This is a genomic window from Streptomyces sp. NPDC001401 (genome assembly GCF_042895385.1).
Lineage (GTDB): Bacteria > Actinomycetota > Actinomycetes > Streptomycetales > Streptomycetaceae > Streptomyces.
On record NZ_JBIAWI010000018.1, the window covers coordinates 171,062 to 227,952 of the forward strand.

A 56,891-nucleotide genomic window follows, 5' to 3' on the forward strand; every position below is an offset into this window, starting at 1 on the left:
AGCACGGCGGCGTCCTCGGCCACCCGGAGCGGATGGTGGTAGGGCAGCACGGTCACATGCGTGCCGATACGGATCCTGCTGGTCCGTTGCGCCACCGCAGCCAGTACCGGGAACAGTCCGGGCGTCGCCTGGTCCCAGGCGAAGTGGTGTTCGCCGGCCCAGGCGTGGGTGAATCCGAGCTGCTCGGCGTGGACGACGTCGTCGATGTGGTCCTGGTAGACCCGCGGCAGGCTGCGCTGCTCCTCGGGGTGACGACGGATGTTGAACAGGAAACCGACGTCCATGGCGGTTCTCCTTCTGGTACGCGTCGCTCCGTCACGTGGTCCGGTGCTGGTGTGCGTAGTGCTGACGCAGCAGGTCCTTGCCGTAGTCGCCGCCGTTGGGGGTGCGCACGATGGTGTGCACGTGGTACGGCTCCGGTTCGTCGTTGTCGAGGAAGATGCCGGCGTGATTGTCGTACTCGATCAGCACGACCGGACTGTGCACCCGGTAGTAGAAGGGCGCACCGGCATCCCACGTCCCGATCCACCCCAGGTGGGTGTCGTCGAGGAAGCGCTCGATCTGGTTGCGGCGGTGCGCGCGAGGCTCTCGGGGCAGGTTCTCCAGGTAGGGGTCGGTGAGGGACAGCAGCAGCTCTCGCTGGCCCGGCGTCAGCCGGTCGCCCTCCAGCCCTACGTAGGGGAGCACCCGGTTGTCCCGGCCCGCTGCCGCGCGGTGGCGGCCGTCGACGATGCCGGACAGTTCGGGGGGAAGGTCCGCGGACAGCACCGAGCCGTACAGCAGGGCCCGGTCGCGCTGCGCCGCGCTCAGGGACTCCATGAACTCCCAGGCGCGCTCACGATGGTCGGAGAACACGGCCTCACCGCCGAACTCCACACCGAGGAAGGTCGGTGTGAGCACCAACTGGCCGCCGATGAAGACCGCGTGCAGATCGATGTGGTGTCCTGCCAGCTGCCAGCCCCACGGCTGCTGGAGCGACGGCTCGCCGAACACGGTGAACCGGTAGCAGTACTCGGTGAGTGTGTCCGGGTACTTGCCGACGAACTCGCCCAGTTCGGCGTTCAGACGCATCGCCTCGCGCAGCAGCTCGTAGCCCTCGGGGCTGACCGTTGCTTCGATCACCGACAGCGCCGCGTCACGCGCGGGGCCGGTCAACTCCTGCAACAGCAGGCCGTGTTCGGGGAACGTCAGAAACGCGTTGGACCACAGCCGCCATTCGGTGGCGTCGATCGGCAGCGAGCCGAGCGCCTGTTGCTCCGCCGTGAGCAGGCCCAGATACCCCAGCGCCTTCTGCACCGCCTGCTCGGTCGGTGCACCCTCGTCGGCCAGGGTGAAGAGGTCGGTCAGGGGCTTCCCGTCGGTCGTGATCCCCACGAAGGGATCGCCCGCAGTCTCACCCACCGGCGGCAGCTCCGCGCCCGCGACGAGCTTCATGATCGCAGCCACACCGGCGTCGTCGGAGAAGTCGACCGCGCCCCGCTTGAGCGCCAGGCGCTCCGGGCGCGGCCGGTACCCACCATGCAGAGAAGTCATGACCGCCCCGCTCCGATCTGCTCGAAGACGGACTGCGGGCCGGTGGCATCGTGGCCGTTGGCGCTGAAGTCGACACCGCTGTCCCAGGGCTTCACCGGCTCCGGCGCGGGTGAGAGAACCGAGATGTGCTTCTCTGTCACCGTGCCCGCGTTGTACTGCCGGTGCGGCACGCCGGCGGGCAGCACCACCAGCGTGCGGGGGCCGACGACATGCTTCTCCAGAGCGACCTCGACGGTCAGCTCCCCCTCCAGCACCAGGTAGTACTGGTCGAAGGCGTGGATGTGGGTGCCCGGCCCGGCTCCGCCGGGAGCGACTTCCATGTAGTTGACGACGGAGTGCCGTGTGCCGGTCGCGGGGCCGGCCAGAGTGACCATCTTGAGACCCGGCATGGCCTCGTCCAGGGCGTCGGGATCGACGCGCCGCGTGTAACCGGGGTGGTCGGTGCGGTGGGATGCCGGTACGTCGTCGGGAGAGTCCACCATGTACGCCAGCTGGGCCATCGGCGCGGGAGCGGGGATCAGCATCTCGAAGTGGGTCTCGGCACCCGGCCCGTCGTTCCAGTTGCGGTGTGCCAGGCCCGCCGGGATGAACACGAGGGTGCCGGCACTGATGTGCTGGACCTCGTGCCCCAGTTGGACGTTCATGGTGCCCTCGACCAGGTAGTACAGCTGGTCGACGTGGTGGTAATGCAGACCGGGGCCACAACCGCCTTCCTCGATGTGGCTGTTGATCAGGATCGCGCTCTCCAGATGGGAGAGGAACTGCGCGCGGTAGCCGGGGAACCCCGTGTCGATGGCCTGGTCCGGGTCGAAGGGGCGGACGTACTGCATGCGGGTCCGCGGTGTGATGGGCGACATCGGCCTACTCCTGCGTCTTGGTGTGGGTGTCGTGGTGTGCGCGGCTCAGCGGGAGAAGGCGGCCACGACGTCCTGGGTGGTGACGTTCTCGCCCAGCAGCGTGAAGGTGTCCAGGGCGGCCTGGTGCGTCTCGTCGTTGGCCGCCGAGCACGCGTCGGAGACGATGAGGGTGCGGTAGCCGTGGTTGACCGCCTCGCGGGCGGTGCCCTGGACGGAGTGGTCGGTGGCGACCCCGGAGAAGGCGACGGTGTCGATGCCCTTCCCGCGCAGGATCCCGTTGAGGTCGGTGCCGTGGAAGCCGGTGAGGCGGGTGTGGGTGATGACCAACTCGCCTGGCTCGGGGCTGAGTTCCTCGATGAGATCAGCGCCGCGCGTTCCGTCGACGAGGGCCTTGCGCTCTTCCACCAGGGCCAGCAGAGGGCAGTTGATGATCAGATCGCTGTAGCCGGGCCGGAAGGCTGTCCGAACGTGGATCACGGGGGATCCCGCGGCTCGGGCCGCCCGGGTGAGCAGCTGGTTCTTGGCGATGACGCCGTGCCGCTGCGCGCCCTCGGCGAAGAACGGTCCGAAAGCACCCTCGGGTTTCACGATGTCGTACTGCCAGTGGATGTTGATCACGGCGGTACGGGCTGGATCGAACTCTGTCATGGTGTCCTCCGACCGGCAGGCCCGCGGGCGTCCGGTTGACCGCTGGGCTGCCATATTTCAGATCGCAACACGACAGTCCACAACTGTCAATAGAAATGTTTATTTTCAAGTCAGACATGTCTATGTTACGTTCACATTGGCTCCACAAGGGCGTCGCCGGACGGTTCGCGCGCGCCCCGGTATCTGATCCACCTGGCCGGGATCGGCCAACTGAACCTGATTCTCAGCGCGTTGCGACTCCGCTCGAATCGGTCCGCCGCAGCTTCGAGCTGTCAGCCGCCCGGGGATCTGCCCGCCGTGCGTGCCTGCAGCGGCGACATGGTCCCCGCCTGACCGGAAAAGGACTGCAAAATGGCATGGACATCACTACCGGCCTCACCGAGCGGCTCTGCCGGGAGTGGGGCGACCCTGGAAGCCGCCCGTTTCCGCGACGTCCTCTCCGCGGTGCCCACCAGCGTGGTCGTGGTGACCGCCCTGGACCGCGGCGAGCCGGTCGGGCTGGCCGTCGGCACCTTCCTCTCGGTGTCGATGAATCCACCACTGGTCGGGTTTCTGCCCGCGGCGACGTCGAGCAGCTTCCCCCGCATACGACAGGCCGGCGCCTTCTGCGCGAACGTGCTGACCGTGAACCAGCAGCACGTTTCCCAGGCGTTCGCCACCAGTGGCGCCGACAAGTTCGCCGGCCTGTCCTGGCGTCCGGCACCGGTGACCGGCTCGCCGGTGCTGGAGGGAGTGGCGGCGTGGATCGACTGCCGGATCACGACCCTGCACGAGGCCGGGGACCACTTCATCGTCATCGGTGAGGTCGCCGACCTCGATGCCGCGCCGGAGGAGACACCGCTGGTGTTCCACCGTCGCCGCTACACGGGCGCCGCCGGGCCGACCGCGGCCTGACGGCCGTGCGTCTCGCCGGATGTTCGCGGGGCGCAGGTCGTGACTGACAGCACGACGCGGCTCACACACCGCGAGGAAGACCGCAGACGTTCGTCCGTATCACCGACGACCCCGACTGGCCCGTCTCAACGTAGGACCCCGACAACTTGGGGCAGTTGCACGTCGAAGGCGTCGGCCTCGACACGGCGCGGATGCGCGCCGGAATCCGAATCCATGAGGAGAAGCACCGTTGACTTCCTCCCCCGCCTAACGGCGGGGGATTCCAGCGGTCGCCCGCTGGGGTTCCTGCTTCACCGACGACCGCCCCGTCCGGGAGGACTCCCGTTGAGGTCTTACACCGTCTCCACAAGCAGACGCCGCCAGCCCGGCGGCCAGGATGTTGCGTGCCGCGTTCACGTCGCGGTCATGCACCGCGCCGCAGTCGCACGTCCACTCGCGGACGTTCAGCGGCAGCTTCCCGCGGACCGTTCCGCAGGCCCCGCACAGCTTGGAGCTGGGAAACCACCGGTCGACCACGACGAGTTCACGCCCGTACCAGGCGCACTTGTACTCCAGCATCATGCGCAGGTCCGTCCAGGCCGCATCGGAGATGGCGCGCGCGAGGCGGCCGTTCATCAGCAGGTTGCGGACGGTGAGGTCCTCGATCACGACCGTTTGGTTCTCACGGACGAGCCGAGTCGACAGCTTGTGCAGGAAATCGCGGCGCCGGTCGGCGATCCGCGCGTGGACCTTGGCAACCCTGCGGCGGGCCTTGGCCCGGTTCGCCGAGCCCTTCGCCTTCCGCGACAGCTCACGCTGCGCCCTGGCGAGGCGGGCACGGTCGTGGCGCTCGTGGCGGGGGTTGGCGATCTTCTCTCCGGTGGACAGTGTCACGAGGGAGGTGATCCCGGCGTCCAGACCGACCGCCGCGTGGGTGGCGGGGGCCTCGGTGATGATGTCCTCGCACAGCATCGAGACGAACCAGCGCCCGGCGCTGTCACGGGACACGGTCACCGTCGTCGGCTCCGCACCCTGCGGGAGGGGGCGGGACCAACGGATGTCCAGCGGCTCGGCCATCTTCGCGAGGGTCAGCCGCCCCGCGCGCCATGTGAAGGCGCTGCGGGTGTACTCGGCCGACGCACGGGACTTCTTCCGGCTCTTGTACCGGGGGTACTTCGCCCGCTTGGCGAAGAAGTTGCCGAAGGCCGTCTGAAGATGCCTCAGCGCCTGCTGGAGCGGGACGGAGGACACCTCCGTCAGGAAGGCGAGTTCCCCGGCCTTCTTCCACTCCGTCAACGCGGCGGACGACTGCACGTAGGAGATCCGGCGCTGCTCGCCGTACCACGCCCGCGTGCGCTCCTCCAGGGCCTTGTTGTAGACGAGGCGGACACAGCCGAACGTGCGCGACAGCTCAGCCGCCTGCTCGTCCGTGGGGCAGAAGCGGTACTTGAACGCCCGCTTGACCTGCTGCGTCACACCTCACACTCTATCAGCTTCCGTGTGAGCGGCGGCAATCGGCCGGTGGCCGAAGACGCCGAACCGCCCTGGAGGCGATTCGGCTTTCCCTGCCCTGCTCCGCAGGGGCTTCGTTTCTCCCCCGCAAGCGGGAGGTGCCCCCACCCCGGCCTGAAGGCCGGGGCATCCACGAAGGGAACCCGATGAAGCTGCTCACGTACCGCATCGGCGACAAGGTGTCGTTCGGCGTCCTCACGGCCGACGGCATCATCGACGGCGCCGAGACACTCGGCGGAGAGGCCGCCTCGATCCGAGAGCTCCTGGAACGCGGTCTCACGGGCCGGCTGGAGCGGCTCAGCGCGGGCCGCGAGGCCACCCACTCGCTGGCCGAGATCGAGCACCTCCCGCCGGTCCCGGACCCGGCGAAGATCCTTTGTGTAGGCGTCAACTACATCGACCACCGCGAGGAGACGGGGCACGTCGACAAGCCCGAGCACCCAACCATCTTCAGCCGGTTCGCCGACACACAGGTCGGTCACGAACAGCCCGTCGTCCATCCGCCCAACACAAGGCAGTTGGACTACGAGGGAGAGGTCGCGATCGTCATCGGCAGTCATGTGTCGGTGATCGAGACGGACGCCGACGCACGGGCGGCGATCGCGGGACTGTCGTGCTACAACGACCTGAGCGCACGGGACTGGCAGCTGCACAACAGCCAGTGGCTGCCCGGCAAGAACTTCCGCGGCCTCGGTTCGTTCGGTCCATACCTGGTCACGCTGGACGAGTTCGACGACCTCGGATCGGTACGGCTCACCACCCGGGTAAACGGCGAGCTACGGCAGGACGCCACACTGGACCAGCTCGTCTTCGATTTCACGGCGATTCTGGGGTACGTCACCGGGTTCACCTCTCTGGCTCCCGGCGACGTGATCGCCACCGGAACGCCCGGCGGTGTCGGACTGGCCGCGAAGCCGCCGCGGTTCCTCGCCCCCGGCGACGTGACCGAGATCGAGGTGTCGGGTGTCGGGGTCCTCCGGAACGAAGTCGTGGCAGCGCCAGGAGACTCGCGGTGAACCGGCGTCCCTGGCTGAACACGTACCCCGGTGATCTTCCGAGGCGGATCACCCCCGAGTCCGAGTCGATGCTCGAACTGTTCGCGATCACCGTCTCCAAGTTCCCCGACAGAACCGCGATCGCCTATTTCGACGGTGCCGTGTCCTTCCGAGACCTCGACCAGCGCTCGGACGCCCTGGCGATCGCCCTGGCGGAGGGCGGCTTCGCCGCCGGCGACCGGCTCGCGCTCTACACCCAGAACAACCCGGCGTTCGTGGTCGGCCTCCTCGCAGCCTGGAAGGCCGGTGGTATCGCGGTTCTCGTCAACCCCATGAACAAGGCGCGCGAACTCTCCCGTCTACTCAGGGACTCGGGCGCGACGGCCCTGCTGTGCCTCGACGATCTGTACGTATCGGTTGCGCGTGAGGTGCTCGCCGGCGGGCAGACCGAGGTGCGGCAGGTCTTCGTGGCATCCGCACGCGACGACCAGAAACGCGACGACGAGCGCGTCATCCCCGCCGCGGAACAACCAGCGGTCTCCGGGGCCCTCCGGCTGACGGACGTGTTCGCCCGACACGGTGACCGCAGGCCGGCACCAGTCAGTGTGAACGCCGAGAAGCCAGCGGTCCTGACCTACACCTCCGGCACGACCGGAGTCCCGAAGGGGGCGATCAACACTCACGGCAACCTGGCCTTCAACACCCGCACCTATCGCGAATGGATGAAGCTGAGCCAGGACGACGTCGTCCTCGGTATCGCACCGCTGTTTCACATCACCGGCCTCGTCGGGCACGTCTGCGTCTCGTTGGTGGTCGGCTCGAAACTCGTGCTCGCTCACCGTTTCGACGGCAGGGTCGTCCTGGACGCGATCCGCGAGCACCGGCCGACGTTCGCCGTCGGCGCCATCACCGCCTTCAACCATCTCTCCGGACTGGCCGGGGCGACGAAGGACGACTTCGCGTCGCTGCGGGCGGTCTACTCCGGCGGCGCACCGATCGCACCTCAGCTGCGCGACAAGATCCTGGCCCGCAGCGGGATGGACATCCACAACTGCTACGGGATGACCGAGACCGCCTCACCGACACACGCCGTGCCGCTGGGTGTGGCGGCGCCCGTCGATCCCGGCACGGGCGCACTGTCGGTCGGCGTTCCCGTCTTCAACACGTCCGTGCGCGTCATCGACGACAACGGCACGCCTCTGCTGCCGGGAGAGAGCGGCGAACTCGTCGTCTCCGGTCCGCAGGTCACCCCCGGCTACTGGAACAAGCCGGCGGAGACGGCGGAGAAGCTCGTCGACGGCGAGCTCCACACCGGTGACATAGGCCTGATGGACGAAGACGGCTGGTTCTACCTGGTCGGCCGGAAGAGCGACATGATCATCGCTTCCGGCTACAAGGTGTGGCCCCGAGAGGTGGAGGACGTCCTCCTCGGCCACCCCGCCGTCCGTGAGGCCGCGGTGATCGGCGTCGCCCACGAATACCGCGGCCAGACGGTCAAGGCGTTCGTGTCCCTCCAGCCTGGCCGGACGACCAGTCCGGACGCCCTCATCGCGTTCTGCAAGGAGCGGTTGGCGGCGTACAAGTACCCCCGTGTCGTCGAGATCGTCGACGAACTGCCCAGGAGCCCGGCCGGCAAGATCCTGCGGCGCGAGCTGCGGTGAGGACCGAGAAGGAATGAGCAGATCATGAACGACGCCGTCATCGTCGCTGCCGTGCGCACCCCCGTGGGGAAGCGCGGCGGTGCGCTGTCGTCCATCCACCCGGCCGACCTTTCCGCCCATGTACTCGACGCTCTCGCCGAACGCACGGGAATCCACCCGGCGCTCGTCGACGACGTCGTGTGGGGATGTGTCAGCCAGGTCGGGGAGCAGACCTTCGACATCGCCCGCACCGCGGTTCTGTCAGCGGGTTGGCCCGAGTCCGTTCCAGGGACCACGGTCGACCGACAGTGCGGCTCCTCGCAGCAGGCCGTGCACTTCGGGGCCGCAGGACTCATATCCGGCTACTACAACGTGGTCGTCGTCGGCGGCGTGGAGAGCATGTCGCGGATCCCCATGGGGTCCGCGGCGGCGACCGGCAATCCGTTGGGCGAGCGCTATGTCAAGCGGTACGGCCCGGAGTTCCCCAACCAGGGGATCGGCGCCGAGATGATCGCCGACGCGTGGGGGCTGTCACGCACCCAGCTCGACGAGTTCGCGCTGACCTCGCACGAGCGTGCGGCCACCGCCTCGGACGCCGGACTGTTCACCACGGAGATCGAACCCATCGTGGCGGCCGACAAGATCGTCACGACGGACGAGGGCATACGACGTGGCGGGACTCTCGACAAGCTGAGCACGCTCCGCCCGGCCTTCCGCGAGGATGGCCGCGTCACCGCCGCCAACTCCTCGCAGATCTCGGACGGTGCGGCCGCGTTGCTGATGATGACGAGCGAGGCGGCGGCCGCTCTGGGTCTGAAACCTCTCGCCCGTATCCACACGGCGGTCGTCACCGGTTCCGCGCCGATGCCGATGCTGACCGGCCCGATCCCGGCGACGCACAAGGTGCTGGCCAAGTCCGGAGTCGGCCTCGACGAGATCGGCGTTTTCGAGGTCAACGAAGCCTTCGCGTCGGTGGTGCTCGCATGGGCGGCGGAGTTCGACGTGGACATGGCCCGTGTCAACCCTCGCGGCGGCGCCATCGCACTCGGCCACCCCCTGGGTGGCTCGGGGGCCCGCCTGATGACCACCATGCTCCACCACATGCGCGCCGAGAACATCCGGTACGGCCTGCAGACGATGTGCGAGGGCGGCGGACAGGCCAACGCGACGCTTCTCGAACTTCTCTGACCCCATGAACCGCATGAACTGCATGAAGCCCCCCTTCCCAGGAGAGAACTCGCGATGAACCTGTCCTTCGACTTCACCGGCCAGTCCGTGATCGTGACCGGCGGTGCGCGCGGTATCGGTCTCGAACTCGGCCGGTTCTTCGCGAACTCCGGTGCCGACGTCTTCCTCATCGACTACGACGGCGAGGAGGTCCGCAAGGCCGCGGCCGAGGTCGGAGCACGAGCCATCCCCGGTGACGTCAGCAGCACCGAGGACATCGACCGGGCCGTCGAGCAGGTCACCGCCGAGACCGGCCGAATCGACGTCGTCGTCAACAATGCCGGCATCCTGCGCGACAAGGTCCTGTGGAAGCTCACGGACGACGACTGGGAGAGCGTCCTGGCCATCCACGCCGGCGGCACCTTCCGACTGACCCGCGCCTGTGTTCCGCACTTCCGCGCCCGGGGCTACGGCCGCGTCGTCAACGTCACGTCCTACACAGGCCTGCACGGCAACACCGGTCAGGCAAACTACGCCACCGCCAAGGCGGGGATCATCGGATTCACCAAGACCGCGGCCAAGGAACTGGCCCGGTTCGGGATCACCGTCAACGCGATCTCCCCCAACGCAGAGACCCGGATGGTCGCCTCCATCCCGGAGGACAAGAAGGCCGAACTGGCGGCGGGCATCCCGCTGGGCAGGTTCGGCAACGCTTCCGAGATGTGTGCCGCGGTGGGCTTCCTCGCCTCCCAGGAAGCGGGATACATCACCGGCGTCGTACTGCCTGTCGACGGCGGGATCTCGATCTGATCAGGAGGCGCGTTCGATGTTCAGGGGAACCGACCGGATGGACTGCGCGCCCTGAAGAATCCGGTTGATCTCCGTCGCGCCGACGTGGATCACTTTGAGGACCGCCTCCCGTGCACGTTTCTCATCGCGGGCCGCCATGGCGTCCAAAAGGACGTTGCGCCAGCGGACATAAGCGGGGTCCAGGAAATTGTCATCATGCAGCAGTCCGAAACTGAGAACTCGTTCCATATGCGTCGCCAAGGGCAGCACCATTTCCGTCATTACCGGATTGCCGCAAATCTGAACGAGGTAACGGACCGGGGCTGCCTTCAAATCAGGCTTGACTTCGGTCGCGGGACGTCCCGGCGCCGACTTGATCACCTTTTTACCCAACGTGGCGATCTGCTCGTCGGTGGCGTTGCGGATGATCAACACAACCAGCGACGGGGCGGTCAGCTCGAAAGCCTCGACGATGTCGTGGACTCTCTGCAACGTCATCGGCGTGACCTGCCAACCCTTGCGCTTCACCGGGCGGACGAACCCGTCCGCCTCCAAACGCTGCAGCGCCTGCATCGTCGGAGTCCGGCCCAGGCCGAGCGACTCCGAGAGCTCGGCAGCCTTGATCCATGCCCCCGGCGCCAGTTCGCAGCTCACGATGGCCTCGCGGAGCGTCTCATAGGCCTTGTCGCTCATCGGCCGTGCCTTGCTCTGCTTGCCGTCCCCCATCATCGTCATAGCTGTACTATAAACGAAGACCCGTGTGCACCGGACGGCCCCGCAGCCGACTTTTCGGTACTCTAATTCGTTTGAACTATTCGGCTTGTTTCCCGCCGACCACACTCTGATCTCGCTCCGCGTTTCTACGTGGCACTACCGGTATCTTCCGGCACGTGGCGACGATATGGCACGATCGGCCTGCGACGACCGCATTACCGGACTCGCCGCCGCCCACACCGCGGGCGCGGAGACGGCGACGCACCTGCCAATTCCTCTGCCGCGTGCACGCATTCACCACCCGCGGCCTTGCGGCAGGAACTTGGCCGGATCTCTGTATCGCGGGCCAGGAACACCGGGCAGTCTCCGGACCAGAGTGGCCTCGTCGGCCGCGAAGGAACGCGAGAAGTGGGCCGGCGGCCACTGACCAGGCACCGGCCGCCCACACACTCGGCCTTGATGCCCGGTGTGATGCCGACATCTTCGCGTGCGGGTCTGCGCCCCGCCGTAGCGCTTCGACACGAAGAGCTTGAACAGTTCGGCGCCCTCAATCGCCTTGATGTTCCACGCGGTCAGCCGAGTCCGTCTGCCCCCACCTGGACGGCGGACTCGTCCAGCAGGGAGCTGCTCACCGGCTGCGGCCGCCCGTCGAGGTCGAGGACCGGGGTCGCCTCCTTGTACCAGGACTCGATCACCGCGTTGCCCCAGAAGTCGCGGCGGCGGTCGTCGTGGACGTTCCAGCGGTACGTCTCGTGGTCCGGGTCGCCGGTGTAGTAGTCGGAGGTGTAAATCTCCACCCGGTGGCCGTCGGGATCGCGCAGGTAGACGTAGAAAGCGTTGGAGACACCGTGCCGGCCGGGCCCGCGCTCGATGTGCTTCTCCTCGTGCAGCGCGCCGAAGATGTCGGCGGTGCGCAGCACCTGGTGGGACTCGTGGGTGGCCACCCCGAGATGGTGCAGACGGGGGCCCGCCCCACCGGTAAAAGCCACGTCATGGACGGTCTGCTTGCGGTACATCCAGGCGGCGTACAGCTCGTGCTCGTCACCCTCGATGGTCTCCGAGCAGCCGAAGCCGAGTGACTTGTAGTGGGCGTATGCCGCAGGGATGTCGGGGGTGCAGATGTTGAAGTGGTCGAGGCGTGCGATCTGGGCGCCGCGGTGGAGGTCGTAACGCTGGATGAGGCGCTCACCACGCTCGATCTCGTGGAAGAACTCGACCGGGAAGCCAAGCGGGTCGACGACGCGTACGGCGTCGCCGACGCCGACCGTGCCCTCGCCCTTCTTCAACCGCTTGACGGGGCGGCCGAGTTCGGCGAAGAACCTCTCCGCCTTGTCGACGTCCTCAGGGGTGCGGACGCGGTACGAGATGTGGTCGAGAGCCGCGATCTCACCCTTGCGCAGCACGAGCGAGTGATGGGTGAGCTCATCCGTCCCGCGCAGGTAGAGGGAGTCGGCATCCTCGTACTGGACGTGGAATCCGAGCATGTCCACCCAGAACCAGCGGGCCCTGGCCAGGTCGGTGACGGCCAGTTGGGCGTAGGCGGAGCGGACGACATCGGGTGCCGGGGTGCTCATGAGGCGGCTCCGAATCGAGGGGTGTGGACGTCACCGAGCGCGACGTGGACGATCTTGGACTCGGTGTAGAAGTCGATGCTGTGGGCGCCCCCCTCGCGGCCCACGCCGGAGGCCTTGACTCCCCCGAAGGGGGTGCGCAGGTCGCGGACGTTGTGCGAGTTGATCCAGACCATGCCGGACTCGACGGCGTGCGCGATGCGGTGGCCGCGCTTGAGGTCCGAGGTCCAGATGTACGCGGCCAGGCCGAACCGGGTGGCGTTGGCCAGCTCGATCGCCTCGGCCTCGTCATCGAAGGGGGCGACGGCCACGACGGGGCCGAAGATCTCCTCCTGGAAGATACGGGCGTCACGGGACACGTCGGCGAACACGGTCGGCTGGAGGTAGTTGCCCTCGGTCAGGTGGTCCGGGCGGACGCCGCCCGCCACCAGCCGGGCCTCCTTCCGGCCGATCTCGACGTAGTTCAGGACGCGCTCGTAGTGCTCCGTGTGAACCAGTGCCCCCACCTCGGTGGCGGGATCGGAGGGCAAGCCCACCTTGACCCGCTCGGCCCGCTCGGCGAGGCGGCGGGTGAACTCCTCGTACAGCGGGCGCTCGACGAGCACCCGGGAACCCGCCGTGCAGCGCTCGCCGTTGAGCGAGAACACGCCGAACACCACGGAGTCCAGGGCCGCTTCGATGTCGGCGTCGGCGAAGACGACGACCGGGGACTTGCCGCCCAGCTCCATCGACGTGGTCTTGAGGTGCTCGGCCGAGGAACGGATGATGTGGCGGCCCGTGTCGGTCGAGCCCGTGAAGGAGATCAGGGGCACGTCCGGGTGGTCGACGAGGGCCTGCCCGGCCTCCTCACCGATGCCGTGGACGATGTTCACGACTCCGGCCGGCACCCCCGCCTCGGCGAATATCTCCGGCCAGAGCGAAGCCGACAGGGGCGTCCACTCGGCGGGCTTGAGGACGAGCGTGCAGCCGGAGGCGAGGGCCGGCGCGAGCTTCCAGCTCTCCAGCATGAACGGGGTGTTCCACGGGGTGATCAGGCCGGCGACCCCGACCGGGGTGCGGACGACGTAGCTGAACTGCTCCTCGCCCTGCCGGAATGCCTCCTCGCCGAGTGCGACGATGACGTCGGCGAAGTAGCGGAAGTTCTCCGCGGCGCGCCGGGCCTGGCCCTTGGCCTGGGTGATCGGCAGACCCGAGTCGTACGACTCGAACCGGGCGAGGCGGTCGTGGCGGGCCTCGACGGCGTCGGCGACGCGGTACAGGACGCGGGCGCGCTCGCGGTTGGAGATGGACGACCAGACGGGGAAGGCGGCCCGCGCCGCCTCGACGGCCCGCTGGACGTCGTCCTGCGCACCCCGTGCGGCCTGGGTGTAGACGGTGTTGGACACCGGGTCGGTGACGTCGAAGGTGCGGCCGTCGGCCGCGTCGACGAGTTCGCCACCGATCCAGTGCCGGATGGTCGAGGGCAGGCCCTCGGGGGCGGTGCTCACTTGTCGGCTCCGTTCTGCTGCGTTGCGAGCTGCTGCGTCAGGTCCCCGCCCTCGGCGAGGAGGGCGCGGATACGGGTCAGGCCCGGGGCGGTGGGCGTGATGAGCGGCGGCCGTACGTGAGGCGAGGCGATCCGTCCCTGCTGGGCGAGAACCCACTTCGCGGGAGCCGGGTTGGTCTCCACGAACAGCAGGTCCACCAGCGGGTGCAGGCGGTAGTGCAGGTCCCGTGCGCCGTCGAAGTCCCCCGCCTCCCACAGCTCGTACATCCTGGCCACCGCGCCCGGCGCCAGGTTGGCCACGGCGCTGACGAAGCCGGCGCCGCCGAGGGCGAGCAGCGGCAGGCACAGAAGCTCGATGCCGGACCACACCAGCAGCGAGCGGCCGCAGGCGTGCAGGACGCGGGAGAAGTGCTCGAAGTCCTTGGTGGTCTCCTTGACTCCGACGAAGTTGTCGAAGTCGGTGAACAGCCGCTTCACCGTCTCCGGGGCGATGTCGACCGCGGTGCGCGAGGGCACGTTGTACGCGACGATCGGCAGGTCCGGGAACTCCCGGGCCACCCTCGCGTACCACTCGTAGAGGGCCTCCTGCGTGGGCCGCGCGTAGTACGGCGTGATGACCAGGGCCGCGTCGGCGCCCAACTCCTGGGCTGCGGCGGTGAGTTCCAGGGTCTCGTTCAGCTTGTGGGAGCCGGTTCCGGGCAGGAAGGGCACCCGGTCGCCGATCTCCTCGACGGCCGTACGCATCGCGGCGATCCGCTCGGCGACGGTCTGCGCGCTGGGCTCGCCGGTGGAGCCGCCGAGCGAGATGCCGTGCGAACCGGACTCCAGCTGGAAGCGGATCAGGTTGCGCAGGCTGTCGTGGTCGACGGCGCCCTCGTCGGTGAACGGGGTGACGACCGGGGCGATGGATCCGCGGATGGCGGACGGGTCACTGCGGAACTTCATGCGGGTTCTCCTTGCGAGGCTTGCGAGGGGGCCTGGCTGTGGCGCCACTGCTCGAACGGTTCGCGCCAGTCGGGACCGAGGGGATACAGCCCGTCGACGCTGTGCCCGGCACGCACCTGCTCGGTGATGAAGCGCTCCCGCAGCTCCTGCTCCCTGCAGTCGGCGATCAGCTCCTCGGCCAGCTCGGGTGGTACGACCACGACACCGTCCGTGTCACCGACGATCAGGTCGCCCGGCTGCACCAGGGCGCCGCCGCAGGCGATGGGCACGCCGGTGTCCCACGGGACGTGGCGGCGGCCCAGGACGGAGGGATGCTCCCCGCCGTGGTAGACGGGCAGGCCGAGCTCGGTGACCGCGGCGCTGTCGCGCAGGCCGCCGTCGGTGACGACCCCGGCCGCACCGCGCATCTGGGCACGCAGCGCGAGGATGTCGCCGAGGGTCCCGGCGGAGGTGTCGCGGCGGGCGTCCATGACCAGCACATGGCCCGGCTGCAGCTCCTCGATCGCCCGCTTCTGGGCGTTCATGCCGTTGCCGTACCTCTTGAAGAGGTCCTCGCGCAGCGGCAGGTAGCGCAGGGTGTGCGCGACGCCGACCATGGTCCGGTCCGGCAGCGTGGGGCGGACGCCGTCGATGGACATGTGCGGCAGGCCACGGGCACGGAGCTGTGCGCTGAGGGTGGCGACGGCGACCGAGCGCAGTCCCTCCTCGACCCGCTTGTCCAGCAGGGGCTCGGGAGTGTACGCCGTCCCGTACGCGGCCTCGCGCTCCGCCGGATCGGCCTTGGGCATCGCCCCGTACGGCTCCAGGGCGGGCCCGGCGGCGACGGGATTGCGCAGGCGTCCGGTGGACAGCCCGTTGCCGGACACCTCGACCTCGACCACATCACCGGGGGCGACCACGGAGGCGCCTGCCGGCGTGCCGGTGAGGATGACGTCCCCCGGCTCCAGGGTGACCTGCCGCGACAGGTCCGCGATCAGCTCGCCGAACGGGAACAGCAGGGTGTCCGTGGTGTCGTCCTGGACCAGTCCGCCATTGACCCAGGTCCGCAACCGGAGGGCGGCCGGGTCGAGTTGGCGTGCGTCCAGCAGTCGCGGCCCGATGGGGGTGAAGCCGTCTCCGCCCTTGGAGCGGAGGTTGGAGCCGCGGTCGGCGTAGCGCAGGTCGTACACGCCGGCGTCGTTGGCGGCGGTCACCCATCGCACGTACTGCCAGCCGTCCTCCGGCCTCACCCGCTGCGCGCGCGAGCCGATGACGAGGGCGATCTCACCTTCGAAGCCGAGGAGTTCGCATCCCTCGGGGCGGACGAGCGCCTCCTTGCTGCCCGCCAACGACGAGGGTGGCTTGAGGAAGTAGGACGGATGGGCGGGGATCCGGCCGCGCTCCTTGGCGCGGCTGGGGTAGTTGAGATGCAGAGCGATGATCTTCGACGGGGGGTTTCCGAGCGGGTGCGTCATGTCGTCCGTCCGGAATCAGGCGCGGTCGAGGAAGGCCTGGACCCTGGCCTTGTACGGCTCACGGTCGTAGCTCTTCACGTACGCGCCGGCCATGCGGACCGGGTCGCCGAAGAAGTAGTACTCGTACAGCGCCTGGCGGCTGGAGAACGCGGAGATGCAGGTGTCCCACACCAGGCGGAAGAGCTTGACGCGCTCGGGGCCGGTCAGGGTGGCCGACTGCAGGTACGCCTCGATGTCGGCGGCGGCGGGGCCGGTGATGTCGAGTTCGGTCGGGGTGGCCATCAGGCCGGAGGCGCCGAGCTTGCGCAGGATCTGCGGGAAGCGCTGGTACAGCTTGGGGTAGAGGTTGCGTGCGGCGTTGAGCGGGGCGAAGGCCGGGGTGAGGACTCCGTACTCGTTGACCTCGGCGTCCGCCTCGGCCGCGCGCAGGAAGGCCCGCAGCATCTCCAGGGTGGCGATGATCTCGGCGATGTCCTCCTGGACGTGCTGGAACTGCTCGATGCCGATGGCCTCGGTGAGCAGCGACACCAGGCCGAGGACGTACTCGGTCTTGGCGGTGGTGCGGGTGACGACCTGGTGGGTCATGTGGACCACGGAGGAGGTCTGCGAGTAGAAGCCGTTGCACAGCTCGGCGTCGCCGAGGGCGAAGCAGCGCTCGTACGGCACGTGCACGTTGTCGAACACGACCACGCAGTCGGACTCCTCGAAGCGGGAGGCGAGGGGGTGGTCGTGGCGCGGACGGTCGTGGTCGAGGGGCTCGCGGGCGATGTAGCGCAAGCCGGGGGTGTCGTTGGGGATGGCGAAGGCGTACGAGTACGGCTTGTCCTCGGGGGTGCCGCGCAGCACGGTCGAGGGGAAGACGAGCATCTCGTCGGCGAATGGAGCGATGGTGGCGAGCATGCGAGCGCCGTGGATCACGACCCCGTTGTCGTCCTCCTTCACGATCCGCGCGGCCAGCTTGCCGCCTGCCTGCTGGGTACCGGCCACGGACCGGTTGACCTGCGGCGGGATCAGCGTGTGCGTGCACAGCAGGTCCTCTTCGCGGACCTTTTCGTAGTAGCGGCGGATGTTCTCGCCAAAGGCGGGGTTGGCCTGTGCGAACCAGTCGGCGGCCGAGGCGAGCGCCATCAGGGAGCTGTTCATGTAGTCGCCGGTGCGGCCGAGCATGCCGTTGCTGTGGTCGGCCCACACCTTGAACGCCTTGCGGCGCTTGACCAGGTCGTCCGGGGTCTTCGGGGTGAGGAAGGACGTACCGACCGGCTCGCCGGACGTGGGCGAGGTGTAGGTGAGGACGTCCTTGTGCTCGTCCGAGTGCTGGAGGTCGAACAATTCGGCGTAGGTCTGGACGACGTTGCGGAAGGCGGGGTGGTCCTGGATGCCGCCGGTGACGGTCTCGCCCTGGATGTGGACGGTGGGGCGGGAAGCGGCGAGGCGCTCCAGGTATTCCTTGCCGGTGCGTGCGGCCATGGTGGTTCTCCTGGGGTGGTGATCAGCGGGGTCGGGTTCAGAAGAGGTGTTCGATGCCGTCGGTGGACTCGGCCGCGGTGCCGAAGCGGCTCCAGGCGTAGGTGAGGGCGTCGCCGTCGCGGTGGCCGAGGTCGGTGACGCGGCCGACGACGAGGGTGTGGTCGCCGCCGTCGTACGCATGCCAGGGCTCGCACTCCACCCATGCCAGGGGGTTCGTGAGGCGGGGTACCCGGGCTCCGGTCGCCCAGCGGGGCTCGGCGGCGGCCTGTGCCCCGGCGAACAGCCGGGCCAGCGGCTCCTGTTCGGCACCGAGGATGTTGACGCAGAAGGAACTGTCGATCAGCAAGTCGTGGCAGCGGGCGCGTCGGGCGACGCTGACGAGCACCAGCGCGGGATCGGCGGAGACGGACGTGAAGGAGTTCATGGTCGCGCCGCGGGGACCGTCCTCGCCCGCGTACGTCACGACGGTGACGCCGGTGGCGAACCGGGACATGCAGGCGCGCAGGGCGCCAGGGCTGGGAGGGGCGAGGGCTTGGGACATGAGGAGGACTCCTTGAGTCGATCGCCGGCTGTGCACTCCCCAGAAGCCGGGGAGGGGACGGCGCTGGTCTGGCAGGCCGGGGATGAAGCGTGCGAGATCCTGACCAAAGCATGTAATCAAAGCTTTGATTATTTGGACGCTACCTGCCTCGGCCGCTCTTGGGAACCCCCGGAAGTGCACGAGGTGGAGGTGAACGTCGTCGATCAGGCGGCGGCTCAGCCGCGCCGGAGGCCGGGCGGGCGTCCGGCCTACACTCCTGGTGTGAGCCACGAGCAGCCGGACAACGAGGACCTGCATTTCTGGTCGTTCATCGATCATGCGGTCAACCGCGCGAGCCGTGAGCTCCCGGGCGTCGATCCGCTGGCGATGCGGCTGGTGCTCACCCTCCACCGGGCCGCGAACATGCTGGTCTACGACCTGGAATCAACCGTCCACCGGCCTCGGGGATGGTCGTGGCCCGGCTTCCGCGTGCTGTTCGCGATCTGGCTGTCGAGCCCCGTCGAGGCGAAGAAGGTCGCGGAGCTGTCCGGCATGAGTCGCGCGGCCGTGTCGGCGCTGGTGAACACGCTGGAGCGGGACGGTCTCGTCACCAAGGAACGCGCCCCGCACGACGGACGCGCGGTCAACCTCAGCCTCACCGAGAGCGGTCTGCACGCGATCACCACGGCGTTCCGGGCGCACAACGAACGCGAACAGGAGTGGGCGGGCTCTCTCAGCGCGGACGAACAGCAAACGCTCATCGCCCTGTTGGAGAAGCTCACCGCGCACTCACTGCGATTCGAGGTCAGGCAACGGACGTGACGGCGGCTACCTCACGTGGTTTCGCTGCGTGCCGAGTCCGGTGATCTCGCTCTCCATCACATCGCCCGCGCGCAGGAACCGGCCGTAGTGCGAGCCGTTGCCCTGCGGAGAGCCGGTGATGATCATGTCGCCCGGCTGCAGCGTCACCCGGTGCGAGATGTACGAGATGAGGGCGGCCACCCCGAAGATCATGTCGTTGGTGTTGCCCTTCTGCATGACCTTGCCGTTGAGCCGGAGCGTGATGTCCAGCTCCTGCGGGTCGGGCACGAACCGCGCCGGCACGAGGTAGGGGCCCGTGGGGTAGAACGTGGGCTGGTTCTTCGCCCGCATCCAGTCGGTCCCCATCATCGGGATGTCCGGTCGCGGCACCAGGCTGCGCGTCGTCAGGTCGTTGCAGATGGTGTACCCGGCGACGTGGTCCAGTGCCTCGTCACGGCTCACCTCGCGGGCCTCGCGCCCGATGACCACGCCCAGTTCCAGTTCCCAGTCGTGGTTCTCCCCGAGGGAGGGCAGGACGACGTCGTCGTACGGGCCGCTGATCGCGGACGGGACGCCCACCCACACGTACGGCTCACCGTGCGCGGCACGTTCGTCCATCTCCCGGGCGGCCTGCTCGCGCAGTTCCTCCTCGGTGGCATCCGCCGTCCCCAGGCGGTGCGCCACGGTGATCTGGATGACGTGCTCGCGGTAGTTGGCCCCGGCGCCGAAGATCTGGCCCGGAGGCTGGACCGGGGCGAGCACCGTGAGCTTGCCCGCCGGTCGCCCGTCGCCCGCGGGTGCGTCGGCCAGGGACTGGAGCGCTTCCAGCGACGCATCCCAGTCGGCCAGCAGGTCCGATGTGGTCGTGGCCGCGGGCAGGACGGTCCGGGTGTCGTACACCCGGTCGTCCACGACGATGCCGGGGAACGGACCGGACTGTCCGTCGGTGAACGTTCCCAGTGAGAAGGGGGTCTGGCTCATGGTTTCCTCATGCTTTCCGGCGGGTGTGGGCGAACTCCGCGTATTCCTGGAGCAGCGCGCTGTCGTCCACCGCGCCCAGGTCCACGACGTCGCGCAGGGAAGCTCCCTGCAGCAGGCGCTTGACCGGCACCTCTATCTTCTTTCCCGTGCGGGTGTGCGGGATCGCACGCATGGGCACGACCTCGTCGGGCACGTGCCGCGGTGACAGCTCCTCGCGGAGTACCTGGTTGATGCGCCGCGCCACCGCTTCGGGGTCGGCGTCGTCCTGGAGGGCGACGAACAGCGGCATGTAGTAGGCGTCCTCGCCGAGTTCGGCGCCCACGACGAGGGCTTCGCGCACCTCGGGCAGCGCCTCGACGACCCGGTAGATGTCCGCCGGCCCCATGCGCACGCCCTGCCGGTTCAGGGTGGAGTCCGAGCGGCCGTGGATCACACTGCTGCCGTCGGGCTCGAACTCGATGAAGTCCCCGTGCCGCCAGGCTCCGGCGTACACGGAGAAGTAGCTCTCCCGATAGCGCCGGCCGTCGGGGTCGTTCCAGAAGCGGAGCGGCATCGAGGGCATCGGCTGGGTGATGACCAGCTCGCCCCGCTCGCCGACCACCGGCTTGCCGTCCTCGTCCCAGGCTTCGACACAGACGCCCAGGGCCGGTGCCTGGATGCGCCCCACGCGGACGGGCACCGTGGGGGCGCCGCCGACGAAGATCGAGCACACGTCGGTGCCGCCGCTCATGGAGGTCAACCACACGTCGCCGAGCCGGTCGTAGACCCAACGGAAACCGTCGGAGGACAGCGGTGATCCGGTCACCTGCACCGTCCGCAGTGCCCCGGCCTCAGGGGCGAGACCGGCCTTGAGGCAGGCGTGCAGGTATCCGGCACTGACGCCGAGCGTGTCGACGTCGTGTTCGTCGACGACACGGAAGACGCGCCCCAGGTCGGGGCGGACCGGGCTCCCGTCCAGCAGCACGATCGTGGCGCCGACCGCGAGCCCGGAGACCAGCATGTTCCACACCACCCAGCTGGTGCTGGCGACGTTGAGGAAGCGGTCGCCGGCCCGTAGGTCCGAGTGCAGCCGCAGGACCTTGAGGTGTTCCAGGAGGACACCTCCATGGCCGTGCACGATGCCCTTGGGTGCCCCGGTGGTACCGGAGGAGAACAGCACCCACAGCGGGTGGTCGAAGGGCAGCTCGTCGAACTCCGGCTCGCCTCCTCCAGCCGTGACCGTGCCCCAGAGCGACACGGAGCGGTCCGCCGTCGGCAGGCTCCCGGGGCGGAGGTGATCGACCCAGAGCACGTGCTCCACCGACGGCAGCCGGTCGATCACGGTACGCATCTCGTCAGTGCGCTCGTGCGTCCGCCCGCCGTAGTGGTAGCCGTCCGTGAGCATCAGGACCTTGGGCTCCAGCTGGGCGAACCGCGAGAGCACCCCGTCCGCGCCGAACTCCGGGGAGCACACCGACCACACGGCCCCCACCGCGGCACAGGCGAGGAGCCCAACGACCGCCTCCGCGCGGTTGGGCAGGACGGCGGCCACGCGGTCGCCGCGGGCCACGCCCATCCGGCGCAGCGCGGCGGAGAGGGCGGCGACCTGGCCGCGCAGTTCGGCTCGCGAGAGCTTGTGGGACATGCCGTCGTCGTCCACGACGACGAGCGCCTCGCCCGGGCAGCGGCGCAGCACATGCTCGGCGTAGTTCACGGTACGGCCGGGAAACCACGTGCCTCCGGGCATCTCCCGGGGGGCCACCGGGCCGGTCGGGGTACCACCGAGTCGTACGCCCTCGAACTCGGCGACGGACTCCCAGAAGCGGCCCAGGTGCTGCGTGGACCAGCGCCAGAGATCGAGGTAGTCGTCGCCGCCGTCGTAGTCCTTCAGCCCACGGCGGTAGCGGGCCAGTTCGCTGCCTTCCTGCCGGGCAGGGCTCGGCATCCACAGGATGTCGTGCGCGGTGCTCATGAGACGGCGGTGTCGACGGGCAGGGCGCCGATGAGGACGAAGGCCACGCGACACGTCGTGTCACTGCGGTTGGACCAGGAGTGGCTCGTGCCTCGCTGGATGATCACGTCACCGGCCCGGGCGAGAGTCTCTCTCTCGTCCGTCAGCAGCCATATCTCGCCCTCGAGGACGAGGGCGTAGTCCAGGCTGTCGGTGCAGTGGAACCAGAAGTGGCGGTCGCCGGCGGCGGGGGGCGCGGCGGCGCGGGCGTGTTCGCCGTCGATGTCGTCGAAGAGGGAGTCGGCGGCACCGTCGGTGTAGGCGCTGTCGGGCGGGAAACTCGCGATCCGGAAGACCGTTCCGCCGAGCTTGGGGTACATCGGCACCTGGGTGTCGGCGGAGGCCGTGTCCTGATTGCCGTCGTTGCTGACGTCGCCCGGTTCGGTCTGCCAGGGGACGATCGCGCCGAACCCCTGGACGGTGTCGGACACGAAGACGTTGGGGGCCGGACCGTCGCTGATGACGGTGGAGCGGCCGTCTGCCGTGTGCCCCGTGACGATGCGCCGTACCGGCTTGATGGCGTGCGGGGTGGTCATCTGTCTTGGTCCCGTCGTCAGTTCGCTGGCGTACCGAAGGGGTACGGGCGGGGCTCGGGCCACCAGGGGGCCTTGTCCGGCTCGGCGCTCAGGCGGTTGCGCAGGACACCGACACCTTCCAGTTCGAGTTCGACGACGTCTCCGGGCGACAGCCGCCGGTCGAGCTCCAGGCCGGAACCGTTGGGCAGGGTGCCGGAGCCGATGAGGTCGCCGGGCTGAAGCCGGTCGCTGATGGAGACGTAGGCGAGCAGTTCTTCCGGCGTGTAGATCATTCCCTCGGCACTGGTCTCGCTCCAGAGCTCGCCGTTGACGCGGACCACACCCTTGAGTCCGTCGACGGACGGCAGCTCGTCGACGGTCGTGATCCAGGGACCGATGCCGTACGCGTAGTCCTTGCACTTCTGCGGGCCCATGCCCATGCCCATCTCGGGTCCCTGGATGTCACGGGCGCTGAAGTCGTTGAAGATCGTGACGCCGAACAGGTGGGCGCGGGCGTCGTCGGGGGTCAGGTTGCGGCCCGCGGCCGCCACGATGAGGCCCATCTCCAGTTCGTAGTCGACGAATTCGGAGTAGGCCGGGTAGGGGATCTCCTCGTCGTGGCCGTAGACCACTCCGGTGGATCCCTTGAAGTAGCCGGGTGTCTTGAACAGTTGGGGGTTGGGCAGTCCGCCGCCCACCTTCTCCGAGAATCCCTTCATGTGCGCGGGGAAGGTCAGGCCGTCACGGATGACCGGCGGGTCGACGGCCGCCACCCAGGACAGCCCCTCGACCGGCAGCGAGGCGTCGTCGGCGGCCCGGTCAACGGCCCAGTGGGCGGCGTCGAGGAACGCCGGCCCGGCGGCGATGGCGGCGGCCATGCTCGACGGGAAGTGGGCCGCGGCCAGTCGGCGGGCCGCGTCCGACGTCGCGCGCTGCGCCTGCCTGCCCAGGGCGTAGGCCCTGGCCAGGTCGATGACCCTGCCCTCGTCGGGCCGTACGGCGACGAGCCTGATCTGCTCGCCGTCGGGGGAAGGTGTTGAGATCCGACCCAGCTTCATGTGTCCAGCTCCTCTATCTATTCGAAACGTTTCGTATCGTATGGCGGATGAATTGCCTTGTCGATCCCCTACTGGCATTGGGAGATGAGGCCGTGCGTGGGGTAGTTTCAGTGTGTGGCTGTACGAAGCGAATCGAGTCGTCGAGCGATTCTCGACGCGACCTTGGACCTCCTTGTCCGCGACGGCAGGCGCGCCATCACGGTGCAGAAACTGACCATGGAGGCGATCGCCAAGCGGGCCAAGGTCAGCAAGGCGACGATCTACCGGTGGTGGCCGAACAAGGCCGCGGTCGTCATCGACGCCTTCATGGAGAACCACCTGGCGCACACCCGCATCCCCGACGGGGTGCCGGTGCGCGAGGCCCTTCTGACCCACCTCAAGTCACTGATCTCCCGCTACTCCGGCCCTCAGGGCAAGCTGGTCGCCCAGATCATCGCCGAGGGGCAGTACGACCCCGAGACGATGGCCAACTTCCGCGCGCGGTTCTGGCACGAACGCGCCGCGGCCGTCGAGAAGCTGATGCGCAGGGGAATCGACGAGGGCGTCTTCCGGTCCGACCTCGATCCGGCGGCGGCAGCCCAGATGTTCTACGCCCCGGTCTACTTCCACCTCCTCTTCGGCGGCAGCCCGCTCGACGACGCGCTCGCGGAACAGCTCGTGGACATGGGGATCCGCGGCCTGGCAGCGCATCCGCCGGCGGACGAAGAGTCCTGAGCCCCTCAGCCCGGCGGCGTCCCGAGCACATCTCGGCACCTCGGGCCCGGGGGTCACACCGGCGGTGCGACGAACAGCCCCCGGTCCGGGTCGTTGAACATCTCCCTGGACACGAAGTCGTTCATCGGGTTGGAAGTCCCCCACACGTCCGAGGTCTCCGGGTCCTCGGTGCTGTACAGGTGAGGGTGCCAGGTGTCCTCGTCCAGGGTCTCCAGCTCCGTGGTGTACTCCATGGTGTTGCCGTTGGGGTCGTGGAAGTACGTGAAGGTGTTGTCCCCGGCGCGATGCCGGCCGGGACCCCAGACCTTGTGGATCCCGTCGCGCATCAGGCGGCCGCTGCCGCGCATGTACTCCTCCAGACCGCGCATCTCGAAGGACGCGTGGTGCAGCGAGACATGGGGACAGCGCGCGATCGCCATGCTGTGGTGCTGGGGGTTGCAGCGCAGGAACCACATGATCCCGCCGAGCTGCGGGTGCACGTTGGTGTCCGAGAGCCGGAAGTCCAGGTACTTCTCGTAGAAAGCCATCATGCGCTCGGGCTCCGGGGAGTTGAGCACGACGTGGGACAGCCGCACCGGGATGTCCTCGCGCTCCTCGATCCTGCGGTGGGTGCGGGCGGCCACCTCGGTGGAGATCTCGATGGTCCGCCCCTCCACGTCGAAGAACCGGAAGCCGTAACCGCCGCCGGGCGTCTGGAGCGTGTCCGGCTCGCTGACCAGCTGCACGCCGTCGGTGGCGAGGCGGGTGGCGAGGCCGTCCACCGCGGCGCGGTCTGCGGCCCCGAAGGAGACCAGATCGAGGCGCTTGTCCTGGGAGCGGCGGACCCGGACGACGTACTGCTCGGGCGAGCCCTCGGCGGCGAAATACGTGACGTCACCGTCGGAACCGACCTTGGTCAGCCCCCACTGCTGCTCGTAGAAGGCGACTTGCTTGTCATAGTCCTGAACGGCGATGTCGACGTGCCGGAGGTGGGTGATGGGCTGGACGGGCATGGTGAACTCCTGTGGGGGAAACAGTCTCTGCACGCGGACCGGTCAGTGCTGCGCGGTGGTCTCTTGCTGTGGCGGGCTCATCTCGCGCGGGGGTTCCAGGGCGCCCGCCAGGGGCAGGAGCCGGAGCAGCGCTTCGAGCTGTTCGGGGGTGTGTGCCGTCCCGAGCACATAGCGGTCGGGACGGACCAGGACGGCGGGGGCCTCGACCGACGTGAGCAGTTGGCCGACGTGCCGGCGGGAGGTCAGTACGGCGACCTCGGGCTCCTCCTCCAGCGCCTTGCGTACGGATTCGGGCAGCCCGGCCTGCAGTTCGGGGGTGGCAGCGAGCAGGAACCGGCGTCCCACGAGGTCGTCGAGACGTGTCCCGTCGGGCAGCATCGGCTGCATCGAGAGACGTCCGCCCTGCGGATCGGCGGGGCCCGTGTGCACACCCGGGCCCAGGGCCGGTGCCGGCGGGTAGCTGTCGGCCGGGTTGGCGCGGATGTGCGCGTCCCTCCGGGCAGCCATCACGGGGTCGGTGGTCTGGACGAGTCCCGCCATCGTCGCCGCCTGCTGGACCCAGTACCGCGCGTGGTCCTTGCGTTCGGACTCGTAGGTGTCGAGCAGGGACTCGGGGGCCCTGCCGCGTGAGACGAGCCGGATCTTCCACACCAGGTTGGCCACGTCCCGCAGGCCGGCGCACAGTCCCTGGCCGAACAGCGGAGGTGCCAGGTGAGCGGCGTCACCCGCGAGGAACACATTGCCGACCCGCCAGGACGTGGCCAGCCGTGCGCGGAAGGTGTAGATGACACTGCGGTCGGGCTCGAAGTTCTGCGGCGTGAGAACACCTCGGCTCAACCGGGCGATGCCCGCCGGTGTGACGATCTCCTCCGGGTCGTCTCCGGGGAGGACTTTGAACTCCATGCGCACCCGGTCACCGGGCAGCCTGATCCAGAGCGCGGGACGGGTGTGCCGGCCGAGGAAGACCATGTCCCCCTCGATTCCCGCCGTCCCCCGCAGGTGTCCGTCGACGACGAGCCACGGGTCGTCGGTGCCGAGGTTCTCGCCGGCTATCCCGAGCGTGCGCCTGACGGTCGACGTGGCGCCGTCACAGGCGATGACCCATCGCGCGGTGAGTGTCCGGGTCGTCCCCTCCGGCGTACGGACGGTGCAGCGGACCGAGTCGTCACTTTGCTGGATGTCCAGCAGCGCGGTGCCGAGCCGGAGTTCCACGTCGGCGAGCCGCGCCACTTCGGCGCGCAGCAGCCCGTCGACCTCGGGCTGATGGAACAGGACCTCCGAGTGCCATGCCTGCGGCCCCATCTGCCCCGTGGCATGGGACACCAGAGTCTCGCCGGCCTCGTTCTCCATACGGTAGTCGCACATCGGTTTGACCCGGGCGGACAGTTCCTCTCCCAGGCCCATCGCCTGGAAGGAACGCACGGTCTCACCGTCGAAGTGCACGGCCCGCGCCTGTCGCCACAGCTCGGGCTCGCGCTCGATCCCCACGGCCCGCACACCGGCATGGCCCAGCAACGCAAGGGCCATCACCCCGACGGGTCCACCACCGACAACGATGACTTCACAGTCCTGTGACACCTGAACTCCATTAGCGGCTCTGGTACTTGGATGTACCGTTTGATCTCTGCACTCCCGCGCGTCCGCCGGACGACTGTGCGCTCGGCGTCAGCGGCGTGACGACAGGGCTAGAGGCCCGGCGCGTGTCCCGGCACGGCCGGTCCGTCCACCGCGTCGGTGTCCGCGCCCGTCGGACGGACGCGGTGTTCCTCGTGGCCGGCTCGTCCGGACAAACTGCCCGGGACCGGATCGGTCCCCGCCGACGGCTTCCCGTCCGCCGCCACGATCCGCACCCCCCGCCCGCTGAACTCGGCGATGACGTCGTCACCCCGCCGCACCGTGACCTCACAGAGCACCGAGCGGCCCTGCCAGGAGCGGGTCACCGCTTCGGCGACCAGGTCGTCACCGAGGCGCCCGGGACGCCGGAAGGCGATGTCCGCGCTCGCCGTGACGACTGGCGGACCGAAGCTGTTGACCGCACAGGCGAAGGTGGTGTCGGCCAGCGCGAACACGAGTCCTCCGTGCACGACCGCGTGACCGTTGACCATGTCCGGCCGGACCCGCATCCGTGCGCGCGCTCGCCCTTCGGTGGCCGAATCGACCTGTATTCCGAGGAGTTCGCGGGTACGGTCCTCGCTGAGCATGTGGCGCACGCTCTTCGCCACCTGGCCGTCCGTGACGCGCCCCGCGTCATCGCGATGGCCGTCGGGCGTGAACAGGTCGGGCGTCATGGACGCAACTCCAGACCGAGCGGGCTGCCGTCGTACATGTCATCGGCACCAGGCGCCCGGTCGGGCATCATGCCGAGCTTGTCACGCATCGTCAGGATGCACTCCAGACCGGCACGGGCAGGAGCAAGCGAGGCGGGACGCGTGCGCAGGGCGGCCCGCGCCGAGGCCGGTCCGTACCCGCCTCTCGTCAGCACGTCCACGATCTGTACGTCCTCAGTGGCGTGCAGCCACTTCCGCGCCCTGTCAAGGGCCGTGAGGTAGCGCGCGAGGTTGTCCCGTCCCGCCTGCCGCGCCGTGGGACCGGCCACGACGGCCTGCCCGGGGAAGTCCGGCACCTCGTCCTCGACCGCGAGCAGCGAGACGAACCCCTCCTGTCGCGCCAGCTCGTCCAGCGGCGGCCCCAGCCACGTGGCAGCGATCGACCGTGAGCGCAGGGCCTCGAAGCGCTCGCGCACTCCGCCCACCGGCTCGAACTCGTATGCGTCGGGCGGCAGGCCATGCTGACCGAGAAGATGACGCAGTACGACGGCGAAGCCGTTGTCGGGCGCGTCCACGCCCAGCACGGCACCCCGCAGGTCTGCCAGCCCCCTCACCGAGGGCTGGGCGACCAGCCGGAGCGGTGTCGTCGACTCGATCTCGGCGACGACCCGGAGGTCGCCTCCGCGGGAGTTCCAGACGACCAGGTTGTCGATGGCCGTGACGCCCACATCGACGTCGTCGGTCAGCAGTCGGTCACGCTGGTCCGTCGACGACTCGATCAGCACCGTCTCGACCTCAAGGCCGGTGTGAGCGAAGAAACCAAGCTCGTCGGCAACGACACATACGGGCGGCGGAACGAACACCGCCTGTCGAAAGCACACCGTCATTGGAGTGCTCCTCTCTGCACGAGGTGTCCACACACTAGGTCAATCGAAACGGAACGTCTAGGATCGCTACCGGATATTTTTTGTTGACCGCAGTACGCCGCGACACAATCACACGGCAGCCGACACAACCGCCCTTGACCTGGCGAAATGATGTCTCCGACGCGCACCCCCACCCCACGGCGCGCGCGTCGGAACCCCTCGCGCAGCCTGGACTGCCCTGCACCACATGCGAAACGGTCCGTTTAGCATTCCTTCAGTGGAGAGCCGCCGCCGAGTCGGCCCGCCCCCACGCACCCACCCGCACATCCTGAGAGGTGCATGACATGCCTGAAGCCGTCGTAGTCGCTACCGCCCGCACGCCCATCGGGCGCGCTGTGAAGGGTTCCCTGAAGGATGTGCGCCCCGACGATCTCGCGGTGACGGCGGTCCGCGCGGCCCTCGACCAGCTGCCCGAACTGGACCCGGCACGGATCGACGACCTTCATCTCGGCTGCGCCGAGCCGAGCGGCGAGCACGGTGCCAACATCGCCCGGCGGGTGGCCGTGCAGCTGGGGCTGGACGAGGTGCCCGGCACCACGGTCAACCGTTTCTGCTCGTCCTCGTTGCAGACCGCCCGGATGGCCTTCCACGCCATCAAGGCGGGAGAAGGTCACGCCTTCGTCAGCGCGGGCGTGGAATGCGTCTCGCGCTACCGGAGCTTCGGACCCACCGGAGCGGATGCCGACGACGTGGCGAACCCGGCATTCGAGCAGGCCATGGCCCGCACCGCGGAGGACGCGCGGACCAACCGCCCGTGGACCGATCCCCGCTCCGACGGTCTGCTGCCCGACGTCTACATAGGCATGGGCCAGACCGCGGAGAACGTGGCGCTCCTCCGCAAGATCAGCCGTCGGGAGCAGGATCACTACGCCCTGCGCAGCCAGCAGCTGTACGCCAAGGCCGCCGAGTCCGGGTTCCACGCCCGGGAGATCACTCCCGTCCGGCTGCCCGACGGCACGGTGATCGCGACCGACGACAGCCCACGCCCCGGCACGACGCACGAGGCCCTCGCAGGTCTCGCACCTGCCTTCCGGCCGGGCGGCACGGTCACCGCCGGAAACTCCTGCCCGCTGAACGACGGAGCCGCCGCCGTGGTCGTCATGAGCGACGTCAGGGCGCGAGAGCTCGGCGTCACTCCGCTGGCCAGGATCGTGGCCACCGGCGTGTCCGGCCTGTCCCCCGAGATCATGGGCCTGGGGCCGGTCGAGGCCACCCGACGGGCTCTCGCGCACGCCGGTCTGTCGGTCGGGGACATCGACCTGTTCGAGATGAACGAGGCGTTCGCCGTTCAGGTCATCGCCTCTCAGCGCGAACTCCGCATCCCGCTGGACAGGCTCAACGTGCACGGTGGGGCCATCGCGCTGGGTCATCCGTTCGGAGCGACCGGAGCGCGCATCATGACCACGTTGATCAACGGGCTGCGTACGCGCGACGCGCAGTGGGGCGTGGAGACGATGTGCGTCGGAGGCGGGCAGGGCATGGCCATGGTGTTGGAACGCCTCAGCTGAATACCCCGTCGCCTGCCTGGGGTCGCCTGTTGCCTGTCAGCCGGACGGCCTCAGGCGGACGCCGACAGAGACCGGCGCAGCTCGGTGCACCCGCCCGAGACGAACCGCTCCTGCCACCCGACCGCTACGCCGAGCCAGAGGGCCCGAGATCTGCAGGAAGGATCTGTACCGCCCGGACGACGTCCGCGCGGAGGTCGTCGAGGCTGTAGTCGGGGCCGAGGACCATGCGCCGCAGCTGGGCCATGCCGACGCTCCAGCCGGCCAGGGCGAGAGTGAAGAACACACGGGTACGCGCGTCGCCGCCCTGCCCGCCGGACTCGGCGGCATCGATCTTGTCCTGGTAGTGGCGGGTGCGGGCCTCTTCCGCGGGGACAGGCTGGTCGCCGATCTCCAGGGCCTCCCACATGACCAGTCGCAGGGCCTCCGGGTGGGCGCGGTGGTAGTCGAAGAGGCGCTCGGCATAGCCGGGCAGGTCGTCGCTCGGCGGGACGGCCTGGGCGAGGTCGGCCAGCACGCGTTCGAGAACGACGGCGAAGAGCTTGTTCTTGTCGCCGAAGTAGTCATAGATCGCACGCTTGTTGGCCTTGGCCTCGGCCGCGATACGGTCCACCCGGGCACCGGCGACCCCATGCGCGGCGAACTCGGCGGTCGCCGCCGCGAGGATGCGTTCTTTGGTCGCCGTGGAGTCGTAGGCCATGCATCCCATGCTAACGAACTGGTTCGTTTGACCGATCGAAGTCAGCATGCCACCCTCGAAACCGAACCATCCAGTTCGTTCGGTTGGAGATGAGCGATGTCCCGCAAGCTGCCCTTGCTGATGGCGCTGGCCTGTGGTGTCGGTGTAGCGAACGTCTACTTCCCCCAGGCCCTCACCCCGCTCATCGCCGACGGGCTGGGGGTCGCCCCGGCCACCGCGGCGATCGTGGCCACGGTGACGCAGCTCGGCTACGCCACCGGGATCTTCCTGCTGGTGCCCCTCGGCGACCGCCTCCCTCGCCGTCCGCTGATCACCGGGCTGCTCGCGACGACCGGCCTCGCCCTCCTGGTCGCCGGCCTCGCCCCGGCCACCGGTCTGCTCCTCGCGGCCGGCGCCGTGGTGGGTATCGCCACCGTGGTGCCGCAACTCCTGCTGCCCATGGCGGCGGGTCTGGTCGAGCCCGATCGGCGCGGCAGCGTGATCGGCACGCTTCAGGCCGGCCTCATCGGCGGCATCCTGCTGGCCCGCACCTTCGGCGGGGTACTGGGCGAGCACCTGGGCTGGCGTGCTCCATACCTCGTCGCCGCCGTCCTGACAGGGCTGCTCGCCGTCGTCCTCGGCCTCGCCCTGCCCAACGACGTCCCGGTCGTGCACGATCGCTATCCGACCCTGCTCACCGACACTCTGCGGATGCTGCGCACCGAGAAGGAGCTGCGGCGCTCCGTGCTCTTCCAGATCACCGTCTTCGGCGGGTTCAGCGCCGCCTGGACGGCGCTGGCCCTCCTGGTGACCGGCTCCCGGTATGGCATGGGCACCCAGGCGGTGGGCCTGCTGGCCCTGATCGGTGCGGGCAGCATGTTCTGCGCGCCCGCCGCCGGACGCTGGGTGGACCGGCTCGGTGCCGACCGGGTGAACCTGTGGTGCATCCTGGCCGCGCTCGCCGCGGCGGGGGTACTCACCGCCGGCTCACTGGGCGGAGCGGTGGGGCTCGTGGCCCTGGCCGCCGGACTGCTCCTGCTGGACGTGGCGGTGCAGTGCGGCCAGGTCGCCAACCAGGCCCGCATCTTCGCCCTGCGGCCAGAGGCTCGCAGCCGTCTGAACACCGGCTACATGACCTGCACGTTCCTCGGGGGCAGTGCCGGATCGTGGCTCGGCACCCGCGCCTACGTCCAGCTTGGCTGGGGTGCCGTCTGCACCCTCATCGCGCTTGCCTCACTCCTCTCCCTCGCCGCGTACCTGGTCGGCCGTCGCGGTCGGCGCGACGACCGGGACACCCAGCCCCAACGGATCGGCGCGGCGCGGTGAACACCCTCACTGCCGACCCACACCTCTCAGCGCGACTCGCACGGAAGGGAACTCGGCACGGTGCGGCGGCCCGCGGGGTCAGGTCACCCGGCGTTGAAGCGGTAAGACCCCGCCCGGGCCCGGTAGACCTTGTAGGGCGCGCCGCCTGAGGTGTCGTCCCGCACGAAGGCGACGCCCCGTGGCGCGGTGACGGGCCGGTCCTGGGTGGGGACCCAGATCTCGGCCTCGGTGTTGTACGGGACGGTGACCGCGAGGTCGATCCTGCTGTCCGGGCGGCGGTGCCACGACGAGGACACTCGGCCGCGCACGGTGTCGATCGAGGCGCTGACGTGGTCGAGGGTCGCGGGCGCCAGGTCGGTGTCCTCGGTGTTCTTCGGGACGCGGCTGTTGACCTCGGCCGAGGGGATGTACGGGCGAATCCGCAGCGATTCGTAGGCAGTTGAGGTCGGCCTGATGCCGGCCAGGCTCTGGTAGAACCAGGTGGCCACGTTGGAGCGGTAGTGGTGGTCGACCGAGAGGCGGTCGGTCCACTGCTCCCACAGGGACGTGGCGCCCTTGGCGATCTGATAGACGTAGCCGGGCACGCCGGTCCGGGTGACGGCCTTCAGCGCGATGTCCGTGTAGCCGTACTCGCTGAGGATGTTGAACTCGTAGCGCGAGCCGTACATGTCGTTCTGGATGTGCTGGTCCGCCGCCACGATGCGGTCGGCGAGCAGCTTGGCGAGCGCCTTCTTGTTCTCCGCGAGCGTCTTCGTGCCGGGCAGGTGGCGGGGGTCGTCGGGGCTCAGGTCCGAGCCGGGGACCAGGTCGAAGGCGATCGCCATGGCGTTCTCGCTGGAGATGCTGCCCTGAGTGAAACAGCCCTTGGACGCGTCCCAGTAGTTCGCGATGAACGCCTTGCGGAGCGTGTGCGCCAATTCCGCGTAGTGGGCGGCGCGTTCGGTGCGGCCGAAGCTGCGGCCCACCTCGTCCATGTAGTCGCAGAAGTGGATGTAGAACGCGAGGCTGATGACGGCGTTGCTGCCGGGGCTCTCCGCGCCGGAGTAGGCGCCCAGGGAGGCCTCGAACTTGTAGTCGTTCTCGGGGGTGAACAGGGTCTCGTAGTACGTCAGGAGTGTGTCCTGGTGGTCGTACAGCTCGGCGAACAGGCTGCTGTTGCCGTAGTACGTGTACAGCTCCCTCGGGATGACGAAGAACGCCGAGTCCCAGGCCGGGACCGCCTTCCACGCGGCGTTCCAGCCGGGGGTGTGGTCGTAGCCGTAGCCGCCCTTGGCGACGGGGACGAACATGGGCAGTTGGCCCGTGGAGATCTGGGTGTCGGGGAAGTGGCGCAGATAGTTGGTGAGGACCGCATTGACGTCCCAGGTGAGGGACTGCGACTCGGAGCTGGCCATGGCGTCGCCGGTCCAGCCGTTCTTCTCGCGGGACGGGGTGTCGGTGGGCTTCTGGACGAGGTTGTTGCGCTCGGCCCACTCCAGGTTGCGCTGAAGGCGGTTGAGCAGCGCGTTGTCGGTGGTGAAGGTGCCGGTGCGGACGAAGCCGCTGCGGGCCACGCCGACGGTCATGACGTCCGCGTCCTGTTCCACGTCCGGGGCCCGTCCGAGGACCGTCTCCAGGTTCATCACCTCCAGGTAGCGGAAGCCGAAGTGGCTGAACTGCTGTTCCCAGGTCTGCGTCGACCGTCTGCCGAGGGTGTAGTAGTGCGTCTGGAGGTTGGCGTCATGCTGGAAGTTCTCCTCCTCGACCGACAGCGGGGAGGCGGCCGTGCCGTCACCGGCGGCGATCCGGTTGCCGCCGCGGATGCGGAGGGTCAGGCCCTCGTTGTCGGGGCGTATGCCGGTGAGTTGCAGACGGACCAGGCCGGTGAGGATCTGGCCGTAGTCCAGGACCCAGGTCCCCGAGCCGGGGGCCGTCTCGGTGATCGAGACCGGGCGCAGCGTCTGGTCGACCAGCACCGGCTCCGCCTCGTGGGCCCGCAGGACGGCGGGCTTGAAGCCGTCGGGGATCGTCGTGGCGGGCAGCCGGCCGTGGTACTTGGGCGAGGGGCCGGAGCAACTGCCCGGCGGAATCAACACGGTGGCCGGGCGCCAATCGCGGCCGATGCGGTAGCCGACCGAGCGCCACTCCCCCAGCTCCTCCGCGCGCCGGGCGTCGTACTTCTCTCCCGAGTACACGGAGTCGAATGTCGTGGGCCCGTCCGCGGCGAGCCAGTCCTCGTCCGTGACGAGTGTGGTGCGCGAGCCGTCAGTGTGCGTCACGACGAGCTTCGCCCGTACGCGCGGCTGTCCGGCGTACGGCGCGAGCTGCCAGTACCACTCCTGCGGCGTGGTCACGCCGTACCAGCCGCGCCCGAGTTCGGCGGCCACGACATTCTCCCGGCCGGCGTGCAGCAGCTCGGTCACGTCGAAGGTGTCGTAGAGGACCGTGCGGTCGTAGGTGCTCTGGTCGGTGAGCAGCCGGGGCACATTGGTGCGGCCCCCGTTCGCCCGCTTGCCGTCGGCGGTGATCGGGGCGCCGTTGACGGTGAACGTGACGTTGCCGGCCGCGCTCAGGTGCAGACGGGCCTTGGCTATGCGGCGGCCCTTGGGGAGGGCGAACGCGCGCCGCAGGACAGGTGCCGGGTTGGCGATGGGCAGCACGCTGTTCTTGGACGGGATGAAGGGGTTCTTCGGGGGGAAGGTGAGGCCGGCGAGCGTGCCGATGCCGTTCTCGAACGGGTTCGCGCCCGTGGCGAGATCAACGGAGAAGTCCCGCGCGCCGGTGCCGGTCACCTTTGCACTGCGGACGGTGGCGGAGGTGCCCCCGGCGAAGCCGAAGCTGCCGTGACGGCGGATCTGATCGCCGGTGAGTGTGCGGCTGTCGACCTCGACGCCGTTGACGGTGGTGGTCACGGTGAGACCGCCCACGGTGACCACCACCGTGTGGTCGCGGGTGGCCCAGGTGTCCTTGGTCAGGCCGGCGGAGGTGGGGACGGTGACCGTGCCGACCGGGACACTGCGGGTGCCTGCGGTGGTGGGGTTGGTCTCGCTCTGCGGGTCGTAGAAGTCGACGCCCCGGTTCGGATCGGAAGTGCCGTCGTCCACCCAGGTGTTACCGGCGTAGTGGCTGGTCTTCATGACCAGCTGCATGTCATCGCCGTTCTGGCGGATGGTCCAGTTGAGGCCCTCACCCCAGGTCTTGCCGACGGGTTCGGCACGCAGCAGCAGGCCCAGCCCGCTTGCGGCGTCGGGACCGCCGCGGAAGAGGACGGTCGCGGTCAGGTCCTTCCAGTCGTGGTCCTGCGCCTCGCGCCCGCCGATCCACCGCGCGCCCGACCAGTCCTTCTCGCCCTTCAGCAGGCCGCTCTCCCATGTCGCCGGCTCGCTCCAGGGCCCCGGGGCTCCTTCCTCGTCCCAGGTCCGCACCTGCCAGAAGTACGCCTGTTGCGAGCGCAGCGGGCCGCCCCCGTACGGGACTTCGACGCTGATGGAGTCCGCCACCTTGCCGCTGCCCCAGACGTCCGCCTTGCCCGGTCCGGTGCCTACCTGGATCTCGTACGCCGCCTGCCTGGCCACCGGAGGCACCCAGCTGAAGGTCGGCGCGGTCTCCATACCCAGGGGCCGAGTACGGGAGTTGACCTGCAGCCTCGCCGGTGCGGCACCGTGTCCGCCGTACGCCCGGGCCTTCGGCGCGGCGGCGAGCGAGAGCGAGGCCCCGGCTGCAGCGGCCGTCATGATGCCTAGCATGTGTCGGCGGCTCAACGCACTTCTGTTCTCCTCGGCCACGGCTCGGATTCCTTTCGTAAGCGCATCGCGCTGGAACGGGGCGTCCCTCCCCCAAAGAGATTGAAACGATTCAATCCCTTCCAAGTGGAAAGCTTACGAACAACCTCGGGTGGAACACAATGGTCTGAGTCGACGACTCATCCAGCCATGCCGCCACCTGCCAGGTCATCGAAAGATGACAACCTCGCGAGTGAGCAGGAAGAACGACAGCGAAGGCAGCAAGAGCGCCCCGTGCTTCTCCGCGCGGCCGGCCAACACCTCCTGCCAGGTATGGAAGCCGGTCAGGGCGTCTGCCTCGTCGAACCACAGGGCGCGGTAGGCGTCGTACGCGGGCTGCTTCGACACAATTCCGAAGTGCGCGGCCATGCCGTCCCCGGGCAGGACCGCGTTCCGCCCGTGGCCGCGCAGGCACCGGGCGAGCCCGGACGAGTTGGCGAGTACGTCCCCGTACGTGCGTCGCAGGCCCTCGTAGAAGGCCTCCGCGGCGAGCCCGTCGGACCGGGGCACCTCGGCCTCGCTCTCCTGACGAGCAGGCTCAGCGCGGCCGGCTGGTCGCTGAAGTTGACCGCGTCGGGCCCGACGACGGCGCGCGTGTACGGCTCCGCGAGGGTCCGCCCCATCGACTCGAGGTCGTCGAAGTACAGCTCGGACACAGAGTCGCGGGGCCGCGTCACTCGGTAGCCCACGTCCCCGGGCTCGCGGTAGGCGCCGTCGAGGACGTGGTTCTGCACGTACTTGAGCACGGTCAGCTTGTCGGCGAGGGCATCTCGCCGTGCGACTTCTCGACGTACTCGGCCTACTTGATGTGCGTCACATCGGGACGTCGCCGGACGGCGGCCACCAACTTGATCATTACAGTCTGCTGACGTGACGACGTGTGGCAAGTACTTGTGAGATCCCGAAGGCGCGTCTGGTACCGGTCAGGGTGCGAGGGATCCCTTGAGGGCCTCCGTGAGCAGGGAGCAGAGTCCTTCCGAGGTGACCGGTCGGGGATGCTGTAGGGCTGGCCCTGTGCCTGGGCGATGATCTCGTCGACAATTCACGATTGACGTGAGCATGGGCTCATGTTTCTCGCGGACGGCTCACTCCGGCCTGGTAGCCCACGCCGTCTCGACAGCGTCGGCAAGGGCCTCCCCCTGGGTGAAGCCGTAGTACGCGGCGAACTGCAGCACGATCCGCGACGAGTTGAGTTATCGTCAGCTCGTTTGTTCGATGGGCGGATTGGGTCGGACATCGGCGGTCGGAGGAGCGGCTGCCAGACGTTGCCGCTCCGCACGCCGTTTCCGCTGCTCGACCGGGTCCGCGACCGGCGCGGCGAGCAACAGGCGCTGTGTGTAGGGGTGTTCGGGGGTGGAGGTGACGCGGCCGGCCGGGCCGGTCTCGACGATGTCGCCGCCGCGCACCACGCTCACGCAGTGGCTCACGTGCCGGATGACCGCAAGGTCGTGGGAGACGAAGAGATACGCGACACCGGTGCGCCGCTGGATGTCGACGAAGAGGTCCAGCACGCGGGCCTGCGTGGACAGGTCGAGTGCGGAGACCGGCTCGTCACAGACGATCAGCTTCGGCCCCGGGGCCAGGGCCCGGGCGATCGCGACGCGTTGCCGTTGGCCGCCGCTGAACTCGCGCGGCAGCCGCGCGAAGGCGTCCGCCGGCAGCCCCACCTGATCCAGCAGCTCGTGCACGCGCGCTCGGGCACTGCGTGGCGTCGCGCCCTGCACCACGAGGGGTTCGCTGAGGATGTCGCCGATGGTCAGGGACGGGTTGAGCGAGGAGTAGGGGTCCTGGAAGACGACCTGGATGTAGCGCGCGAGGGCCCGGCGCTCCTTCGCCGTGCAGTGGGTGATGTCCTGGCCGAGAAAGCCGATGCGCCCGCCGGTGGGCTGCACCAGACCGAGTACCGCCCGGCCGATGGTCGTCTTGCCGGACCCGGACTCGCCGACGACCCCGAGCGTCTCGCCCTCCTCCACCGCCAGGGACACCCCGTGCAGCACCTCGTGCGGGCGGGCGCGGAACCCCCGTCCGGGGTAGGCCACGCGCAGGTCGCTGACCTCGAGCAGGGCCTTCGTCATCGCGCCTCCGTCTCGAGTGTGTTCGTCCCGAGAGGCTCCGTGGTCGGCCGGTCCGTGCGCAGGGTGTGCTCGTCGAGGAGGGAATCCAGCAGCATCCGGGTGTAGGCGTGCCGTGGTGTACGGAAGATGTCGAGCGCGTCGCCGGTCTCGACGATCCGGCCCTGCCGCATGACGGCGACACGGTCGCAGATGTCGGCGACCACGCCGAAGTTGTGGGTCACCAGGAGCACCGCCATGTTCAGTTCCTTCTGCAGGTCGCGCAGCAGGTCGAGGATCTCCGCCTGCACGGTGACGTCGAGCGCGGTCGTGGGCTCGTCGGCGATGAGCAGCGCCGGGCGGCTGGCGACCGCGCCGGCGATGAGCGCGCGCTGGGCCATGCCGCCGGAGATCTGGTGCGGGTAGGAGGCGAAGGTGCGCTGCGGGTCCGGGATGCCGACCCGGTCCAGCAGGTCGAGGACGCGCTCGCGCGCCTGACGCCTTGGCATCGGGGAGGCCGCGCGCAGGCCCTCGACGAGCTGTGCCCCCACGGTGAAGTTGGGGTCGAGGTTGGACATGGGCTCCTGCGGCACGTAGGCGATCGACGTCCCGCGCACGCCGCGCAGTTGGCCTTCGCTCAGGCCGAGGAGTTCGCGTCCGTCGAAGCGGATCGAGCCACGCGTGACGACCGCCTCCGACGGCAGCACTCCGAGCGCGGCGAAGACGGTCTGGGTCTTGCCGGATCCCGACTCGCCGACGAGACCGAGGGTCTGCCCCGCCGCCAGGCCGAGAGTGACGCCGCTGACGACCTCCTTCAGCTCGCCCGACGGTGTCGGGTACGCGATGGCGAGGTCCTCGACGACGAGCAGCCCCGAAAGGTCCGCCGAGGCGGCGGTCGGCGCGGGCGCCGGCCGCCGCTCAGGGGCGGCGATCCGGGCTGGTTCGGGCCGACCGCCCTCCAGGGCGTCCCGCAGCGAGTTGCCGAGCAGTACCAGCGAGGCGGTGATGATCCCGAGCAGCAGGCTCGGCCAGAGGAACTGCAGGGGTTCCTCGTAGAGGTTGGTGAAGCCCTCGGAGATCATCGCGCCGAAACTGGGGACCGAGCTGGAGCCGACGCCGAGGAAGGCGAGGCCCGACTGGACGGCGATGGAGGAACCGGCGAGGAACGCGGTGGCGATGACGACCGGTCCCCGTACCACTGAGAGCACATGTCGCCGTAGGATCCGCCGATCGGGCAGGCCCGAGACCCGGGCGGCGTCGACGTACAGTTCGTTCTTCACCCCGAGGACGAGGTTGCGTACGAGGCGGTAGATCCCGGGCGAGAGCAGTACGCCGAAGATCAGCATCGTCGCGCGGTAGTCGCCGCCGGTCACCGGCAGCAGAACGATCAGCAGGAGCAGCCCCGGGAAGGTCATGACGAGGCTGAAGACCCATTCGGTGACGCCCCGGACCCGGCGGCCGAAGTAGCCGCCGACGAGCCCGAAGGTGACGCCGATGGCCAGGGCGATGCTCGCGCCGATGAGGGCGGAGACCACGCTGGTGTTGATGGAGGCCAGCAGCCGGGCGAGAATGTCGCGGCCGCTCTTGTCGCCGCCCAGCAGGTAACCGTGGGTTCCGACAGGGGCGTTGACCGCGTCGAGCGAGGCCTGGTTGGAGCCGTGCTCGGTGAGCAGTGGGGAGAGCAGGCCGAGGAGGATCACGATCAGCAGGAGGCTCGCGCCGAGGACGGCCTGCGGATCCCTTGCGAGGTTGCGCAGCGCAGACCTGCGACCGGGCACGGCGGGACGGCGTTCGGTGGTCAACTCAGGATCCTCGCCTTCGGGTTGAGCCAGCCGCCCACGAGATCGACGACGAGGTTGACGCCCACGACGAGCAGCACACCGAACAGGCTGATGCCCATGATGATCGGGATGTCGCCCTGCAGGGAGGCGTTCAAGGCGTACTGGCCGAAGCCCGGCAGCGCGAAGACCTGCTCGATGATGAGGGCGCCGCCGAGCATCTGGATGAACTCCAGCGACAGCACGGTGAGCGCCGGACCGGCCGCACCCCGCAGGGCGTGGCGCAGCACGATCGACCGGGCCGGTATCCCGCGTGTGCGCAGAGTGCGGACGTGGTCCTTGCGCAGTTCGCCGATCATCGCGCCCCGGATCTGGGAGGTCAGGCTGGCGACGCCGCTCATCATCAGGGCGGCCACCGGGATGGCGATCGTCGAGAGCCAGCGGGCCGGGTTCTCCGACAGCGGGGTGTAGCCGGTGGCCGGGAGCCAGTGCAGCTTGATGGCCAGGACGTAGACGAGGGCGATCGCTGTCAGCAGGTTCGGCACGAGATAGCCGGCCATCGCCACGCCCTGGGCGATCCGGTCGACGGCGCCGCCGCGGGTGGCGGCCAGGACGCCGAGCACCACGCTGATCACCACGGTCACGAGCAGGGCCGCGATCACGATCGACAGCGTGACTCCGAGGCGGGCCGCGATGGCCGACCGGACGGGCTCGCTGGTGAAATACGACAGGCCGAGGTCGCCGCGGACCGCGTGGGACAGCCAGTCCAGGTACTGGGTCAACAGCGGTCGATCGATGCCGAGTTGGGCCTTCTGGGCGTGGACGCGCGCGGATGTCGCACCACTGCCGACGATGCTGCTGGCGACGTCGTCGAAGGAGGTGCTCAGCAGCAGGAACGTGATCATGGTCACCAGGACGGCGAGCACCAGGCCCGCTCCGAGGCGACGCAACACGTAGAGGATCATGATGCGGCTCTTTCGCGACCCTAGTCGGTGGTGCCGAACTGGCGGACGGTGGCGAGCGTCGAGGAGCCGTCGCCGAGGTAGGTGATCCCCTTCTTGGTCGCCCAGTCGCTGCCGATGTAGAACACCGGGCCGTACCAGGCGTTCTCGACGCCGAACTTGTCGATCTCCTGATAGACGTCCGCCGCCTTGGCGGGGTCCAGTTCCCGGTTCGCCCGGTCCAGCAACTTGGTCAGTTCGGGGTCCGTGGAGTTGAACACGTTGCGGTAGCCGGTGGGGCTGTAGAAGTTGCGCGCCTCGACCGGGGTGGTGTTCAGCCCGTCGACGATCAGGAACATCGGGTACTTCCTGGAGGCGAGCGCGGAGACGCTCTGCTGAGGTGGCACCGGCTGCCACTTCACCTTGATCCCGATGTCGGCGAGCGCCTGGGTGAACGTCGGCTCGAAGGGCTTGGTGAAGACGAGACTCGGCATGGTCACGGAAAAGCCGTTCGGGTAACCGGCCTCGCCCAGCAACTTCTTGGCGGCCGCGGGATCGTAGGCGTACGTCCCGTCCAGCGCGGAGTCGTGGCCCGGCCCCTTGGGGTTGAAGATCTGCTCGGTCGCCTGCCCCGAGCCCCTCAGCAGCTGCTTCACCATCTTCGCGCGGTCGAAGGCCATGTTGATCGCCTTGCGGACGCGCACGTCACCCAGCGGTTTGAGCACGCTCCCCGCACGGTCGGCCAGCACCAGGGTCGCCACCGCCGTCGCCTGGACGTGCTTGGTCTCGAAGCCCGCCGACCTGAAGGAACCGACCTGCGTGACATCGACGGTGCCGGCGTTTGTCTCACCGGCCTTCAGCGCGTTGGCGGACGCCGTCTGGTCGGAGATCACACGGATCTTGATCTCCGCGAACGGGTATGCCTCCTTGTTCCAGTAGCCGTCGCGCCGCTTGAGCACGTACACCGAGCCGTTGACCGTCGCGGCCCTGTCGAGGGTGTAGGGACCCGAGCCGACCGGGTTCAGCGCGGCGCTCTTGGACGTCATCGTCTCCGGGTCGCCGATAACTCCCGCGGCCGTCGACAGCGACGTCAGGAGTGAACCGTCCGGCCGCTTCAGCCTGATGACGACGGTGTCGGCGTCGGTCGCCTCGACGGAGGCGACCGAGGCGAGCACGCCTTGGTTCGGTCCGGGCGTCGACCGGATCCACTCCAGCGTCGCCTTCACGGCGGCCGCGTCGACCGGTGTGCCGGAGCTGAACTTCATGCCGGTGCGCAGTTTCAGCGTCAACGTCCGTGCGTCGCTGGAGTATTGCCAGCTCTGCGCGGCGCCGGGCTGCAGCTTGCCGCTGTTGTCCTGGATCAGCAGCGTGTCGTAGACCGAGTCCCAGACGTACATCTGCTGGCCTTCGAGGAGTTGGGTCGGGTCGAACGAGTTGGGCGTGCCGAAGATCGAGAGCGCGAGCGTCTTCCCCGAGGACGAGGAAGCTCCTGTCGACTCGCTGTCGCACGCTGACGATGCGAGCAGCACAGCTGCGACGCCCACGGCGGCCAGGGCTCGGGAGTGCGATCGCGGGTGCGGGTGTCGTATGCGCATGGGGTGGATTCCTTCGTCCGGGAACCGACGTCTGACGAGGCCTGCGCCATCGCCCGATGGCCAAGGGTGGAGCTGAAGTGGTGTGCGCCGTACGGCTGTTGGGGTCGCGCGTCTACCGGTCCGGCGGTGCGTCGGCGCCGTTGTCCATGGGCGCGTCCGCCTCCTCTGGCGGCTCTGGAGGCGCGATCACGCCAACCCTTACCATGTGGTTGGTTTTCGGTCGGACGCTAGGCCTGTGCGGCGGGCACGGGAAGAGTACGATCGACCTTCGTAACCAGAGCGTTATCTTTTGACCGCCCCACGACCGGAGCGGAGCGAATGCGCGAATCCCAACCGTATGGTAAGTTTTAATGGCTTAACTGCTGCGCAGGACCGTCCCGGACCGGCTTCGTCGAGGAGAGTGAGCGCACCGTGGGCCAGGCCAAAGCGCGTGGGCCGTACGCCAAGACACCGGCCCGCAAGGCGGAGATCGTACGGGCGGCACGCGACAGCTTCGCCGAGAACGGCTACGCCAAAGCCTCCCTGCGCGACATCGCGGAGCGAGCCGGCATCACCCATGCCGGCCTCCTGCACCACTTCCGCAACAAGGACGAACTCCTCGCCGAGGTGCTCGCCGAACGCGACGCGGAGGAATGGCAGCAGGGCCTGGAAGAGGTGGAGAGCCTGGATCAGCTCGTCCCCTACCTCGGTGAGCTCATCCGCCATCACCAGAAAGCGCCCGAGCTGATGCGCCTGTGGATCGAGCTCGCCGCCGCGGCCTCACGGCAGGACCATCCCGCACACGCCTACTTCGTCGAACGCTACGAGCGCGGGCGCACCCAGTTCGCCGAGGGATTCCACGACGAGGCCGCCCGCAGCAGGCTGCGCGAAGGGGTCAGTCCCGAGAGCGCGGCGGTACTCTTCCACGCCGTACTCAACGGGCTCCAGTTGCAGTGGGTACTCGACCAGGACCTCGACATCGTCGGGCCCGTCACCGACTTCGTACGCCTGCTCTTCGACCACGACCGCACCGACGAGTGAGCGTACTGTCGCCCAACTCGGCGCCGCGGCGCCCGTGAGACACCGACCGGTCAGTGGGGATTGCCGAGCAACGCGCGCCGCACACTGAGCAGGCGCTTCCGTACGACCTCGTGGGCTGCCCACGGGTCGCGCTGACGGACAGGGGGACGATCCGCTCGTGCTCCTCGCAGGAGCAGCGGTGCCGTTCCGAATTCACCGTGCGCCGCTTCGACCCGCCGCCCCACACGGGCTGACGGCGGGCCTCGACGAGCAGTGAACCGACGCTGACCAGAGCGGCGTTGTGCGCCCCTACGGCGAAGCCGTGGCGCAGCGCGATGGCCCAGCGCTCAAACTCGTCCGAACCGGAGGCCTCCGCACCGCGCCGCTGACCGCGATCCATCACCGCGAGATCGACACCGGCCGCCGACGCGACGGCCGACGGCGTCAACTCGGGCTCCAGCACCAGCCGGGAGGCCATGATCCCCTCCGGGCACCGTGGCCGACTCCGATGGCCGCCGCCAGGTCCACCATGCGCCGACAGGCGGTCCCCGGGCTTACCCACTGCTGAAGTGCTGTGCGGGAGTGGGGGTTGTGAGCGCGGAACCCGTCAGGGGGCCCGGCCGACACCCCTGTTTTGGTTCGCCGGAAAGACCAGCTCGGGAACACGCGGATGGACCCGACGACGCCGAGGCCTGTTCCCGCAGCCGCTGCGACTGAGGGCCGTTGAGCACGGCCTGATGGAGAAGCACCGCGTCTTCGGGGTCGACGTCGTGGTGCTGGACGAAGTCGGCGTGCGCGAACTCGCCCATGCCTGCCACTCCTCGCCGTCCCGCTCAGCGCGCACCACGGAGAGGAAGCCGTCTTGTTGCCGCAGCGGCGCAGCAGGCTCACATGGGCTGCCGCCTTGGCATACGGGCCGCCGGCTCCTGCTCTGTTCACAGTGCGCTCGCTTTCTCGCTGACCGAGACGCCACCACATAACGTTCTGATCACGAAGCCGAACGGCATCCTTCCCGCTCTTGCGATCCCGGTCTACCGTCCCGACGAAAACCAACCACACGGTAAGGGTTGGTGTGGGGCCGCGCACTGGCGAACTGACGAAGCTCGCGGCCCACCCGGCTCATCCCCCGCGAAGGAACCCACCCATGAGCACTCACCGCCCACCCCCTCGACCGTGCTCGCGCCCCGGCCGCGGCTCATCGTCTGCGACGGACCCTTCTTCGCACTCGCCCCGGCCACACAGGCACACGTACGCGACTCGTTCGTCGCCCTCCGGCAACGGGCCGCCGTCGCCCGGCACGTCAGCCACCGCGTGAGCGTCCGATTCCAGCTCGACGTCCGCGGAACCGGCCCGGCACGAGAACTGCCTTCGAGCCTGAACGCCCCTCCGCACTGACGCCGTTGCCCACCGCGCCCGAACGGCCAGTCCATGGCGCAAGCGCCGTCAGGCCCGTACCACCGACACTCAGGAAAGCAGTCGATGATGACCGAATTCCCTCCCGGGTTCCTCTGGGGAGCCTCCACCGCGCCGCACCAGATCGAGGGCAACAACCTCAACAGCGACTTCTGGGCGAGCGAGGGACGCATGCCGGGCATGGAGCGCAGTGGTGACGCCTGCGACAGCTACCACCGGTACCGCGAGGACATGCGACTGCTCGCGGACGCCGGACTCAACGCCTATCGCTTCGGTATCGAATGGGCACGGATCGAGCCGGTCCCCGGGATGATCTCGCGGGCCGAACTCGCCCACTACCGGCGGATGATCGACACGGCCTTCGAGCTCGGCCTGACACCGGTCGTGACCCTGCACCACTTCACCAGCCCGCTCTGGTTCGCCCAGGAGGGCGGCTGGCTCGGTGACCGCGCCGTGGAGCGGTTCCGGGCCTACGCCGAAGCGGTCATCCCGATCCTCGACGGCGTCGAGTGGGTCGTCACCATGAACGAGCCGAACATGCTGGCCATCATGATCGGCATGGCCCAGGCCATGCAGAACCAGCAGGCGGCCGGGGAGTGGCAGAGCCCCACCCTCGACAACGAGGGCCCCCGACCGCCGCTGCCGGCCCCCGATGTGAAGATCGGCGAACGGCTGGTCGAGGCGCACCACGCCGTCCGGGACCTTCTGCGCGAGCGCACCGGAGCCAAGGTCGGCTGGACGGTCGCCAACCGCGCCTTCGTCTCCCGCCCGGGGGCCGAGGAGAAGAAGCGGGAGTTGGAGTACATCTGGGAGGACCTCTACCTGGAGGGGGCGCGCGACGACGACTTCGTCGGTGTGCAGTCGTACTCCAGCCAGTGGGTCGGCCCGGACGGCATCGAGCCCCACCCGCAGCACCCGGACAACACGCTCGTCGGAACCGCCTACCGGCCCGACGCCCTGAGCATCGCCGTGCGGCACACCGCCGAGGTCACCGGCGGCATGCCGATCCTGGTCACCGAGAACGGCATCGCCACCCGTGACGACGCCCGCCGGATCGCCTACACCGGCGAGGCCCTGAAGCACCTCGAAGCGGCGATCGCCGACGGCGACGGCGTCGATGTACGCGGCTACCTGCACTGGAGCCTCCTCGACAACTACGAGTGGGGCCACTGGGAGCCGACGTTCGGCCTGGTCGAGGTAGACCGCGAGACCTTCGAGCGCCGCCCCAAGCCCAGCCTCGCCTGGCTGGGCGAGACCGCCCGCCGCGCGGGCAACTGACCGCACCGCCACCGGAAGGACACATCGTGCAGGTATCCGTACCCGACGTCTCGTCCCGCTCCCTGGCCGAACTGGTCTCGCTGTCCGGGCGGCGTGCCGTCGTGACCGGCGCGGGCCGCGGACTGGGCCGGGCCATCGCCGAGCGCCTGGCCGAAGCAGGCGCGGACGTGCTGGTCGCCGACATCGAGGACGAACTCGCCGGCGCTGCCGCCAAGGACCTCAACGCCCTCGGTTCGGGCCGCGCGTTGGCCGCCCATCTCGACGTCACCGACGGCAACAGTGTCGTAGCGGCCGCCGACCTCGCGGTCCGGGAGCTCGGCGGGCTCGACATCTGGGTCAACAACGCCGGTATCTTTCCCAGCGTTCCCGCGCTGGAGATGTCCGAGAAGACCTGGAACGAGGTGTTCGCCGTGAACACGCGCGGTGTCTTCCTCGGTTCCCGGGAGGCCGCGCGCCGGATGAGCGCGGCCGGGAGGGGCGGCGTCATCGTCAACGTCGTCTCCACGGCAGGGTTTCGGGGGACGGCCCCCGGGCTCGCCGCGTACGTCGGCTCCAAGCACGCGGCGCGCGGCATCACCCGGCAACTCGCCCTGGAGTTCGCCCCGTTCGGTATCCGGGTCCTGGGCGTCGCACCGACGTACGTGCCGACCGAGGGGAACATGGCGGCAGCCGTCGCTGCCGGGGTCCCGATGGACTCCGAGGCGATCATGTCCGTGATGCAGCCGAGCCTGCTCGGCCGGCTCGGCGTACCCGACGACATCGCCCGGGTGGTGCTGTTCTGCGCGAGCGACCTCTCGGCCTTCATGACCGGGAGCACGCTCCTCGCCGACGCCGGTGAAACGGCCTGATCCGCCACGCCCCTCCCCTCCCCCGTCCTCCTCGGGCCCCTGCCCCACAACGACGCGTAGGATCCCCATGCTCTCGCCCCGTACGACCCCCACCCGCGACCTCGTCAGCCTTGACGGCCTGTGGCGGTTCGCCCTCGACACCCGCGCCGGCTCCACTCCGTGGACGTCACGGCTCACCTCGCCCCTTGAAGCCCCCGTCCCCGCCAGCTACAACGACCTGTTCGTGGACGCGGAGATCCGTGACCACGTCGGCGTCGCCTGGTACCAGCGCGATGTGCGGGTGCCGCGCGGCTGGGCGGACGAGCGGGTGGGCCTGCACTTTGGCTCCGTCACCCACGCCGCGCAGGTCTACGTGGACGACCGGCTGGTGGCCGAACACACCGGTGGCTACACCCCGTTCGAGGCGGACCTGACCGGGATCGTCCGCCCCGGCGGCGAGTTCAGGCTGACGGTCGGCGTCGACAACCGGCTGACGAACGAGACGATCCCGCCGGGCACCGTTACCACCGGCCCGGACGGCCGCGAACGCCAGTCCTATCTGCACGACTTCTACAACTACGCGGGCATCGCGCGCCCGGTCCGCCTGTGCAGCACGCCGCTGACCTACGTCGAGGATGTCACGGTCGTCACCGGACGGGACGGCGCCGCCGGCATCGTCGAGTATCGCGTGGAGACCGCCGGCCAGGCCGCCGACGCGACAGCCGTCCGGGTGCGCGCGCTCGACGAGGCGGGCCGGACGGTGGCACAGGCACACGGACCCGAGGGCGTCCTCCGAATCGAGGACGTCACCCTCTGGCAGCCCGGCGCCGCCTACCTGTACGACCTGGTGGTGGAGCTGGTCGCCGAGGGCGGGGCCGGTGCGGAAGAACTCGTCGACAGCTACACCCAGCCCTTCGGCGTCCGCACCGTGGAGGTGCGGGGCACCGAGTTCCTCATCAACGGCGAACCGTTCTACTTCACCGGTTTCGGCAAGCACGAGGACACCGCCGTGCGAGGCAAGGGCCACGACGACGCCTACCTCGTGCACGACTTCCAGCTCCTTCGGTGGACCGGCGCCAACTCCTTCCGCACCTCGCACTACCCGTACGCGGAGGAGGTGCTCGACTTCGCCGACCGGCACGGCATCGTCGTCATCGACGAGACCGCCGCCGTCGGCCTCAACCTGGGCGTCATGGGCGGCCTCACCGGACAGGCCCCGACACCGACGTTCGCCCCGGAGAACTTCGGCGGGGCAACCCGCGACGTCCACGCCGAGCACCTGCGGGAGCTGATCGAGCGGGACAAGAACCACCCGAGCGTGGTGATGTGGTGTCTCGCCAACGAGCCGGCCTCCAACGAGGACGGTGCGCGCGAGTACTTCGAGCCGCTGGTCGAACTGGCCCGCAAGCTCGACCCGACCCGTCCCCTCACCTACGCCGCGGTCATGTTCGCCACGCCGCAGAACGACCGGATCGGCGACCTGTTCGACGTACTGAGCATCAACCGCTACTACGGCTGGTACCTCTTCACCGGCGACCTCGCCACCGCCGAGCGGGCCCTGGAGCAGGACCTCCGCGGCTGGGCCGCGCGCTTCGGCAAGCCGGTCATGATGTCCGAGTACGGCGCCGACACCCAGCCCGGCCTGCACTCCATCTGGGACACCCCGTGGAGCGAGGAGTACCAGAGTGACTTCCTCGCCACGTACCACCGCGTGTTCGACCGCATCCCCGAGTTCGTCGGCGAACACGTCTGGAACTTCGCCGACTTCCAGACCTCCGCCGGCATCCACCGCGTCGACGGCAACAAGAAGGGCGTCTTCACCCGCGACCGCAAGCCGAAGACGGCCGCGTTCGCTCTTCGTCGGCGCTGGCACGGCCTCGGCGGGCGCAAGCCCGGTCAGGCCGCGGACGACTGACGCTTCTCCCCGCACCTCCTGATCGGCCGCGAGCCTCCGAGCCGGGTTGTTGAAACGTTCCATCGGCATCTCGCCCAAGCAACTGAGAAGGGCCGCACCCCATGCCCACCACCCCTCCCTCTACCCCTCCCACGCTCACCGCCCACAGCACCATCGACGCATGGCTGACCCACCCCTAAGGCGCACCGCTCATCAAGGGGCTGCTGGACCGGGCCGGGGTTCCCCAGGAGATGCTCGCCCCCGTCCGCACGCTCCCACTCCAGCAGCTTGTCGCCGTCAGCCAAGGGCACCTGCCCCAGTCGGTCGTCGACGAACTGGTGCTGCAGGCCAACGACGGCGTCATGCCCGCCGAGGAGAGCGACCCGGGCCCGTGGACCGAGCGCATCACGCACGGACGGTTCGACGGCAGGACAGTCATCGTCACCGGCGCGGCCTCCGGCATCGGCCGGGCGACCACCTCGCGCATCGCGCGGGAAGGCGGACACGTGATCGCGGTGGACGTCTCGGCCAGGCGCCTCGAAGACTTCGCTCAGTCCCTCCCCGACGGCGCGATCGCCGCCGCCGTCGGCGACATCACCGTGCAGGACGACATCGACCGGATCGTCGACGCGGCCGACGGCCGCATCGACGCCCTCGCGAACGTGGCCGGAGTGAACGACGACTTCTCGCCGGTCCATGAGACCTCCGACGAGATCTGGGACCGCGTCATCGGCATCAACCTCACCGGCGGCTTCAAACTGTCCCGCGCGGTCCTGCCGGTCATGATGGCCGAAGGCACGGGCTCGATCGTCAACGTCGCCTCGGAAGCGTCGCTGCGCGGCAACTCCTCCGGCACCGCGTACACCGTCTCCAAACACGGTGTCATCGGCCTGACCCGGTCCGCCGCCTTCATGTACGGCCCGCACGGCATCCGAGTCAACGCGGTCACGCCCGGCGGCGTGGCGACCGGCATCCCGCTGCCCGCGCCGTTGTCGCAGACGGGTTCGGCCCGTCTCGCCCCCTTCCAGCAGGCGATTCCGAGCCTGGCCACCGCCGAGCAACTGGCGGCCTCCATCACCTTTCTCCTCAGCGACGACGGCATCAACATCAACGGCGCCGTCCTACCGTCCGACGGGGGCTGGTCGGTCCAGTAATGCCCGAACGCAGTTGCAGTCGATCGGCAAGCGGGCCTGGTGACGCGCTGCTCCCTACGCAGCCCCACCCGTTCCTCCACGAACCCCTGTGCCGTCCCCCACCAACTGCCGCGCCACCTGACACTCATGAGACGAAGGAGTCCTCATGCCTCAGAACGATCGCGACATCCGCGTGGCCGGGCTCCCGCCGACCGAGGCAGCGAGGAGTGATGGTGAGGAGCCGACAGGGTCGGAAACGAGCGGCGGTGTGGCGCCGGCCGAGAAGTCCGCCCCCGAGATCGAGGCCCCGCCGCTGGAGAGGATCGGCGCCGCCTACCTCACCTGGATGATGATCGCCAACTTCGGGGCCTCGCTGGCACTGATGGTCCCGCTGTCCTACTCACTGGCCGTGCGGATCTCCGACCTCGCCCCCGGACACGAGGAGCTGCTCGGATACGCCACCGGGGCCGCCCAGCTCGTCTACCTGATCCTCAGCCCTCTGATCGGCTTCTGGAGCGACCGGACGCGCTCCCGTCTCGGCCGCCGGACACCGTTCATGATCGCCGGGACGGTCCTCGGAGTCGTCGCGCTCTTCGGGATCGCCGCCGCACCCAGCGTCTTCCTGGTGGGCCTGGCGTGGGTCGTCGGCATGGTCGGCTGGTCCACGGCCGGGCAGGCCATCCAGAACGTCCAGGCCGATCGCGTGCCCGAAGAGCAACGCGGCCGCGTCTCGGCACTGACCAGCGTCACGAGCCAGGTCGCACCGGTTGTCGGCATCGGCGTCGCGTACGCGGTGGCTTCCAGCACCCTCCTGGTGTTCCTGGTCCCGGGCGTTCTCGGTGCCGCCTTGCTGCTGCTGTCCCCCGTCTTCAAGCCGGAAGGGGACTCCCGTGAACTCGTCCACACCAGCGAGGTGACCCTCAAGGGCCTGGTCTCCAGCTACGGGTTCAATCCTCGGAAGTACCCCGACTTCGGTTGGAACTGGCTCGGCCGCTTCGTCTTCTTCATGGGTCTGTACTTCAACACCACCTTCGGCACCTTCTTCTACGCCCAGCGGCTCGACCTGCCCGTCAAGGAGGTCGCCGGCGTCGTGGCGACGATCGGGACCGTCGGCGTGCTGGCGGCGGCGGGCGGCGCCATCGGAGGCGGCTTCCTCTCCGACAAGCTCGGCCGGCGCAAGCTGTTCACCCTGATCGGCTCCGCCGTCTTCGTCGCCGGGGCCGTCACCGAGGCGTTCGCCCACTCGATGCCCCAACTCGTCGTCGGCGCCGCACAGATGCAGCTCGCCATCGCGGTGTTCGCCGCCGTCGACCAGGCGATCGTCTTCGCCGTCCTCCCTGACCGGGCCCAGGCCGGCCGCTACCTCGCGGTCGTCGCCTTCGCGCAGAAGATCCCCAGCGCCATCGCCCCGCTGATCGCCCCGCTCATCATCACCATCGGCGTCACGAACGGCGGCGACAAGAACTACACACAGCTCTACCTGATCGGCGCGGTCCTCGCCCTGGTCGGCGGCCTGATCATCAAATTCAGGGTCAAGTCGGTCCGGTAGCGGGACGCGTCGGCACGGGACGACAGCCTGCGCCAGTCGACCACACCGCCGCAGGCCCTCGCCCTACGCGCGAGGGGACAACGCCGTGGGAAACAACAGGGCTCATCGAACTTCCGAGAAAGCGGAGCATGAAGAACGCACCCTATGACCTGCGCATCGATTACGGCGGTGACCAGTTCACCGTGTCGGGCCCAACACCCCGCCTGTCGTGGAAGCCACCGTCAGACGCCGCACACCTCGCGGGATACGAACTGGAATGCGCCGTCGACGGCGAGGCGCAGCCCGTGGTGCAGATCGCGCCCGGCCTGTACCGGTTCCTCCCCTGGCCCTGGGCGGCGCTGCGCAGCGGCCGGCAGGTGGCCTGGCGGGTCAGGGCCGGGTATGCCGAGGGCCCGTCGCCGTGGTCGGAGTGGAGCACCTTCGAGGTCGGCCTCCTCGACGAGGACTGGCAGGCGCGCTGGATAACACCGGCCGAATCCGTCGATCCCGGCTACGGCAAGCGCCCGGCCCACATTCTGACGACGTGGTTCGAGGCGCGGGCCGGGGTGCGCTCGGCGCGACTGTACGCGACGGCGCTCGGCGTGTACGAGGCATACGTGAACGGCGAGCGGGTCGGCACCGCCGAACTGTCGCCCGGGTCCACCTCCTACGACCGCACGCTCCACGCCCAGGCATCGGACGTCACGGCCGCCGTCGAGGCGGGCGACAACCTGCTCGAGATCGTCCTCTCCGACGGCTGGTACCGGGGCCAGTTCGGCGCGTTCCGTCTGCCGGCCGGCTGGGGGACGGTGCTCGGCGCACGCGCCGAACTGCACATCGTGTACGAGGACGGTTCGCGCCAGGTCGTGCGCAGCGACGAGACCTGGACGAGCACCCGGTCGGCCATCACCCGAGCCGACCTGATGGACGGGCAGACCACCGACTTCCGCATCGAGCCGGGCGCCGCACGACCGGTCCTCGTCGACCAGGTGGAGGCCCCCGCGATCGACTGGTCACCCGCGCCTCCCGTACGCGTCGTCGCATCCCGCCCGCCGCGATCCGTCGCACAGCTGGATGACGGGCTCTGGATCGCCGACTTCGGTCAGAACGCCTCCGGCTGGATCAGCCTGGACGACCTCGGCCCGGCCGGCACCCGCACCGTCATCGACTACGGCGAACACGTCGGCGTCGACGGCGACCTGACGACCGCCCACCTGGACTCCTCCCGTCCCGGCGAGGAGCCGATCCTCTTCCCGCAGCGCGACGAGGCCGTCGCCGCGGGCCGAGGCGAGACGTTCGAGCCACGCCACACCGTGCACGGTTTCCGGTACGCGCGCATCCGCCGCGACGGCGCCGCGCTCGACCGCGCGAGCATCACGATGTGCGTCGTCCACACCGACCTGCGCCGCACCGGCACCTTCGCGTGCAGCGACGACGACCTCAACCGCCTGCACGAGATCGCCGACTGGAGCTTCCGCGGCAACGCCGTCGACGTGCCCACGGACTGCCCGACCCGCGAACGACTCGCCTGGACCGGCGACTACCAGGTCTTCGCCCCGACCGCCACACGCCTGTACGACGTCCACGGCTTCAGCCGCAAATGGCTCCGCTCGGTCCGCGACGACCAGCTGCCCGACGGCCGGATCGCCAACTTCTCGCCCGACGGCCGCCGCATCAAGCACCACCTCGACGACCAGTTCGCCAAGATGACCGGTTCGGCGGGCTGGGGCGACGCGATCGTCGCCGTCCCCTGGGAGCTGTACCGGTCCTACGGCGACCGTGAGGTCCTCGCCGAGAACTGGGAGGCGATGGTCCGCTGGGTCGAATGGGCGCTGCAGACCGCCCGCACCGCCCGCCACCCGTCCCGGATCGAGCGCTCGGCCGAGCCACTGCCGCACGAGCGGTACCTCTGGGACGGTTCCTTCCACTGGGGCGAGTGGACCGAGCCGAAGGAGAAGGCGGCCGACGGCACCCGCATCGACCCGGTCCAGACCGACCCGATCGCCTGGTTCATGGCCGACAAGGGCGAGGTCGGCACGGCCTTCCTGTACCGCTCGACGTCCACCGGCCGACGTCGCAAGGGTGCTGGGCCGCACCGAGGACGCAGCCCGCTACTCCGAGACCGCCGAGCGCGTCCGCGACGCCTGGCGCACCGAGTTCCTCACCCCCGACGGACACACCACCGCCGACACCCAGGCCGCATACGTACGCGCGCTCTCCTTCGCTGCTCTTCCGGCGCACCGCACCGTCCTGGCGGTACATGCTCGACCGCGGCGCGACGACCATCTGGGAGGACTGGGAGGGCATCGACGAGAACGGAGACGCCCACGACTCCCTGAACCATTACAGCAAGGGCGCCGTGATCCGCTTCCTGCACACCCACACGCTCGGGCTGCGACAGACACCGGGGTCGGTCGCCTGGGAGTCCTTCGAGGTCGCGCCCGTCCCCCACCCGTCACTGACGTGGGCCCGGGGCACGCACGAGTCCCCACAGGGCACGATCACCGTCGAGTGGCGGACGACCGGCGACGAGCTGACCATCACCGTCGACGTGCCGCCGGCCACCACCGCACGGGTCGTCTTCCCCGACGGCACGACCGAGACCGCCACGGCAGGCACCTTCCGTGCCACCCGCCGTATGCCGAAAAGGCGTTGAGAGGTCGTTTACCCCCGATGTTTCATCCCTTAATTGGTTTTTTATCCCGTGTTGTCGGGGGCAAGGTCTCGTAGTCGCGCGCCAGGCGGCGGTGGAACATCAGCGAGGTCCGCTCAACTGTCCAGCGCTTGGGCAGCGGAGTGAATCCCTTGGTCCCGGCGGTTCGTTGGACCATTTCCATGTCGATGCCGAGAGTGGCTGCGTGCTCAACAAGGTGCTGGCCGGATGAACGCGCTCTGGAACCGCGATGCGCCGTGCCGCCGGCCACTGCGGCGACCGTGACGACGCCGCCGAGTTGCCGCCGCTGCTCGGCGTGGGCCGTTCTGTCGAGCGGGCGGGACCGGTCCGCCGCAGCAGGCCGGTCGCTCCGGCAACCGTGTCCCCTCTCAGTCGAGGGGACCGACATCGTGTTCGGCATCTGTGCGGACAGATTGCGCGGCCGGCGTGGGCTGGTGCCCGCCGGGCTGTTCGCCTTCCCACAGGGGGTGATGGCGCCTGGCCCAGGAGCGGGACACCAGGCCGGTGCGCAGGCCGGTGCGCGCTTCGGGATCCTGGGACGCCATCCAGATATGACCGCAGACCAGGGCACCGATGAGCAGGGCCAGCCAGTCGTGGACGAACGTCGCTCCCGTGCGCAGGAACAGCGGGGTGAGACGCGGGAACCACATGATGAGGCCGGTGCCGATCATCACCAGCACGGCTCCGGAGATCACTGCCGCGTACAGCTTCTGACCCGCGTTGAACTTCCCCGACCGGTGAGGACGCCGGCGCAGCGTCGCCCGCAGCCAGCCGCGGTCGTGCGGGCCGAACCGGTTGAGGCGGACGAGGTCGGCGCGGAAGGCCCGGGAAACCAGCCCGGCCAGCAGCGGGACGGGCATGGTGACCCCCGCCCACTCGTGCACGGTCACCAGCAGGCTTCGCCGGCCGATGAGCTCCGCCAGTGCGGGCAGATAGAGGAAGGCGGCGGTGACCAGGGCGGTGCCCATCAGCGCGGCCGTGGTGCGGTGGATCCAGCGCTCGGCGGCGGTGAAGCGCCGTATCAGCTCGGACGGTTCAGCCGGTCGAGTCATCGTCGCGTCCGTTCGACCTGCCGACCCACGCGTCGATGTCGTAGCCGCGCGGCTCCCAGTAGCCGGGTATGACCCGGTCGGTGACCGTGATCCCGGCGAGCCACTTGGCCGACTTGTAGAAGTACATCGGCGCGGCATACAGCCGTACGGGACCGCCGTGCGCGGCGGCGACCGGCCTGTCCTGCATCTCGTAGGCGACGAGCATGTCGGGGCGCCGCGCCTGCTCCAGGGTGAGGCTTTCGGTGTACACCCCGTCGAAGCAGGTGAAGTGCACGGCTCTGGCCTCCGGTTTCACCCCGGCCGTCGCCAGCAGGTGGGACAGCCGTACCCCGGCGAAAGGCGTCTGCGGCACCCGCCAGCCGGTGACGCACTGGACGTCCCGGACCAGGCGGGTGCGCGGCATGGCCTTCAAGTGCTCCAGTGTGTACGTCGTCGGGCGGTCGACGAGGCCGTTCACCGTGAGCCGGTAGTCGGCGGAAGAGCGACGCGGGATGCTGTCGGCCACGGAGTAGAAGCGGAAACCCCCGCCGCCCGGTAGCAGCCCGGTCAGACCGGTGGGGTCCTTGCTGCTCACGGTGGCCAGCAGGCCGTCCATCACGTCCTGAAGACGCCCGCCGGCTGGCACCGCTATGGCGCCGAGTCCGAGGATGCCGAGGATGACCCGTCGCCCGACCGGCCTGCCCTCGCGGTCCGCGTTCTCGGTCAAGCCCTCTCTCCCGCCCGCAGCTTCCTGACTCCGCCGACGAGCAGGATCGCGCCGACGACGGCCACGAACACCCCGATCACCAGCCACTGTGCCTGCCCCGACATGCCGCTGCCGCCGACCGCCCCGGATCCCTGCAAGCTCCACACCACGCCGAAGAAGAGCAGCAGAACCCCGACGACCAACCGTATCCAGATCTTCATACCGTGCTCCCAGGAAGCTGTCGAAGACTCACGCGGGTCAGTACGCCGGGCCCGACTCCGCCGGCGCCGGGCCGGTGTGTCCGGCGCGTGGGCCGTGCGGACGTTGATCATCCGCTCGGAGTCACGCTATACCCGAAGACAGAGCTCAATAAGTACAACGCTCAACTTCATGCGCCAAACTCACCGGTAGCAACGGTCTGCCCTCATGGATGTGCCCAGCGACGCGATCGCGGCCATGCGTAGCGGCCGCGCGCAGTCCGCCCGCGTCGAGCACCACGGCCCGTTGGGCGAGCGCCTGCCCACCGTTGGTTCGCCCTGCTCAGCCCGGGTCAGCCCTCGGACCAAAACGGTTCAGCACATCAGGTCCGCCTTGGCGATGCGGCCGTGGACGCCCTTGACGATGTCCACCACCTGGGAGACGTGGAAGTCGGCGGCCGCGCTGAGGTAGGCCAGGCCGACGGGGCCGGGCACGGCGAACCGGTCTGTGAGGAGGGTGAGTGCGTCGCGTACGGCGTTGCGCAGGGCCTCGTCGAGGTCACGGTCGAGGCCCAGCACGATGTGCTCGCACGGCGTTTCCGCGAAGGGTGCGCGCAGCCGGGCGGCCAGAGAGCGGGTGGCCGGGTCCGTGTGGACGGTGAGGCGGAGGGTGGCGCGCAGGGGGGCCTCGAAGGCGGTGAGGGCGACTTCGCCGTCGCCCTGGGAGAAGTGCGGGTCGCCGACGTAGAAGAGGGCCTCGGGGACCTGGACGGGGAGGAAGAGCCGGGCGCCGGTGCCGAGGTGGCGGACATCGATGTTCCCGCCGTGCGGGCCGGGCGGGACGGAGTGGACGGGGGATTCGGTGGCCGGGGCGACGCCCATGATGCCGAGGAAGGGGCGGAGGGGGAAGCCGAGTTGGCGGCCGTCACCGACCGGGAGCCGGCCCCGGCCGTCGTCTGAGACGGTCGCGACCAGGCTCACCGGCTCGCCCGGGGGTGTCTGCGGGTATTCGCCGGGCAGGGCCCCCTTGCCGTGCCGGTTGCTGATCACCCCGTAGGAAGCGCGGCGGAGCAGGGTCAGGACCTCGACCTCCAGCACGTCGCCGGGCCGTGCGCCGTGCAGTGCCACGGGTCCGGTGACGACGTGCGGGCCGTGCGTCT

Annotated in this window: 48 protein-coding genes and 4 pseudogenes (2 of these 52 running past the window's edge); 19 read left to right on the forward strand and 33 right to left on the reverse strand. The window is 69.2% G+C overall.

All coding sequences use genetic code 11. The features are described from left to right. The 4 genes in view from ACFY10_RS42300 to ACFY10_RS42315 are tightly spaced (at most 45 nt apart) and all read right to left on the reverse strand, a layout consistent with a single transcriptional unit that may run on beyond the window. Positions 1 to 284 carry the beginning of an LLM class flavin-dependent oxidoreductase gene (locus tag ACFY10_RS42300; protein ID WP_390670654.1) on the reverse strand. The gene continues 775 nt to the left of window position 1, outside the view, so the window shows 284 of its 1,059 coding nt (coding positions 1–284); the start codon lies at positions 282 to 284; the stop codon falls past the left edge of the window. Between the two features lie 31 nt (positions 285 to 315). Next, positions 316 to 1,533, reverse strand: a complete 1,218-nt coding sequence (locus tag ACFY10_RS42305) for a DUF3500 domain-containing protein (RefSeq protein ID WP_390670655.1) — start codon at positions 1,531 to 1,533, stop codon at positions 316 to 318. Then, a complete protein-coding gene (locus ACFY10_RS42310) occupies positions 1,530 to 2,390 on the reverse strand; it encodes a cupin domain-containing protein (protein WP_390670656.1) in 861 nt (286 codons plus the stop codon). The genes ACFY10_RS42305 and ACFY10_RS42310 overlap by 4 nt, the downstream gene beginning before the upstream one ends. A gap of 45 nt (positions 2,391 to 2,435) precedes the next feature. Further along, complete coding sequence (locus tag ACFY10_RS42315; protein ID WP_390670657.1) at positions 2,436 to 3,038, reverse strand: cysteine hydrolase family protein; 603 nt, start codon at positions 3,036 to 3,038, stop codon at positions 2,436 to 2,438. Positions 3,039 to 3,389: 351 nt separating this feature from the next. Here ACFY10_RS42315 and ACFY10_RS42320 point away from each other — a divergent pair, with 351 nt between their 5' ends. Then, the gene (locus tag ACFY10_RS42320; protein WP_390670658.1) at positions 3,390 to 3,932 is read left to right on the forward strand and encodes a flavin reductase family protein; all 543 of its coding nucleotides are present in this window, start codon (positions 3,390 to 3,392) and stop codon (positions 3,930 to 3,932) included. 246 nt (positions 3,933 to 4,178) lie between these two features. Here the strand turns inward: ACFY10_RS42320 and ACFY10_RS42325 are convergent, their stop codons facing one another. Then, entirely contained in the window at positions 4,179 to 5,387 is a 1,209-nt protein-coding gene (locus tag ACFY10_RS42325) for an RNA-guided endonuclease InsQ/TnpB family protein (protein ID WP_390670659.1), read from the reverse strand. Positions 5,388 to 5,569: 182 nt separating this feature from the next. Between ACFY10_RS42325 and ACFY10_RS42330 the strand changes: the two genes are divergently transcribed. The 4 genes from ACFY10_RS42330 to ACFY10_RS42345 are packed head-to-tail and all read left to right on the forward strand — an operon-like array spanning position 5,570 to position 10,035. Continuing rightward, positions 5,570 to 6,439 carry a fumarylacetoacetate hydrolase family protein gene (locus ACFY10_RS42330; protein ID WP_390670660.1) on the forward strand — a complete coding sequence of 290 codons (870 nt, stop codon included), beginning with the start codon at positions 5,570 to 5,572 and terminating at the stop codon, positions 6,437 to 6,439. Next, the gene (locus tag ACFY10_RS42335) at positions 6,436 to 8,079 is read left to right on the forward strand and encodes a class I adenylate-forming enzyme family protein (protein WP_390670661.1); all 1,644 of its coding nucleotides are present in this window, start codon (positions 6,436 to 6,438) and stop codon (positions 8,077 to 8,079) included. The genes ACFY10_RS42330 and ACFY10_RS42335 overlap by 4 nt, the downstream gene beginning before the upstream one ends. Positions 8,080 to 8,103: 24 nt before the next feature. After that, positions 8,104 to 9,246, forward strand: coding sequence for a thiolase family protein (locus tag ACFY10_RS42340; protein WP_390670662.1), 1,143 nt, complete (start codon positions 8,104 to 8,106; stop codon positions 9,244 to 9,246). Positions 9,247 to 9,300: 54 nt separating this feature from the next. Then, on the forward strand, positions 9,301 to 10,035 hold the full coding sequence (locus ACFY10_RS42345; RefSeq protein ID WP_390670663.1) for an SDR family NAD(P)-dependent oxidoreductase: 735 nt from the start codon (positions 9,301 to 9,303) through the stop codon (positions 10,033 to 10,035). Here ACFY10_RS42345 and ACFY10_RS42350 read toward each other — a convergent pair whose 3' ends face one another. The 7 genes from ACFY10_RS42350 to ACFY10_RS42380 form a co-directional block, all read right to left on the reverse strand. Continuing rightward, positions 10,036 to 10,749, reverse strand: a complete 714-nt coding sequence (locus tag ACFY10_RS42350) for a GntR family transcriptional regulator (RefSeq protein WP_390670664.1) — start codon at positions 10,747 to 10,749, stop codon at positions 10,036 to 10,038. 551 nt (positions 10,750 to 11,300) lie between these two features. After that, entirely contained in the window at positions 11,301 to 12,302 is a 1,002-nt protein-coding gene (hpaD, locus tag ACFY10_RS42355) for a 3,4-dihydroxyphenylacetate 2,3-dioxygenase (protein ID WP_390670665.1), read from the reverse strand. Then, on the reverse strand, positions 12,299 to 13,786 hold the full coding sequence (gene hpaE / locus ACFY10_RS42360; RefSeq protein WP_390670666.1) for a 5-carboxymethyl-2-hydroxymuconate semialdehyde dehydrogenase: 1,488 nt from the start codon (positions 13,784 to 13,786) through the stop codon (positions 12,299 to 12,301). Before hpaE ends, hpaD begins: the two co-directional genes overlap by 4 nt. Continuing rightward, on the reverse strand, positions 13,783 to 14,730 hold the full coding sequence (dapA, locus tag ACFY10_RS42365) for a 4-hydroxy-tetrahydrodipicolinate synthase (RefSeq protein WP_390670667.1): 948 nt from the start codon (positions 14,728 to 14,730) through the stop codon (positions 13,783 to 13,785). Before dapA ends, hpaE begins: the two co-directional genes overlap by 4 nt. Then, positions 14,727 to 16,184 carry a fumarylacetoacetate hydrolase family protein gene (locus ACFY10_RS42370; RefSeq protein WP_390670669.1) on the reverse strand — a complete coding sequence of 486 codons (1,458 nt, stop codon included), beginning with the start codon at positions 16,182 to 16,184 and terminating at the stop codon, positions 14,727 to 14,729. Before ACFY10_RS42370 ends, dapA begins: the two co-directional genes overlap by 4 nt. A 15-nt stretch (positions 16,185 to 16,199) precedes the next feature. Further along, a complete protein-coding gene (hpaB, locus tag ACFY10_RS42375; protein ID WP_390670670.1) occupies positions 16,200 to 17,651 on the reverse strand; it encodes a 4-hydroxyphenylacetate 3-monooxygenase, oxygenase component in 1,452 nt (483 codons plus the stop codon). Positions 17,652 to 17,688: 37 nt separating this feature from the next. Beyond that, the gene (locus ACFY10_RS42380; RefSeq protein WP_390670671.1) at positions 17,689 to 18,192 is read right to left on the reverse strand and encodes a flavin reductase family protein; all 504 of its coding nucleotides are present in this window, start codon (positions 18,190 to 18,192) and stop codon (positions 17,689 to 17,691) included. A gap of 261 nt (positions 18,193 to 18,453) precedes the next feature. On the opposite strand from ACFY10_RS42380, the gene ACFY10_RS42385 reads away from it, so the two are divergent. Continuing rightward, positions 18,454 to 18,993: a MarR family winged helix-turn-helix transcriptional regulator gene (locus tag ACFY10_RS42385; RefSeq protein ID WP_390670672.1), complete on the forward strand. Its 540-nt coding sequence runs from the start codon at positions 18,454 to 18,456 to the stop codon at positions 18,991 to 18,993. Between the two features lie 6 nt (positions 18,994 to 18,999). Here the strand turns inward: ACFY10_RS42385 and ACFY10_RS42390 are convergent, their stop codons facing one another. From ACFY10_RS42390 to ACFY10_RS42405, 4 genes are read right to left on the reverse strand one after another with little or no spacing between them, the layout of a single operon-like run. Continuing rightward, positions 19,000 to 19,953, reverse strand: a complete 954-nt coding sequence (locus ACFY10_RS42390; RefSeq protein WP_390670673.1) for a fumarylacetoacetate hydrolase family protein — start codon at positions 19,951 to 19,953, stop codon at positions 19,000 to 19,002. Between the two features lie 7 nt (positions 19,954 to 19,960). Continuing rightward, a complete protein-coding gene (locus ACFY10_RS42395; protein ID WP_390670674.1) occupies positions 19,961 to 21,904 on the reverse strand; it encodes an acetoacetate--CoA ligase in 1,944 nt (647 codons plus the stop codon). Continuing rightward, positions 21,901 to 22,479: a cupin domain-containing protein gene (locus ACFY10_RS42400; protein ID WP_390670675.1), complete on the reverse strand. Its 579-nt coding sequence runs from the start codon at positions 22,477 to 22,479 to the stop codon at positions 21,901 to 21,903. Before ACFY10_RS42400 ends, ACFY10_RS42395 begins: the two co-directional genes overlap by 4 nt. 17 nt (positions 22,480 to 22,496) lie before the next feature. Next, entirely contained in the window at positions 22,497 to 23,516 is a 1,020-nt protein-coding gene (locus ACFY10_RS42405) for a fumarylacetoacetate hydrolase family protein (RefSeq protein WP_390670676.1), read from the reverse strand. Positions 23,517 to 23,630: 114 nt separating this feature from the next. Here ACFY10_RS42405 and ACFY10_RS42410 point away from each other — a divergent pair, with 114 nt between their 5' ends. Further along, the gene (locus ACFY10_RS42410) at positions 23,631 to 24,230 is read left to right on the forward strand and encodes a TetR/AcrR family transcriptional regulator (RefSeq protein WP_390670677.1); all 600 of its coding nucleotides are present in this window, start codon (positions 23,631 to 23,633) and stop codon (positions 24,228 to 24,230) included. Positions 24,231 to 24,283: 53 nt separating this feature from the next. Here ACFY10_RS42410 and ACFY10_RS42415 read toward each other — a convergent pair whose 3' ends face one another. The 4 genes from ACFY10_RS42415 to ACFY10_RS42430 form a co-directional block, all read right to left on the reverse strand. Further along, positions 24,284 to 25,222 (reverse strand): VOC family protein, encoded by a 939-nt coding sequence (locus ACFY10_RS42415; protein ID WP_390670678.1) that lies wholly within the window; start codon positions 25,220 to 25,222, stop codon positions 24,284 to 24,286. A 42-nt stretch (positions 25,223 to 25,264) separates the two neighbouring features. Then, entirely contained in the window at positions 25,265 to 26,800 is a 1,536-nt protein-coding gene (locus ACFY10_RS42420; protein ID WP_390670679.1) for a bifunctional 3-(3-hydroxy-phenyl)propionate/3-hydroxycinnamic acid hydroxylase, read from the reverse strand. A 107-nt stretch (positions 26,801 to 26,907) separates the two neighbouring features. After that, complete coding sequence (locus ACFY10_RS42425) at positions 26,908 to 27,510, reverse strand: hotdog fold thioesterase (protein ID WP_390670680.1); 603 nt, start codon at positions 27,508 to 27,510, stop codon at positions 26,908 to 26,910. After that, positions 27,507 to 28,376, reverse strand: coding sequence for an ABC transporter substrate-binding protein (locus ACFY10_RS42430; RefSeq protein WP_390670681.1), 870 nt, complete (start codon positions 28,374 to 28,376; stop codon positions 27,507 to 27,509). The genes ACFY10_RS42425 and ACFY10_RS42430 overlap by 4 nt, the downstream gene beginning before the upstream one ends. A 323-nt stretch (positions 28,377 to 28,699) precedes the next feature. Between ACFY10_RS42430 and ACFY10_RS42435 the strand changes: the two genes are divergently transcribed. Beyond that, a complete protein-coding gene (locus tag ACFY10_RS42435; RefSeq protein ID WP_390670682.1) occupies positions 28,700 to 29,923 on the forward strand; it encodes an acetyl-CoA C-acetyltransferase in 1,224 nt (407 codons plus the stop codon). Between the two features lie 124 nt (positions 29,924 to 30,047). Here ACFY10_RS42435 and ACFY10_RS42440 read toward each other — a convergent pair whose 3' ends face one another. Next, positions 30,048 to 30,620 carry a TetR family transcriptional regulator gene (locus ACFY10_RS42440; RefSeq protein WP_390670683.1) on the reverse strand — a complete coding sequence of 191 codons (573 nt, stop codon included), beginning with the start codon at positions 30,618 to 30,620 and terminating at the stop codon, positions 30,048 to 30,050. A gap of 96 nt (positions 30,621 to 30,716) precedes the next feature. Between ACFY10_RS42440 and ACFY10_RS42445 the strand changes: the two genes are divergently transcribed. Next, positions 30,717 to 31,925 carry an MFS transporter gene (locus ACFY10_RS42445; RefSeq protein WP_390670684.1) on the forward strand — a complete coding sequence of 403 codons (1,209 nt, stop codon included), beginning with the start codon at positions 30,717 to 30,719 and terminating at the stop codon, positions 31,923 to 31,925. A gap of 83 nt (positions 31,926 to 32,008) precedes the next feature. On the opposite strand, the gene ACFY10_RS42450 is transcribed toward ACFY10_RS42445, so the two are convergent. From ACFY10_RS42450 to ACFY10_RS42480, 7 genes and pseudogenes are all read right to left on the reverse strand, one after another. Next, complete coding sequence (locus tag ACFY10_RS42450; protein WP_390670685.1) at positions 32,009 to 35,638, reverse strand: family 78 glycoside hydrolase catalytic domain; 3,630 nt, start codon at positions 35,636 to 35,638, stop codon at positions 32,009 to 32,011. A 216-nt stretch (positions 35,639 to 35,854) separates the two neighbouring features. Then, positions 35,855 to 36,196: a hypothetical protein gene (locus ACFY10_RS42455; protein WP_390670725.1), complete on the reverse strand. Its 342-nt coding sequence runs from the start codon at positions 36,194 to 36,196 to the stop codon at positions 35,855 to 35,857. 53 nt (positions 36,197 to 36,249) lie between these two features. Beyond that, positions 36,250 to 36,573 (reverse strand): annotated as a pseudogene (locus ACFY10_RS42460) (EthD domain-containing protein); the annotation flags it as partial. Positions 36,574 to 36,885: 312 nt separating this feature from the next. Further along, positions 36,886 to 37,761, reverse strand: a complete 876-nt coding sequence (locus ACFY10_RS42465; protein ID WP_390670686.1) for an ATP-binding cassette domain-containing protein — start codon at positions 37,759 to 37,761, stop codon at positions 36,886 to 36,888. After that, positions 37,758 to 39,539 carry an ATP-binding cassette domain-containing protein gene (locus tag ACFY10_RS42470; RefSeq protein WP_390670688.1) on the reverse strand — a complete coding sequence of 594 codons (1,782 nt, stop codon included), beginning with the start codon at positions 39,537 to 39,539 and terminating at the stop codon, positions 37,758 to 37,760. The genes ACFY10_RS42465 and ACFY10_RS42470 overlap by 4 nt, the downstream gene beginning before the upstream one ends. Next, complete coding sequence (locus ACFY10_RS42475; RefSeq protein ID WP_390670689.1) at positions 39,536 to 40,480, reverse strand: ABC transporter permease; 945 nt, start codon at positions 40,478 to 40,480, stop codon at positions 39,536 to 39,538. Before ACFY10_RS42475 ends, ACFY10_RS42470 begins: the two co-directional genes overlap by 4 nt. Before the next feature lie 20 nt (positions 40,481 to 40,500). Next, positions 40,501 to 42,051: an ABC transporter substrate-binding protein gene (locus ACFY10_RS42480; RefSeq protein WP_390670690.1), complete on the reverse strand. Its 1,551-nt coding sequence runs from the start codon at positions 42,049 to 42,051 to the stop codon at positions 40,501 to 40,503. A 411-nt stretch (positions 42,052 to 42,462) separates the two neighbouring features. Here ACFY10_RS42480 and ACFY10_RS42485 point away from each other — a divergent pair, with 411 nt between their 5' ends. The 10 genes and pseudogenes from ACFY10_RS42485 (at position 42,463) to ACFY10_RS42530 (ending at position 53,779) form a co-directional block, all read left to right on the forward strand. Then, a complete protein-coding gene (locus ACFY10_RS42485) occupies positions 42,463 to 43,071 on the forward strand; it encodes a TetR/AcrR family transcriptional regulator (protein ID WP_390670691.1) in 609 nt (202 codons plus the stop codon). A 1,152-nt stretch (positions 43,072 to 44,223) separates the two neighbouring features. Beyond that, positions 44,224 to 44,445, forward strand: coding sequence for a hypothetical protein (locus ACFY10_RS42490; RefSeq protein WP_390670692.1), 222 nt, complete (start codon positions 44,224 to 44,226; stop codon positions 44,443 to 44,445). Positions 44,446 to 44,532: 87 nt separating this feature from the next. Further along, positions 44,533 to 45,741, forward strand: coding sequence for a glycoside hydrolase family 1 protein (locus tag ACFY10_RS42495; protein ID WP_390670722.1), 1,209 nt, complete (start codon positions 44,533 to 44,535; stop codon positions 45,739 to 45,741). A 26-nt stretch (positions 45,742 to 45,767) separates the two neighbouring features. After that, a complete protein-coding gene (locus ACFY10_RS42500; RefSeq protein ID WP_390670693.1) occupies positions 45,768 to 46,589 on the forward strand; it encodes an SDR family NAD(P)-dependent oxidoreductase in 822 nt (273 codons plus the stop codon). Positions 46,590 to 46,656: 67 nt separating this feature from the next. Continuing rightward, positions 46,657 to 48,483 (forward strand): beta-glucuronidase, encoded by a 1,827-nt coding sequence (gene uidA / locus ACFY10_RS42505; RefSeq protein ID WP_390670694.1) that lies wholly within the window; start codon positions 46,657 to 46,659, stop codon positions 48,481 to 48,483. A gap of 230 nt (positions 48,484 to 48,713) precedes the next feature. Beyond that, entirely contained in the window at positions 48,714 to 49,616 is a 903-nt protein-coding gene (locus ACFY10_RS42510; protein ID WP_390670696.1) for an SDR family NAD(P)-dependent oxidoreductase, read from the forward strand. A gap of 145 nt (positions 49,617 to 49,761) precedes the next feature. After that, a complete protein-coding gene (locus tag ACFY10_RS42515; RefSeq protein ID WP_390670697.1) occupies positions 49,762 to 51,144 on the forward strand; it encodes an MFS transporter in 1,383 nt (460 codons plus the stop codon). Between the two features lie 128 nt (positions 51,145 to 51,272). Next, positions 51,273 to 53,039 (forward strand): annotated as a pseudogene (locus ACFY10_RS42520) (family 78 glycoside hydrolase catalytic domain); the annotation flags it as partial. A gap of 166 nt (positions 53,040 to 53,205) precedes the next feature. Beyond that, positions 53,206 to 53,287 (forward strand): annotated as a pseudogene (locus ACFY10_RS42525) (hypothetical protein); the annotation flags it as partial. Between the two features lie 96 nt (positions 53,288 to 53,383). Continuing rightward, positions 53,384 to 53,779: an alpha-L-rhamnosidase C-terminal domain-containing protein gene (locus ACFY10_RS42530; protein ID WP_390670698.1), complete on the forward strand. Its 396-nt coding sequence runs from the start codon at positions 53,384 to 53,386 to the stop codon at positions 53,777 to 53,779. Between the two features lie 58 nt (positions 53,780 to 53,837). Here ACFY10_RS42530 and ACFY10_RS42535 read toward each other — a convergent pair. The 5 genes and pseudogenes from ACFY10_RS42535 to ACFY10_RS42555 all read right to left on the reverse strand — a co-directional run. Beyond that, positions 53,838 to 53,999, reverse strand: a pseudogene (locus ACFY10_RS42535) (IS5/IS1182 family transposase); the annotation flags it as partial. 166 nt (positions 54,000 to 54,165) lie between these two features. Continuing rightward, positions 54,166 to 54,849, reverse strand: coding sequence for a cytochrome b/b6 domain-containing protein (locus ACFY10_RS42540; RefSeq protein ID WP_390670699.1), 684 nt, complete (start codon positions 54,847 to 54,849; stop codon positions 54,166 to 54,168). Continuing rightward, on the reverse strand, positions 54,833 to 55,498 hold the full coding sequence (locus ACFY10_RS42545) for a molybdopterin-dependent oxidoreductase (protein WP_390670723.1): 666 nt from the start codon (positions 55,496 to 55,498) through the stop codon (positions 54,833 to 54,835). The genes ACFY10_RS42540 and ACFY10_RS42545 overlap by 17 nt, the downstream gene beginning before the upstream one ends. Positions 55,499 to 55,551: 53 nt before the next feature. Next, positions 55,552 to 55,755, reverse strand: a complete 204-nt coding sequence (locus ACFY10_RS42550; protein WP_316769242.1) for a hypothetical protein — start codon at positions 55,753 to 55,755, stop codon at positions 55,552 to 55,554. A gap of 351 nt (positions 55,756 to 56,106) precedes the next feature. Further along, positions 56,107 to 56,891, reverse strand: partial view of an acetamidase/formamidase family protein gene (locus tag ACFY10_RS42555; protein WP_390670700.1) — the 3' portion only. 283 nt of this gene lie beyond the right edge of the window; 785 of the gene's 1,068 nt are visible here — the last part of the coding sequence; the start codon falls outside the window, past its right edge; its stop codon occupies positions 56,107 to 56,109.

Coding starts and splice junctions, on each gene's coding strand:
- ACFY10_RS42305 (WP_390670655.1), bottom strand. CDS start 1,533: ATGACTTCTCTGCATGGTGGGTACCGGCCGCGCCCGGAGCGCCTGGCG.
- ACFY10_RS42310 (WP_390670656.1), bottom strand. CDS start 2,390: ATGTCGCCCATCACACCGCGGACCCGCATGCAGTACGTCCGCCCCTTC.
- ACFY10_RS42315 (WP_390670657.1), bottom strand. CDS start 3,038: ATGACAGAGTTCGATCCAGCCCGTACCGCCGTGATCAACATCCACTGG.
- ACFY10_RS42320 (WP_390670658.1), top strand. CDS start 3,390: ATGGCATGGACATCACTACCGGCCTCACCGAGCGGCTCTGCCGGGAGT.
- ACFY10_RS42330 (WP_390670660.1), top strand. CDS start 5,570: ATGAAGCTGCTCACGTACCGCATCGGCGACAAGGTGTCGTTCGGCGTC.
- ACFY10_RS42340 (WP_390670662.1), top strand. CDS start 8,104: ATGAACGACGCCGTCATCGTCGCTGCCGTGCGCACCCCCGTGGGGAAG.
- ACFY10_RS42345 (WP_390670663.1), top strand. CDS start 9,301: ATGAACCTGTCCTTCGACTTCACCGGCCAGTCCGTGATCGTGACCGGC.
- ACFY10_RS42350 (WP_390670664.1), bottom strand. CDS start 10,749: ATGACGATGATGGGGGACGGCAAGCAGAGCAAGGCACGGCCGATGAGC.
- hpaD (WP_390670665.1), bottom strand. CDS start 12,302: ATGAGCACCCCGGCACCCGATGTCGTCCGCTCCGCCTACGCCCAACTG.
- dapA (WP_390670667.1), bottom strand. CDS start 14,730: ATGAAGTTCCGCAGTGACCCGTCCGCCATCCGCGGATCCATCGCCCCG.
- ACFY10_RS42370 (WP_390670669.1), bottom strand. CDS start 16,184: ATGACGCACCCGCTCGGAAACCCCCCGTCGAAGATCATCGCTCTGCAT.
- hpaB (WP_390670670.1), bottom strand. CDS start 17,651: ATGGCCGCACGCACCGGCAAGGAATACCTGGAGCGCCTCGCCGCTTCC.
- ACFY10_RS42380 (WP_390670671.1), bottom strand. CDS start 18,192: ATGTCCCAAGCCCTCGCCCCTCCCAGCCCTGGCGCCCTGCGCGCCTGC.
- ACFY10_RS42390 (WP_390670673.1), bottom strand. CDS start 19,953: ATGAGCCAGACCCCCTTCTCACTGGGAACGTTCACCGACGGACAGTCC.
- ACFY10_RS42395 (WP_390670674.1), bottom strand. CDS start 21,904: ATGAGCACCGCGCACGACATCCTGTGGATGCCGAGCCCTGCCCGGCAG.
- ACFY10_RS42400 (WP_390670675.1), bottom strand. CDS start 22,479: ATGACCACCCCGCACGCCATCAAGCCGGTACGGCGCATCGTCACGGGG.
- ACFY10_RS42405 (WP_390670676.1), bottom strand. CDS start 23,516: ATGAAGCTGGGTCGGATCTCAACACCTTCCCCCGACGGCGAGCAGATC.
- ACFY10_RS42415 (WP_390670678.1), bottom strand. CDS start 25,222: ATGCCCGTCCAGCCCATCACCCACCTCCGGCACGTCGACATCGCCGTT.
- ACFY10_RS42425 (WP_390670680.1), bottom strand. CDS start 27,510: ATGACGCCCGACCTGTTCACGCCCGACGGCCATCGCGATGACGCGGGG.
- ACFY10_RS42430 (WP_390670681.1), bottom strand. CDS start 28,376: ATGACGGTGTGCTTTCGACAGGCGGTGTTCGTTCCGCCGCCCGTATGT.
- ACFY10_RS42435 (WP_390670682.1), top strand. CDS start 28,700: ATGCCTGAAGCCGTCGTAGTCGCTACCGCCCGCACGCCCATCGGGCGC.
- ACFY10_RS42440 (WP_390670683.1), bottom strand. CDS start 30,620: ATGGCCTACGACTCCACGGCGACCAAAGAACGCATCCTCGCGGCGGCG.
- ACFY10_RS42445 (WP_390670684.1), top strand. CDS start 30,717: ATGTCCCGCAAGCTGCCCTTGCTGATGGCGCTGGCCTGTGGTGTCGGT.
- ACFY10_RS42450 (WP_390670685.1), bottom strand. CDS start 35,638: ATGACGGCCGCTGCAGCCGGGGCCTCGCTCTCGCTCGCCGCCGCGCCG.
- ACFY10_RS42465 (WP_390670686.1), bottom strand. CDS start 37,761: ATGACGAAGGCCCTGCTCGAGGTCAGCGACCTGCGCGTGGCCTACCCC.
- ACFY10_RS42475 (WP_390670689.1), bottom strand. CDS start 40,480: ATGATCCTCTACGTGTTGCGTCGCCTCGGAGCGGGCCTGGTGCTCGCC.
- ACFY10_RS42480 (WP_390670690.1), bottom strand. CDS start 42,051: ATGCGCATACGACACCCGCACCCGCGATCGCACTCCCGAGCCCTGGCC.
- ACFY10_RS42495 (WP_390670722.1), top strand. CDS start 44,533: ATGACCGAATTCCCTCCCGGGTTCCTCTGGGGAGCCTCCACCGCGCCG.
- uidA (WP_390670694.1), top strand. CDS start 46,657: ATGCTCTCGCCCCGTACGACCCCCACCCGCGACCTCGTCAGCCTTGAC.
- ACFY10_RS42510 (WP_390670696.1), top strand. CDS start 48,714: ATGCTCGCCCCCGTCCGCACGCTCCCACTCCAGCAGCTTGTCGCCGTC.
- ACFY10_RS42515 (WP_390670697.1), top strand. CDS start 49,762: ATGCCTCAGAACGATCGCGACATCCGCGTGGCCGGGCTCCCGCCGACC.
- ACFY10_RS42530 (WP_390670698.1), top strand. CDS start 53,384: ATGCTCGACCGCGGCGCGACGACCATCTGGGAGGACTGGGAGGGCATC.
- ACFY10_RS42540 (WP_390670699.1), bottom strand. CDS start 54,849: ATGACTCGACCGGCTGAACCGTCCGAGCTGATACGGCGCTTCACCGCC.
- ACFY10_RS42550 (WP_316769242.1), bottom strand. CDS start 55,755: ATGAAGATCTGGATACGGTTGGTCGTCGGGGTTCTGCTGCTCTTCTTC.